The sequence below is a fragment of the Streptomyces sp. NPDC050704 genome, assembly GCF_040654355.1.
Classification (GTDB): domain Bacteria; phylum Actinomycetota; class Actinomycetes; order Streptomycetales; family Streptomycetaceae; genus Streptomyces.
The window spans coordinates 1-56,525 of sequence record NZ_JBFAHW010000002.1; the positions used below are offsets into that span (position 1 = coordinate 1).

The 56,525-nt window shown below is 70.4% G+C and carries 51 protein-coding genes and 1 tRNA gene; 22 read left to right on the forward strand and 30 right to left on the reverse strand.

Going from position 1 to position 56,525, the window contains the following annotated elements; translation table 11 throughout:
• Positions 1-379: 379 nt before the first annotated feature.
• Positions 380-1,177 (forward strand): EI24 domain-containing protein, encoded by a 798-nt coding sequence (locus AB0I18_RS01025; protein ID WP_363103208.1) that lies wholly within the window; start codon positions 380-382, stop codon positions 1,175-1,177.
• Here AB0I18_RS01025 and AB0I18_RS01030 read toward each other — a convergent pair.
• Together AB0I18_RS01030 and AB0I18_RS01035 are read right to left on the reverse strand one after the other, a co-directional pair.
• On the reverse strand, positions 1,167-2,414 hold the full coding sequence (locus tag AB0I18_RS01030) for a pyroglutamyl peptidase (protein WP_363103209.1): 1,248 nt from the start codon (positions 2,412-2,414) through the stop codon (positions 1,167-1,169). The genes AB0I18_RS01025 and AB0I18_RS01030 overlap by 11 nt on opposite strands.
• Before the next feature lie 460 nt (positions 2,415-2,874).
• Positions 2,875-3,462, reverse strand: coding sequence for a TetR/AcrR family transcriptional regulator (locus tag AB0I18_RS01035; RefSeq protein WP_363103210.1), 588 nt, complete (start codon positions 3,460-3,462; stop codon positions 2,875-2,877).
• A gap of 114 nt (positions 3,463-3,576) precedes the next feature.
• On the opposite strand from AB0I18_RS01035, the gene AB0I18_RS01040 reads away from it, so the two are divergent.
• Complete coding sequence (locus AB0I18_RS01040) at positions 3,577-6,027, forward strand: glycoside hydrolase family 3 C-terminal domain-containing protein (protein ID WP_363103211.1); 2,451 nt, start codon at positions 3,577-3,579, stop codon at positions 6,025-6,027.
• 57 nt (positions 6,028-6,084) lie between these two features.
• Here AB0I18_RS01040 and AB0I18_RS01045 read toward each other — a convergent pair whose 3' ends face one another.
• Positions 6,085-7,065, reverse strand: a complete 981-nt coding sequence (locus AB0I18_RS01045) for an aldose epimerase family protein (protein ID WP_363103213.1) — start codon at positions 7,063-7,065, stop codon at positions 6,085-6,087.
• A gap of 30 nt (positions 7,066-7,095) precedes the next feature.
• Positions 7,096-8,007: an SGNH/GDSL hydrolase family protein gene (locus AB0I18_RS01050; protein WP_363103369.1), complete on the reverse strand. Its 912-nt coding sequence runs from the start codon at positions 8,005-8,007 to the stop codon at positions 7,096-7,098.
• A gap of 197 nt (positions 8,008-8,204) precedes the next feature.
• On the opposite strand from AB0I18_RS01050, the gene AB0I18_RS01055 reads away from it, so the two are divergent.
• Positions 8,205-8,699, forward strand: a complete 495-nt coding sequence (locus AB0I18_RS01055; RefSeq protein WP_363103214.1) for a DUF3145 domain-containing protein — start codon at positions 8,205-8,207, stop codon at positions 8,697-8,699.
• 177 nt (positions 8,700-8,876) lie between these two features.
• Here the strand turns inward: AB0I18_RS01055 and AB0I18_RS01060 are convergent, their stop codons facing one another.
• The 5 genes from AB0I18_RS01060 to AB0I18_RS01080 form a co-directional block, all read right to left on the reverse strand.
• Complete coding sequence (locus AB0I18_RS01060) at positions 8,877-10,148, reverse strand: beta-ketoacyl-[acyl-carrier-protein] synthase family protein (protein ID WP_363103215.1); 1,272 nt, start codon at positions 10,146-10,148, stop codon at positions 8,877-8,879.
• 85 nt (positions 10,149-10,233) lie between these two features.
• The gene (locus AB0I18_RS01065) at positions 10,234-10,482 is read right to left on the reverse strand and encodes an acyl carrier protein (protein WP_363103216.1); all 249 of its coding nucleotides are present in this window, start codon (positions 10,480-10,482) and stop codon (positions 10,234-10,236) included.
• Positions 10,483-10,553: 71 nt separating this feature from the next.
• A complete protein-coding gene (locus AB0I18_RS01070) occupies positions 10,554-11,585 on the reverse strand; it encodes a ketoacyl-ACP synthase III (RefSeq protein WP_363103217.1) in 1,032 nt (343 codons plus the stop codon).
• A 22-nt stretch (positions 11,586-11,607) separates the two neighbouring features.
• The gene (locus AB0I18_RS01075) at positions 11,608-12,525 is read right to left on the reverse strand and encodes an ACP S-malonyltransferase (protein WP_363103218.1); all 918 of its coding nucleotides are present in this window, start codon (positions 12,523-12,525) and stop codon (positions 11,608-11,610) included.
• Between the two features lie 89 nt (positions 12,526-12,614).
• Positions 12,615-13,823: a helix-turn-helix domain-containing protein gene (locus AB0I18_RS01080; RefSeq protein ID WP_363103219.1), complete on the reverse strand. Its 1,209-nt coding sequence runs from the start codon at positions 13,821-13,823 to the stop codon at positions 12,615-12,617.
• Between the two features lie 118 nt (positions 13,824-13,941).
• Here AB0I18_RS01080 and AB0I18_RS01085 point away from each other — a divergent pair, with 118 nt between their 5' ends.
• Positions 13,942-14,601 carry a pirin family protein gene (locus AB0I18_RS01085; protein WP_363103370.1) on the forward strand — a complete coding sequence of 220 codons (660 nt, stop codon included), beginning with the start codon at positions 13,942-13,944 and terminating at the stop codon, positions 14,599-14,601.
• Positions 14,602-14,607: 6 nt separating this feature from the next.
• Here the strand turns inward: AB0I18_RS01085 and AB0I18_RS01090 are convergent, their stop codons facing one another.
• The 3 genes from AB0I18_RS01090 to AB0I18_RS01100 form a co-directional block, all read right to left on the reverse strand.
• Positions 14,608-16,404, reverse strand: coding sequence for a serine/threonine-protein kinase (locus tag AB0I18_RS01090; protein WP_363103220.1), 1,797 nt, complete (start codon positions 16,402-16,404; stop codon positions 14,608-14,610).
• Positions 16,405-16,505: 101 nt separating this feature from the next.
• Positions 16,506-17,327 carry a serine hydrolase domain-containing protein gene (locus AB0I18_RS01095; protein ID WP_363103221.1) on the reverse strand — a complete coding sequence of 274 codons (822 nt, stop codon included), beginning with the start codon at positions 17,325-17,327 and terminating at the stop codon, positions 16,506-16,508.
• 76 nt (positions 17,328-17,403) lie between these two features.
• On the reverse strand, positions 17,404-17,874 hold the full coding sequence (locus AB0I18_RS01100; protein WP_363103222.1) for a GNAT family N-acetyltransferase: 471 nt from the start codon (positions 17,872-17,874) through the stop codon (positions 17,404-17,406).
• Between the two features lie 96 nt (positions 17,875-17,970).
• Here AB0I18_RS01100 and AB0I18_RS01105 point away from each other — a divergent pair, with 96 nt between their 5' ends.
• On the forward strand, positions 17,971-18,441 hold the full coding sequence (locus AB0I18_RS01105; protein WP_363103223.1) for a MerR family transcriptional regulator: 471 nt from the start codon (positions 17,971-17,973) through the stop codon (positions 18,439-18,441).
• Entirely contained in the window at positions 18,441-19,457 is a 1,017-nt protein-coding gene (locus AB0I18_RS01110; RefSeq protein ID WP_363103224.1) for an aldo/keto reductase, read from the forward strand. Before AB0I18_RS01105 ends, AB0I18_RS01110 begins: the two co-directional genes overlap by 1 nt.
• Before the next feature lie 100 nt (positions 19,458-19,557).
• Here the strand turns inward: AB0I18_RS01110 and AB0I18_RS01115 are convergent, their stop codons facing one another.
• The 3 genes from AB0I18_RS01115 to AB0I18_RS01125 form a co-directional block, all read right to left on the reverse strand.
• Complete coding sequence (locus AB0I18_RS01115; protein WP_363103371.1) at positions 19,558-20,424, reverse strand: DUF4429 domain-containing protein; 867 nt, start codon at positions 20,422-20,424, stop codon at positions 19,558-19,560.
• A gap of 58 nt (positions 20,425-20,482) precedes the next feature.
• A complete protein-coding gene (locus AB0I18_RS01120) occupies positions 20,483-21,703 on the reverse strand; it encodes an alpha/beta hydrolase (protein WP_363103225.1) in 1,221 nt (406 codons plus the stop codon).
• A 181-nt stretch (positions 21,704-21,884) separates the two neighbouring features.
• Positions 21,885-22,550 carry a TetR family transcriptional regulator gene (locus tag AB0I18_RS01125; protein ID WP_363103226.1) on the reverse strand — a complete coding sequence of 222 codons (666 nt, stop codon included), beginning with the start codon at positions 22,548-22,550 and terminating at the stop codon, positions 21,885-21,887.
• A gap of 135 nt (positions 22,551-22,685) precedes the next feature.
• On the opposite strand from AB0I18_RS01125, the gene AB0I18_RS01130 reads away from it, so the two are divergent.
• Together AB0I18_RS01130 and AB0I18_RS01135 are read left to right on the forward strand one after the other, a co-directional pair.
• Positions 22,686-24,305 (forward strand): MFS transporter, encoded by a 1,620-nt coding sequence (locus AB0I18_RS01130; RefSeq protein WP_363103227.1) that lies wholly within the window; start codon positions 22,686-22,688, stop codon positions 24,303-24,305.
• 309 nt (positions 24,306-24,614) lie between these two features.
• Positions 24,615-24,923 (forward strand): small hydrophobic protein, encoded by a 309-nt coding sequence (locus tag AB0I18_RS01135; RefSeq protein ID WP_363103228.1) that lies wholly within the window; start codon positions 24,615-24,617, stop codon positions 24,921-24,923.
• Positions 24,924-25,022: 99 nt separating this feature from the next.
• Here the strand turns inward: AB0I18_RS01135 and AB0I18_RS01140 are convergent, their stop codons facing one another.
• Entirely contained in the window at positions 25,023-25,799 is a 777-nt protein-coding gene (locus tag AB0I18_RS01140; RefSeq protein ID WP_363103229.1) for a potassium channel family protein, read from the reverse strand.
• Positions 25,800-25,945: 146 nt separating this feature from the next.
• Positions 25,946-28,678, reverse strand: coding sequence for a pyruvate dehydrogenase (acetyl-transferring), homodimeric type (aceE, locus tag AB0I18_RS01145; protein WP_363103230.1), 2,733 nt, complete (start codon positions 28,676-28,678; stop codon positions 25,946-25,948).
• A 500-nt stretch (positions 28,679-29,178) separates the two neighbouring features.
• On the opposite strand from aceE, the gene AB0I18_RS01150 reads away from it, so the two are divergent.
• From AB0I18_RS01150 to AB0I18_RS01175, 6 genes are all read left to right on the forward strand, one after another.
• The gene (locus AB0I18_RS01150; protein WP_363103231.1) at positions 29,179-29,619 is read left to right on the forward strand and encodes a DUF3052 domain-containing protein; all 441 of its coding nucleotides are present in this window, start codon (positions 29,179-29,181) and stop codon (positions 29,617-29,619) included.
• Positions 29,620-29,765: 146 nt separating this feature from the next.
• A complete protein-coding gene (locus AB0I18_RS01155; protein WP_363103232.1) occupies positions 29,766-30,224 on the forward strand; it encodes a peroxiredoxin in 459 nt (152 codons plus the stop codon).
• A gap of 112 nt (positions 30,225-30,336) precedes the next feature.
• The gene (locus AB0I18_RS01160; RefSeq protein ID WP_210573912.1) at positions 30,337-30,912 is read left to right on the forward strand and encodes a TerD family protein; all 576 of its coding nucleotides are present in this window, start codon (positions 30,337-30,339) and stop codon (positions 30,910-30,912) included.
• 131 nt (positions 30,913-31,043) lie between these two features.
• Complete coding sequence (locus tag AB0I18_RS01165) at positions 31,044-31,619, forward strand: TerD family protein (protein ID WP_363103233.1); 576 nt, start codon at positions 31,044-31,046, stop codon at positions 31,617-31,619.
• Positions 31,620-31,827: 208 nt separating this feature from the next.
• Positions 31,828-32,973 (forward strand): DUF475 domain-containing protein, encoded by a 1,146-nt coding sequence (locus tag AB0I18_RS01170; protein WP_363103234.1) that lies wholly within the window; start codon positions 31,828-31,830, stop codon positions 32,971-32,973.
• Between the two features lie 116 nt (positions 32,974-33,089).
• Positions 33,090-33,830, forward strand: a complete 741-nt coding sequence (locus AB0I18_RS01175) for a Tellurium resistance (protein WP_363103235.1) — start codon at positions 33,090-33,092, stop codon at positions 33,828-33,830.
• Between the two features lie 257 nt (positions 33,831-34,087).
• Here the strand turns inward: AB0I18_RS01175 and AB0I18_RS01180 are convergent, their stop codons facing one another.
• A complete protein-coding gene (locus AB0I18_RS01180; RefSeq protein ID WP_363103236.1) occupies positions 34,088-34,897 on the reverse strand; it encodes a TerD family protein in 810 nt (269 codons plus the stop codon).
• A 200-nt stretch (positions 34,898-35,097) separates the two neighbouring features.
• On the opposite strand from AB0I18_RS01180, the gene AB0I18_RS01185 reads away from it, so the two are divergent.
• The 3 genes from AB0I18_RS01185 (at position 35,098) to AB0I18_RS01195 (ending at position 40,057) form a co-directional block, all read left to right on the forward strand.
• A complete protein-coding gene (locus AB0I18_RS01185; RefSeq protein WP_363103237.1) occupies positions 35,098-36,264 on the forward strand; it encodes an HpcH/HpaI aldolase/citrate lyase family protein in 1,167 nt (388 codons plus the stop codon).
• Between the two features lie 290 nt (positions 36,265-36,554).
• Positions 36,555-39,233 carry a phosphoribosyltransferase gene (locus AB0I18_RS01190; protein ID WP_363103238.1) on the forward strand — a complete coding sequence of 893 codons (2,679 nt, stop codon included), beginning with the start codon at positions 36,555-36,557 and terminating at the stop codon, positions 39,231-39,233.
• Positions 39,233-40,057, forward strand: a complete 825-nt coding sequence (locus tag AB0I18_RS01195; RefSeq protein ID WP_363103239.1) for an HAD family hydrolase — start codon at positions 39,233-39,235, stop codon at positions 40,055-40,057. The genes AB0I18_RS01190 and AB0I18_RS01195 overlap by 1 nt, the downstream gene beginning before the upstream one ends.
• On the opposite strand, the gene AB0I18_RS01200 is transcribed toward AB0I18_RS01195, so the two are convergent.
• The 4 genes from AB0I18_RS01200 to AB0I18_RS01215 form a co-directional block, all read right to left on the reverse strand.
• The gene (locus AB0I18_RS01200; RefSeq protein WP_363103372.1) at positions 40,008-40,799 is read right to left on the reverse strand and encodes a VTT domain-containing protein; all 792 of its coding nucleotides are present in this window, start codon (positions 40,797-40,799) and stop codon (positions 40,008-40,010) included. The genes AB0I18_RS01195 and AB0I18_RS01200 overlap by 50 nt on opposite strands.
• A gap of 84 nt (positions 40,800-40,883) precedes the next feature.
• Positions 40,884-41,108 (reverse strand): zinc ribbon domain-containing protein, encoded by a 225-nt coding sequence (locus tag AB0I18_RS01205; RefSeq protein ID WP_363103240.1) that lies wholly within the window; start codon positions 41,106-41,108, stop codon positions 40,884-40,886.
• A 110-nt stretch (positions 41,109-41,218) separates the two neighbouring features.
• Positions 41,219-42,637, reverse strand: a complete 1,419-nt coding sequence (locus tag AB0I18_RS01210) for a hypothetical protein (protein WP_363103241.1) — start codon at positions 42,635-42,637, stop codon at positions 41,219-41,221.
• 74 nt (positions 42,638-42,711) lie between these two features.
• Positions 42,712-43,521 carry a DUF4097 family beta strand repeat-containing protein gene (locus tag AB0I18_RS01215; RefSeq protein ID WP_363103242.1) on the reverse strand — a complete coding sequence of 270 codons (810 nt, stop codon included), beginning with the start codon at positions 43,519-43,521 and terminating at the stop codon, positions 42,712-42,714.
• 239 nt (positions 43,522-43,760) lie between these two features.
• Here AB0I18_RS01215 and AB0I18_RS01220 point away from each other — a divergent pair.
• A tRNA-Val gene (locus AB0I18_RS01220) sits at positions 43,761-43,832 on the forward strand.
• A 117-nt stretch (positions 43,833-43,949) separates the two neighbouring features.
• Here AB0I18_RS01220 and AB0I18_RS01225 read toward each other — a convergent pair.
• Positions 43,950-45,374 (reverse strand): GMC family oxidoreductase N-terminal domain-containing protein, encoded by a 1,425-nt coding sequence (locus AB0I18_RS01225; RefSeq protein WP_363103243.1) that lies wholly within the window; start codon positions 45,372-45,374, stop codon positions 43,950-43,952.
• A gap of 72 nt (positions 45,375-45,446) precedes the next feature.
• Entirely contained in the window at positions 45,447-45,788 is a 342-nt protein-coding gene (locus tag AB0I18_RS01230) for a hypothetical protein (RefSeq protein WP_363103244.1), read from the reverse strand.
• A 137-nt stretch (positions 45,789-45,925) separates the two neighbouring features.
• Between AB0I18_RS01230 and AB0I18_RS01235 the strand changes: the two genes are divergently transcribed.
• The gene (locus tag AB0I18_RS01235) at positions 45,926-46,162 is read left to right on the forward strand and encodes a DUF2277 domain-containing protein (protein WP_363103245.1); all 237 of its coding nucleotides are present in this window, start codon (positions 45,926-45,928) and stop codon (positions 46,160-46,162) included.
• A gap of 46 nt (positions 46,163-46,208) precedes the next feature.
• Here AB0I18_RS01235 and AB0I18_RS01240 read toward each other — a convergent pair whose 3' ends face one another.
• Positions 46,209-46,880 (reverse strand): VTT domain-containing protein, encoded by a 672-nt coding sequence (locus tag AB0I18_RS01240; protein ID WP_363103246.1) that lies wholly within the window; start codon positions 46,878-46,880, stop codon positions 46,209-46,211.
• A gap of 246 nt (positions 46,881-47,126) precedes the next feature.
• Between AB0I18_RS01240 and AB0I18_RS01245 the strand changes: the two genes are divergently transcribed.
• Entirely contained in the window at positions 47,127-47,786 is a 660-nt protein-coding gene (locus AB0I18_RS01245; protein ID WP_363103247.1) for a superoxide dismutase family protein, read from the forward strand.
• 81 nt (positions 47,787-47,867) lie between these two features.
• Here AB0I18_RS01245 and AB0I18_RS01250 read toward each other — a convergent pair whose 3' ends face one another.
• From AB0I18_RS01250 to AB0I18_RS01265, 4 genes are all read right to left on the reverse strand, one after another.
• Entirely contained in the window at positions 47,868-48,320 is a 453-nt protein-coding gene (locus AB0I18_RS01250) for a DoxX family protein (protein WP_363103248.1), read from the reverse strand.
• A gap of 84 nt (positions 48,321-48,404) precedes the next feature.
• Positions 48,405-50,315: an FAD/NAD(P)-binding protein gene (locus AB0I18_RS01255; protein WP_363103373.1), complete on the reverse strand. Its 1,911-nt coding sequence runs from the start codon at positions 50,313-50,315 to the stop codon at positions 48,405-48,407.
• 367 nt (positions 50,316-50,682) lie between these two features.
• Positions 50,683-52,455 carry an alkaline phosphatase D family protein gene (locus AB0I18_RS01260; protein ID WP_363103249.1) on the reverse strand — a complete coding sequence of 591 codons (1,773 nt, stop codon included), beginning with the start codon at positions 52,453-52,455 and terminating at the stop codon, positions 50,683-50,685.
• A 139-nt stretch (positions 52,456-52,594) separates the two neighbouring features.
• Positions 52,595-53,239: an HNH endonuclease family protein gene (locus AB0I18_RS01265; protein WP_363103250.1), complete on the reverse strand. Its 645-nt coding sequence runs from the start codon at positions 53,237-53,239 to the stop codon at positions 52,595-52,597.
• A gap of 326 nt (positions 53,240-53,565) precedes the next feature.
• On the opposite strand from AB0I18_RS01265, the gene AB0I18_RS01270 reads away from it, so the two are divergent.
• Positions 53,566-54,231 (forward strand): HAD family hydrolase, encoded by a 666-nt coding sequence (locus tag AB0I18_RS01270; RefSeq protein ID WP_363103251.1) that lies wholly within the window; start codon positions 53,566-53,568, stop codon positions 54,229-54,231.
• 225 nt (positions 54,232-54,456) lie between these two features.
• Here AB0I18_RS01270 and AB0I18_RS01275 read toward each other — a convergent pair whose 3' ends face one another.
• Complete coding sequence (locus AB0I18_RS01275; protein WP_363103252.1) at positions 54,457-54,807, reverse strand: peptidoglycan-binding domain-containing protein; 351 nt, start codon at positions 54,805-54,807, stop codon at positions 54,457-54,459.
• 4 nt (positions 54,808-54,811) lie between these two features.
• On the opposite strand from AB0I18_RS01275, the gene AB0I18_RS01280 reads away from it, so the two are divergent.
• The gene (locus AB0I18_RS01280; protein ID WP_363103253.1) at positions 54,812-55,423 is read left to right on the forward strand and encodes a hypothetical protein; all 612 of its coding nucleotides are present in this window, start codon (positions 54,812-54,814) and stop codon (positions 55,421-55,423) included.
• Positions 55,424-56,525 lie beyond the last annotated feature (1,102 nt).

Genomic DNA, 56,525 nt, shown 5'->3' on the forward strand with positions numbered 1-56,525 from the left:
TATCCGATCGCCGCTCTGGGATATCCAGTCATGGCACGTTGCCGCGGCGATCGGACACCCCGACACGACCCCTCACGCCGGAGAGCCGAGTGCGGCTGGGTGGGGCCTGCGGTGCAGACCCCGGCCGGCGCTGGCGGGCCTGTTCTTTTAGGGGCGCGGGGAACTGCGCACCCAGCCCCCACCGGCCCGCAGTGATCACACCGCCCCAAGCCCCCCGGTCTTTCGTCTTTCAGGGGCGCGGGGAACTGCGCGACAAGCCACAGGCGGCCCGCGGTGTACGAACAACCGAACGGGGGTCTGGGGGCGGAGCTCCCAGTTTCGGGAAGGGGTGGGGTGGGGGAAAGGGAACCCCGGACACCCGCCCCGATAAGGTGCAGCCATGCATGATCTCGGCGTGGGGTTCAAGTACTTGGTGCGGGGGCAGCGTTGGGTGTCCCGGCACGGGAAGCAGTTCGGGTTCGGACTGATCCCGGGCCTCATCACCCTCGTGCTGTACGCGGCCGCCCTGACGGCCCTGGCCCTGTGGGGCACGGACTTCGTGGCCTGGGCCACCCCGTTCGCCGACGACTGGTCCAGCCCCTGGCTCGGCCTCTTCCGCGGGTTCCTGACGGCAGTCCTCTTCGCCCTCGCGCTCCTCCTCGCCGTAGTCACCTTCACCGCCGTCACGCTCCTCATCGGCCAGCCCTTCTACGAGAACCTCTCCGAGAAGGTGGACCGGGACGTCTCCCCGGACGGCACGGCACCCGAGTCGGGCCTGCCGTTGTGGCGCGAGCTGCTGATCTCGGCGAGGGACAGCCTCCGGATCGTGGGCAGGGCCCTGGTCTGGGGCGTACTGCTTTTCGCCCTCGGGTTCATTCCGTTCGTGGGGCAGACGGTCGTCCCGGTGATCGGTTTCTTCGTCACCGGGTTCTTCCTGACGGAGGAGCTGACGGCAGTCGCCCTGCAGCGCCGCCGCGTCGAACTCCGCGACCGCCTCACCATGCTGCGCGCCCGCAAGACCCTGATCTGGGGCTTCGGCACCCCGCTGGCCCTCGCCTTCCTCGTCCCCTTCGTCGCCGTCTTCCTGATGCCCGGCGCGGTCGCGGGCGCCACGATGATGGCCCGCGACCTGCTGGGCGAGGAGACCCGCGAGGAGGACTCGAACGGCAGGGGGCAGCCGGACGCCGTCAGTTGGTGACGTCCGCCGCCACCTTCAGGATCGCCCGGACCTGGGCGATGATGTCCAGCCGGTTCTGGACGAACTCGGGATCAGTGACCTTCCCGGTCGCCGGATCAGTGTTGCCCGTGCCGAACTGGAGCACAGGCGTATGGACATGCCCACCGGGGAGCGAAGTGCGCAGCCCCAGCCGGTCGCGCAGGAGCGTCGCCCGGTACGCGATCTCGTTGGAGAGGTAGTCGCCGCCGCCGCCCGCACGAGCCGTCGAGCCGGCCGTCGGACCTTCGGGGCGTACGACTGACTCGGTGCCGCCCGCCGGGATCTCGGTCACCGACGTGTTGTCGTACACCGGGAAGCGACCCGTGCTCGCGGCCACAATGTCCTTGTACGGCAACGTCGTTGACGTCCACTGCGGCTGTGAGGCCGGGTCGGTGACCGGGATGGTCTCGGTGCGGGCGAGGTTCTCGTTGTCCGGGAAGCCGCCCCGCCAGGCCCCGTTGGTGCGCTCGACGTCGAAGCGCCCCACCCGCCCCTGGCTGACCGTCGTGAACAGGTCGACGCGGGGGAGCTGCGGGCGCAGGGTCCGCTCCACCGTCCCGTCGGCGAAGTCCTGCCACCGGACCGGGAAGAGGGCGGTCTCGACTCGGGCGGGACCGTCGGCCGTCTCGATCGTCGTGCCGTCGAGGGCGAGCGCCGTGGCCCCGGAAGGGTTGGAGATACGGATGTCCCGGTCCAACGTGAACGGGTCGAAGCCGGTCACCAGGATCCGCTTGACCTCCTTGCCGCGCGGATAGCGGATGGTGTCCTGCCCCCGAGAAGTTCGCTCAAGTGAACTGAGAAGACGACCACGTTGAGCCTCACTGAGCCCGAACTCCGGTTCCCACTGCCGTACTTCACGCGTCATGCCCAACCTGGCCCAGTACAGCGGGCGGTCGTCGTCCCGGCTCAGGTCACCACCGGCCGGACCGCGCCCCTGCGCCCGCTCCACCGCCCGCCGCCAGAGCCGGGCACCCTGCCGCTCGACGACACGCTCAGCCTGTGCGTACGAGTGCGCCCCGCCCAGCGCCCGGGCGAGCCCCGGTACCACCGAGTCGAATCCGGAGCGGGCCAGGATCTCCTGGGGCGCGGCCTTGTCGAGGCGCTGCTCCTCCACCGTGGGCGCGGCCGCGGGCTGCTCCGCAGCCAGGGCGGGCGGGGCGGCGAGCCCTGTCATCAGCGCCAGGCCGAGGGCACCGATCCGAACACGTATGTGCGTCAAGGGAGTTCAGGTCCTTCCGTCGCGAGTGAGGCCGTCGTCGAATGGCGGCAGTATGCGTGACGGGCGGGACCCACGCCAGTTGGCTCCGCCGGTTGGGCGGTTGTTCTGGTGCGGGCCGCCTGTGGCTTGTCGCGCAGTTCCCCGCGCCCCTGAAAGACGAAAGACCGGGGGCCTTGGGACGGTGTGCACAGTGCGGGCCGGTGGGGGCTGGGTGCGCAGTTCCCCGCGCCCCTAAAAGACAAAAGACAAGGCCGGGGTCTTGACCCTTGCCCCCACCGGGCCGCTGTCGGCCTCCGGCGTGAGGGGTCGTGTCGGGGTGTCCGATCGCCGCGGCAACGTGCCATGACTGGATATCCCGTCGCGGCACCGCCCCACCCACACACCCAGGGGCGCGAGGAACTGCGCGACAAGCCCCCACCGAACCCGCAGACAAAAACAGCCCAACCGCCGGAGGCAACCGTCACCCCTCCCCAAGCAACGTAAGAAAGTCCCGAAACGCCCCCGGCATATCCACCGACTCCGGTGCCAGCAACCACTGATACTGAAGCCCGTCCATCACCGCCACAAGCAGCGGAGCGGCCCGCTCCGGCGTAAGCCCACTCGGCAACCGCTCCCCGTACTCGGCCCGAAGCACCCGCGCCATATTCCCCCGCACAGCCGCGTACCTCTCAGTGAAGAACGCCCGCGCCGGATGCCCCTCCGTAACACTCTCCCCGAGCAGCGCAGAGAACGTCTGCACAATGCCCGGCCGCATCGCGTTGTACTCGACCAGCGAGTCGAGCAGATCGAGCCGCCACGGAGTGTCCGGCACCGCGTCCCACTGGTCCCGCTCCGCCAGCACGGCGACGAGCAGCGCCTCCTTGGTCGGGAAGTGGTGCAGCAGCCCCTGCTGCGTGAGACCGACCCGCTCGGCGACCGCGGCCAGACTCGCGCCCCGGTAACCGCGCTCGGCGATCACCTCCAGCGCCGCCCGCAGAATCTCCGCACGCCGCGCCGCACTCCGAGTCGCTCTGGGAGCCCTGCTCGTCATGACGTCACCGTACGACACGGCCAGGACCTCCCCACCGACCAAATGTAACGCCAAGATAACGAAACCTACCGATCTACAGGTAACCGATGCAGGATGGAGAACCGGAACGGACTTCAACGAGGAGGCACCTCCATGGCGGGAACCCACTCCACCCAGGCCACCCAGGCCGACCAGGCACGCGAGGCGGCAGTCGAGGCAGCGCTCGCCAAGCTCGACCTCGACGCGAAGGCCCGCCTGCTCGCCGGCCAGGACATGTGGTCCCTGCCCGCACTGCCCGAGATCGGCCTGAAGTCCCTGGTCATGTCCGACGGCCCGATCGGCGTGCGCGGAGTGCGCTGGACCGCCGACGACCCCTCCATCGCCCTGCCGTCCCCGACCGCGCTCGCCGCCACCTGGGACCCCGAACTCGCCCGCAGGGCAGGCGTGCTGCTCGCCCAGGAGGCCCGCCGCAAGGGCGTCCACGTCCTGCTCGCCCCCACGGTCAACCTGCACCGCTCACCCCTCGGCGGCCGCCACTTCGAGGCGTACAGCGAGGACCCGTACCTGACGGGGCGAATCGGCTCCGGATACGTCAACGGCGTACAGGCGGGCGGCGTCGGCACCACCGTCAAGCACTTCGTCGCCAACGACGCCGAGACCGACCGCTTCACGGTGAACAACCGCGTCTCCGAACGGGCCCTGCGCGAGCTCTACTTGGCCCCCTTCGAGGCCATCGTCGAGAACGCCCACCCCTGGGGCATCATGACCGCCTACAACTCGGTCAACGGTACGACGATGACCGAGCACCGCTACCTGGTGAACGAGGTCCTGCGCGGCGAATGGGGCTTCGACGGCTTCAACGTCTCCGACTGGACGGCCGCCCGCTCGACCGTCGGCGCCATCGAGGGCGGCCTGGACGTCGCGATGCCCGGCCCGACCACGGTGTACGGCGAGGCGCTCGCCGCAGCCGTACGAGAAGGCCATGTCGACGAGACCAAGGCCGACGAGGCGGTACGGAACGTGCTGCGGCTCGCCGCCCGCGTCGGCATCCTGGAGGGCGCCGAGCCGGTCGTCACCGAACTGCCGGACGAGGTCGACGGCGAGGCCCTGGCCCGCGAGATCGCCCGCCGCTCCTTCGTCCTCGTACGCAACGAGAACAACGCGCTCCCCATCGCCGCAAACCGCACCGTCGCCCTCATCGGCGCCGCGGCCCGCGACGCCCGCGTCCTCGGCGGCGGCTCCGCGACGGTCTTCCCCGCCCGGGTCGTCTCGCCGCTCGGCGGCCTCACCGCCGCCCTGCCCGAGGGCACGCTGACGTACGCGGTCGGCGCCGACCCGAACGAGGAACTCGCCGCCGCCGACAAGGGGTTCGAGCTGCGCGCCGTCTGCCGCGACGCCGACGGCTCGGTCATCGGCACCGGCTCCGCGCCCAACGGCCAGATCCAGTGGATGGGCAACGACCTGCCCGACGGCGTCACCCACGACAACCTCCACACCGTCGAGCTGACCGGCACGTTCACCCCGCGGGAGAGCGGCCGGCACACCTTCGGCATCAAAGGCCTCGGCGCCTTCACGCTCACGGTCGACGGCACGACGTACTTCGACGAGACCCAACGCGCCGAGAAGGACGACCCGTTCGTCACGTTCTTCGGCGCACCCGTCGAGCGCGCCACGCCGGAACTCACCGCCGGTGACACCTATGAGGTGTCACTGCGCCACGAGATCGCCCTCCCCGACGACCTCCCCATGAAGGTCATCGGCTTCACGCTCGCCCACCAGGAACCGCGGCGCGACCCCGACGAGCTGATCGCCGAGGCGGTCGAGGCCGCCCGCGCCGCCGACACCGCGGTCGTCGTGGTCGCCACCACCGACCGCGTCGAGTCGGAGGGCTACGACCGTACGGACCTGGGGCTCCCCGGCCACCAGGACGAACTCGTCCACGCCGTCGCCGCCGCCAACCCGAACACCGTCGTGGTCGTCAACTCCGGCTCCCCGGTGGAACTCCCGTGGCGCGACGAGGTCGCCGCCGTGCTCCTCACCTGGTTCCCCGGCCAAGAGGGCGGCGCCGCCCTCGCCGACGTCCTCACCGGCACCCACGAACCCGGCGGCCGCCTCCCCACCACCTGGGGCTCCTTCGAGGACGCGCCCGTCACCCGGGTCACCCCGACCGACGGCGAACTCCCGTACACCGAGGACGTCTTCATCGGCCACCGAGCCTGGGAGAAGGAGGACAGGACCCCCACATACCCCTTCGGCCACGGCCTCGGCTACACCGCCTGGACATACGACTCGATCAACGTCACCGGCACAACCGTCACAGTCCGCGTCACCAACTCCGGTACGCGCAGGGGCCGAGAGATCGTCCAGATCTACCTCGCCCCGACCGAGCGGGACACCGCCCGCCCGTCCCGCTGGCTGGCAGGCTTCGCGAGCATCGAGGCAGCCCCTGGTGAGACGATCGAGGCCACCGTCGACCTGCCGCGGCGCGCCTTCGAGGTCTGGGACGAGCAGGCCAACTCCTGGGCGTACATGAAGGGTCCGTACGAGGTTCAGACAGGTCGTTCAGTCGCGGACTGCTGTCTGACGGCAACCGTCGCCCCGTAAGGGGGCGCGGGGAACTGCGTGACCAGCCACAACGGACCCGCACTGTCCGCACAGGCCTCAGCGCACCGAGAACCCGTAAACGGTCTCCGACCGATACACCCCGCCCGGCCGAAGCTCCGTACTCGGAAACTCCGGCCGGTTGGGGGAGTCGGGAAAATGCTGAGTCTCCAACGCGACCCCGTCCCCCGGCGCATACGGAAGCGACGAGTCAAGATGATCCGCCGTATAGAGCTGAAGCCCCGGCTCGGTCGTAGCCACCCCCAACACCCGCCCCGACGCCGGATCATGCAACTCAGCCACCTCAACAGCCGACCCGGTAACCCCCTTGTCGAGCACGAAGTTGTGGTCGTACCCGGCCCCGACCTTCCGCGCCGCACGAAAATCAAACCGAGTACCCTCCACCCCCTCCAACGCCCCGGTAGGAATCAGATCCCTGTCCACCGGCGTCAGCCGAGCCGCCGCGATCCGCAACTCATGCCCACCCGCGTTCCCCGCCCCATGCAGGTTCCAGTACGTGTGATTCGTCAGGTTCACCACGGTCACCGCGTCGGTGACAGCCTCGTACGAGATCCGCAGCGCACCCGTCTCGTCCAGCGTGTACTCCGCCGAGACCTCCAGCCGCCCCGGAAACCCCTCTTCCCCGTCCGGGCTCACCCGTGACAGCCGGACACCGTGTTCGACCGGCGAGGCGTCCCACAGCCGCTTGTCGAAGCCGCGCTCACCGCCGTGCAGGGAGTTGGGCGCGTTGTTCCGGTCCAACCGGTACATCCGTCCGCCGAGCGGGAAGCGGCCACCGGCGATCCGGTTCGCGTACCGCCCGACCAGCGCCCCGAAATACGGCTCCGGGTGCGCCAGGTATCCCGCGAGGTCCGGGAAGCCGAGGACCACGTCCGCGAGCAGCCCGTCCCGGTCGGGGATTTCCGCCGACTGCACGATGCCGCCGTACGTCAGGACGCGCACCCGCACCCCGCCACGTTCCAGCGTCCAGCGGTGGACAGGGGAGCCGTCGGGGAGGGAGCCGAAGAGTTCGCTGCGCATGATCGAAACTCTATGCGAACCACTTCACGCTCACGCGGGCGGCTTCCGCGCCGTCACCACGTCGTACGCCATCTCCGCGAGCCGCGCCTGCCCGTTCGTGCTCGGGTGGAACCAGTCCCACTGACTCAGCTGCTCGATGCCGAAGCGGAAGTCGAAGACCGCCCCGCCGTCGAAGCGGCACAGCCGGTCCTTCGCGCAGACCTCCGCGAGCACCTCGTTGTACGCCTCCACCCGGCCCTGCACCTCGTCGCGCCGCAGGGTCGCCACCGAGTCCAGGGCGTCCGGGTCGGCCAGCATCGACGGGCAGATGCCCAGCTTCCAGATCTGCTTGCTCATCTCGTTGCCCCGCCCCTCCGACCACAGCCGCTTCAGGTCGGGCACGCTGGACACGTACACCTGGGTCTTGGGCGACGCGTCGCGCAGCGTGCCGAGCGCGTCCTCGAACTGGGCGCGGAACTCCGACACGGACGTCATCGCGGACACCGACGCGCGGCAGGCGTCGTTAGCACCGGCCATCACCGTGACCAGCTCGGGCTTCTTCACGGCAGCCTGGGCCATCTGACCGGGCACATCGGCCATGCGGGCGCCGGTCACCGCGTAGTTCCAGCTGCGCTGGGCGGCCCCGGACTTTCCGAGGAGGCGTACCGCGAGGCTGTTCACCTTGGCGTCGCTGCCGGTGGCCCAGGACACCTCGGGGCAGTCGGACAGCACCGAGCAGGCGTCGAAGCCGCGCGTGATGGAGTCGCCGACGGCCACCAGCGAGCGCGGGCTGCGGTCCCAGTCGGGGGTGGGCTTCGGAGACGGCTTGGCCTGCGAGGAGGTGCCCGTCGGACCGGGGGAGTTGCCGCCGCTCGCGTCGCAGCCGGCCAGTCCGGCGACGCTCAGCAGGGCCGCCGCCACGGTCGCGATGACGGCATGTGAACGGTGGCCACGGTTCCGCATCCCCAGTTCCCCTCGGTCGTCACGCAACGGCGGGCTCCGTGGGGGCGTCCCCCTGGGTGAACCCTCCGTGTTTCCGGGCGTTGGGACCGACGGTACGTCACACTCCTTGCGCCGCCGCACGGTAGCCTCGCCCCGTGGCCGCCCTGCCACTGACGTTCCGCCAAGCTACAAGATGCCCGCTCTGTCCGGAGGTCCCAGTGACGACACGTGGAGTTCTCTACGTGCACTCCGCGCCGCGCGCGCTGTGCCCGCACGTCGAGTGGGCAGTCGCGGGCGTACTCGGCACGCGCGTCAGCCTCGACTGGATCCGGCAGCCCGCGGCACCCGGCACCTGGAGATCCGAGTTCTCCTGGAAGGCCGAGGCCGGCACCGCCTCCAAACTCGCCTCCGCGCTGCGCGGCTGGCAGATGCTGCGCTTCGAGGTCACCGCCGAACCGTGCGCCACCGCCGAGGGCGAGCGCTACAGCTGCACCCCTGAACTCGGCATCTTCCACGCCGTCACCGGCATCCACGGCGACATCCTGATCCCCGAGGACCGCCTGCGCGCCGCCCTGGTCCGCTCCCAGCGCGACGAAACAGAGCTGGAATCCGAACTGACCAAACTCCTGGGCAAGCCCTGGGACGACGAACTGGAACCCTTCCGCTACGCAGGCGAGGGCGCCCCGGTCCGCTGGCTCCACCAGGTCGTCTGACTTCATATTTACCTGTGCAGGGGCGCCCCGTAAGGGGCGCGGGGCTGTGACATTTGCGGCTCCGCCGCGTGGGCGCGCCCAGCCCCCACCGCCCCGCACCCGACAAACAACAAATGTGGCCCGAACCCACAACAAAGGGTTCGGGCCACACTCAGTTCAACACAGACACGGCCGATTTCAGACCGTACGGAACGCCAGCACCACGTTGTGCCCACCAAACCCGAACGAGTCGTTCAGCGCGGCAATCCGCCCTTCAACAGGCAGCTTGCGAGCCTCACCACGCACAACATCCGCATTCGCCTCAGCCTCAGGATCAAGGTTCTCGACGTTGATGGTCGGCGGCGCCACCCGGTGATAAAGGGCAAGCACCGTGGCCACCGACTCCACACCACCCGCACCACCGAGCAGATGCCCGGTCATGGACTTCGTACCGGAGACCGCGAAGTGATCGGCCTCGTCGCCGAAGACCTTCCGCAGCGCCTTCAGCTCGGCCACGTCACCGGCAGGCGTAGAGGTGGCATGCGCGTTCACGTGCATGATCTCGGCCGGGTCCAGGTCGGTGTTGTCCATCAGGTTCTGCAGGGCGTGCGCGATGCCACGCCCGTTCGGCTCCGGCTGCACGATGTCGTGGCCGTCGGCCGAGATGCCCTGGCCGACCGCCTCCGCGTACACGCGGGCACCGCGCGCCGCGGCGTGCTCGGCCGACTCCAGGACGATGACGCCGGCGCCCTCGCCGAGGACGAAGCCGTCCCGGCCGACGTCGTAGGGACGCGAGGCGCCCTGCGGGTCGTCGTTGTTCTTGGACATCGCCATCATGTTGCCGAACGCGGCGATGGGCAGCGGGTGGATGGCCGCCTCCGTGCCGCCGGCGACGACGACGTCGGCGCGGCCGGTGCGGATCATCTCGATCGCGTAGCCGATGGCCTCGGCGCCCGAGGCGCAGGCGGAGACCGGGGTGTGCACACCGGCGCGGGCGCCGACGTACAGACCGACGTTGGCCGAGGGGCCGTTCGGCATCAGCATCGGGACGGTGTGCGGGGAGACGCGGCGGACGCCCTTCTCCTTCAGCACGTCGTACTGGTCGAGCAGGGTGGTGACGCCACCGATGCCGGAGGCGATGACCGCGCCCAGCCGGTCGGGGTCGACCTTGTCGTCCACCCCCGCCGTGTCGGTGTAGCCGGCGTCGGCCCAGGCCTCCTTGGCCGCGATCAGCGCGAACTGCGCCGAGCGGTCGAGGCGGCGGGCCTGCGGGCGCGGAATGACCTCGCTCGGCTCCACGGCGATCTGCGCCGCGATACGGACCGCCTGTTCGGCGGCCCAGTCCTGTTCCAGGGCGCGGACACCGGAACGTCCGGCGACCAGGCCCTCCCAGGTAGAGGCTGCGTCGCCACCCAGCGGTGTGGTTGCGCCGATACCGGTGACGACCACGGTGCGATTGGTCGGGCTCACGGGAATTCTTTCTCCAACGGATACGAGGATTCAGCGGCGCCACCGCCGGGTGGCGGGGCTTTCAGCGTCCGGGGTGAGGGTTGGCTCAGCCCTGGTTCTTGAGGATGTACTCGGTCGCGTCGCCGACGGTCTTGAGGTTCTTGACGTCGTCGTCCGGGATCTTGACCTCGAAGCGCTCTTCGGCGGCGACGACGACCTCGACCATGGACAGCGAGTCGACGTCCAGGTCGTCGGTGAAGGACTTCTCCAGCTGGACGTCCTCGACCGGGATGCCGGCGATCTCGTTAACGATGTCGGCGAGACCGGCGACGATCTCTTCCTGAGTGGCGGCCATGTCAGGCGCTCCTTCTTGTGTATCCAGAGGGTGTGGCGGTACTCCCGCCCGGAAAGATCCGGACGGTGTGCCTAGGGGAGGGTAACGACCGTCGCGGCGTATACGAGACCCGCCCCGAAGCCGATGACGAGCGCGGTGTCGCCGCTCTTCGCCTCGCCGGTCGCCAGAAGCCGCTCCATAGCGAGCGGGATCGAGGCGGCCGACGTGTTGCCGGTGGTGCGCACGTCACGCGCGACCGTGACGTGTTCCGGCAGCTTGAGGGTCTTCACCATCGAGTCGATGATCCGCTCGTTGGCCTGGTGGGGAATGAAGACGTCCAAGTCGTCCGCAGTGAGTCCGGCGGCGTCCAGCGCCTCCTTGGCGACCTTCGCCATCTCGAACACGGCCCAGCGGAACACCGCCTGGCCTTCCTGCGTGATCGCGGGGAACTTGACCTCGCCCTTGGAGTCCAGGGGCAGCTGGGACACGTCGCCGTTCCGGAAGCGGTCCCAGGGCACGGTCTGCTTGATCGTGTTGGACTTGTCGCCCTCGGAACCCCAGACGGTCGGGCCGATGTGCGGCTCCTGGGAGGGGCCCACGACGACCGCGCCCGCTCCGTCACCGAACAGGAAGGCCGTCGCGCGGTCCTCCAGGTCGGTCAGGTCGGACAGCCGCTCGACGCCGATGACGAGGACGTACTCGGCGGAACCCTCGACGATCATGCCCTTGGCGAGCGTCAGGCCGTAGCCGAAGCCCGCGCAGCCCGCCGAGATGTCGAAGGCCGCGGCCTTCGCCGTGCCGAGCTTGTCGGCGATCTCGGTGGCGACGGCCGGTGTCTGGCTGAAGTGCGAGACGGTCGAGACGACCACGGCGCCGATCTGCTCGGCGCTGATCCCGGCGTCGGCGATGGCCTTGCCCGACGCCTCGATCGACATGGCGGCGACGGTCTCCTCGTCGTTCGCCCAGTGCCGGGTCTCGATGCCGGAGCGCGAGCGGATCCACTCGTCGGACGAGTCGATCGTTTCGAGGATCACCTCGTTCGGCACGATACGGACCGGGCGGTAGCCGCCCACACCGAGGATGCGCGCATACGGGGCGCCCTTGCTGGGCTTGATCTTCGACATGCTCTGTCGGCTCCTTACGCGCTCAGGCGGAGGCGTGCTCGGCGATGAGCTCGCGAGCCGCTTCCAGGTCGTCGGGGGTCTTGAGCGCCAGCGTCTTCACGCCGGGCAGCGCGCGTTTGGCGAGACCGGTGAGGGTGCCGCCGGGGCACACCTCGATGAGCGCGGTCACACCGAGTTCCGTGAAGGTCTCCATGCACAGGTCCCAGCGGACCGGGTTGGCGACCTGGCCGACCAGGCGGGAGAGGACCTCCGCGCCGGTGCCGACGGTCCGGCCGTCCTTGTTCGAGACGTACGTGATCGTCGGGTCGGCCGGTGTCAGTTCGGCGGCGGCCTTCGCGAGGGTCTCGACGGCCGGGGCCATGTGGCGGGTGTGGAAGGCGCCGGCCACCTTGAGGGCCACGACGCGGCGTACGCCCTCGGGCTTGTCGGCCTCCAGGGCGGCCAGTTCCTCCAGCGTGCCGGCGGCCACGATCTGGCCCGCGCCGTTCACGTTCGCCGGGGTCAGGCCGAGCTTCTCCAGGTGCGGGACGGTGACGTCGGGATCGCCGCCGAGCAGCGCCGACATACCGGTCCGGGTGATCGCGGCGGCCTCGGCCATCGCCTGGCCCCGCCTGCGTACGAGGTCGAGCGCGGCCGTGTCGTCCAGGACGCCCGCGAAGACGGCGGCGGTGATCTCGCCGACGCTGTGCCCCGCGACGGCGCCGGGGGTCACGTCACCGAGTGCCGAGGCGGACAGGAGTCCGGCCGCGACCAGCAGCGGCTGGGCGACGGCCGTGTCCCGGATCGCGTCCGCGTCGGCCTGCGTGCCGTAGTGGGCAAGGTCGAGCCCGATGGCGTCCGACCACGCGGCGACGCGGTCGGCGGCACCGGGGAGGTCGAGCCAAGGAGTGAGGAAGCCGGGCGTCTGGGCGCCCTGGCCGGGAGCGACGAGTACGAGCACTCTCACACTCTCTCTTGTGGACGGGCACGGCCGCCCGTGGGGACAGGGACGAAGAACAGGAGGGGGAATTGTAGGTCCCCGACAAAAGCCTAGAGTTGCGGATCTCCGTTGGCCAGACGCCCCAGGATCAGCGCGATGCGCAGCGTGAATGCTGAACGTACATCGGAGGGCGACCAGCCGGTGACGTCAGTCACACGTCGAAGCCGGTAGCGCACGGTGTTGGGATGGACGAAGAGCATCCGGGCCGCACCTTCGAGACTGCTCGCCTGCTCCAGATACACGGCGAGAGTCTCCAGGAGGGCCGAGCCGGCCTCCTCCAGTGGTCTGTAGATCTCCTCCACCAGCTGGTCGCGCGCGGCGGGGTCTCCGGCGATCGCGCGCTCCGGCAGCAGATCGTCCGCCAGTACCGGCCGCGGGGCGTCCTGCCAGGCGAAACACGCCTTGAGCCCGGCGGCGGCGGCCTGCGCGGAGCGGGTCGCGGCCTGCAGGTCGGGCACGATCGGCCCGGCGACCACGGGCCCGGCGGCATACGGCCCGATCAGGGACTTGGCGACGGCGAGCGGGTTGTCGCTGCCGCCCGCGATGACGACAAGACGGTCGCCGAGCACCCCGGTCAGCACCTGGAGCTTGGCGTGCCGGGCGGCCCGCCGGATGGCCTCCACGGTCAGTTCGCTGTCGCCGTCCGGCGCCATGCCCAGCACGACGCACACATGCTCGGGCGAGTTCCAGCCGAGGGCCGCGGCGCGGCTGACGGCGCCCTCGTCGGCCTCCCCGGACAGCACCGCGTTGACGACCAGCGACTCCAGCCGGGCGTCCCAGGCACCGCGTGCCTCGGCGGCCTGCGCGTACACCTGGGCGGTGGCGAAGGCGATCTCCCGCGCGTACACGAGCAGCGCCTCGCGGAGCACGCCCTCGTCGCCCGGCGCCGCGACCTCGTCGATCGCGGACTCCATCACCTCGATCGTCGTACGTACCATCTCCACGGTCTGGCGCAGGGTGATCGCCCTGGTCAGCTCGCGGGGGGCGGTGCCGAAGACGTCCGTGGAGATCGCCTGGGGGGCGTCCGGATACCGGAACCACTCGGTGAACGCGGCGATACCGGCCTGGGCGACGAGGCCGATCCAGGACCGGTTCTCCGGGGGCATCGCCCGGTACCACGGCAGCGTCTCGTCCATGCGCGCGATGGCCTGGGCGGCGAGACTCCCGGACGACTTCTCCAGCCGCTTCAGGGTCGCGGTGTGCGCGTGGGCGGCGCGTGCTGCCGCGCGTTCGGAGTTGCTGGATTCGGTTTCGGGCACGGGACAAGACTGCCTTATCAGGACGGGAGTGTGCGGCGGCGGGTCTCGGGTGAGGGAAGCGGCCGTCCGCCGTGCGGGTCCCGGGGGAGGGGCCGAGCGGGTCTACGGTGGGGGCGTGATGGACGTACGGCGCGCAGGCGAGCGCTACCGCGGAGGCGACCCGGCGGCCGGGATCGAGTCCCTGCACGCCTTCTCCTTCGGCCCGCACTACGACCCGGACAACCTCCGCTTCGGCGCGGTCATCGCCTGCAACGAGGAGCGGCTCGCGCCCGGCGCAGGCTTCGACGAGCACCCGCACAGCCACACCGAGATCGTCACGTGGGTCGTCGAGGGCGAACTCACCCACCGCGACACGGCCGGCCACGAGTCGGTCGTCCGGGCCGGGGACGTACAGCGCCTCAGCTCCGCGGGCGGGGTCCGGCACGCCGAACGCAACGACGGCGACACGCCGCTGGCCTTCGTCCAGATGTGGCTCGCCCCGCTGGAGCCGGGTGGCGATCCGGCGTACGAGATCGTCCACGGCATCGCGGACTCCACCCCGTACGCCGTCCCGGAGGCGGGCGCGATGCTGCACGTACGGCGGCTGGGCGGGCCGGGGGAGCGGACCGCGGTACCGGACGCGCCGCGCACGTATCTGCATGTCGTACGCGGCACGGTCCGGGTCGGGCCCCATGCGCTGGCGGCCGGGGACGCGCTGCGCGCCGAGGGCGGGAAGGGGCTGGAACTGATCGCCGCGTCCGGTCCGGCCGAGGTGCTGATCTGGGAGTTGTCGGGGTGAGAGGGCTCAGCTGCCGGTGGTGGGCTCCTCCGCGTTGCGCCACACCGTGATGTCCACGGAGACGTAGTCGCTGGGGTCGCCGCTCGGGGCCGAGCCCTGGTAGGTGACCAGGCCGATGTGGCCGGAGGCGGTGTGGACGCACATCTGGGAGCCCTTGGAGAGCTGGCCGAGCGCGACGCCCTTCGTGTACCGGGTCTCCTTGCGGCAGATATCCAGGGAGCCCTTCCGGGCGTTGTTCAGCAGGACGAGCTTCTCGCTGCTGCTGCCCATGGCCTTGTCGCCGAACAGGCCGTCCACGGTGTAGTAGATGTCCGCGTCGTCGACGTAAGGGGCGCCGATGGAGTCGTGGAGCGGCTTGGGCGGCGAATCCGCGAACCGTGCGTAGTAGTTGGCGGGGATGTTGATGCCCTTGTACACGGCCGGCTTGGGATCCTGGGCCGACTCGGTACCGGAGCCCGTCTCGCCCGACGTACCGCCCGACGTCGAGTTCGTGTCGGTGCTTTTCGAGGAGTCGTCCGTCGTCTCGCTCAAGTTGTTGACCAGCGCGACACAGCCTCCGAACATCATGATGACCACGCCCGCGATGATCGCGACGATCTTGCCGGCGTTGCTCTTGGGCGGCGGCAGGGGATGCGGGCGGGTGTACGGCTGCTGGGCGTGTGGCTGCTGCCAGCCGGGCGGCTGCGCGTACGGCGGCGGCGAGTGCGTCTGGTGCACGGGCTGCTGCACATACGGCGGCGGCTGCGGGGCGGCCGGGGGCGGCGGTGTGTGGGCCGAGTGGACCGTGGGCGCGGCGTGGTCGATGCCAGGCTGGCTCAGCTGGGTCACCGGAGCGGTGGGCGGTACCGGCGTGGGCGTCTGAGTGGCCGGCACGGCGTCCCGTGCGGCCAGCAGGTCGGCCGACGCCGAGACCCGCCGGGTGATCTGCTCGCCGATCTCCTCCGGCAGCCAGGAGCCGGACTGGCGCAGCGGTGTGGGCGACGCCTCCTGGCACAGGGCGATGACCTCCGCGGGGGAGGGGCGGTCCGCGGGGTCCTTGGCCAGACAGCGCGTGATGAACCGGAGTTCGTCCGGGAGACCGGTGAGGTCGGGCTCTTCGTGGACGATCCGGTACAGCACCGCGTGCGACGGCCCGTCCCCGTACGCGGAGGTGCCGCGCGCCGCGTAGGCGGCCACCTGGCCGAGCGCGAACACGTCCGACGCGGGAGTGACCGGCTTCCCGGCCGCCTGCTCCGGCGACATGAAGGCCGGGGTGCCGATGGATACGCCGGTGCCGGTCAGCGCGGTGGCGTCGGCGGCGCGGGCGATGCCGAAGTCGATGACGCGGGGGCCGTCGGCGGCGAGCATGACGTTGGCGGGCTTCAGGTCGCGGTGGACGATGCCCGCGCCGTGGATGACCGACAGCGCCTCCGCCACTCCCGCGAGCAGCAGCAGGACCGTCGGCACCGGCAGCGGGCCGTGCTCGGCGACCGCCGCGGCCAGCGAGGGTCCTGGCACGTAGGAGGTGGCCAGCCACGGCTGCGTGTTCTCGGTGTCGTAGTCGATGACCGGGGCGGTGTAGAGGCCCTGAACGCGCTGCGCCGCCTGGACCTCCTGCCGGAACCTGCGGCGGAACTGGGGGTCCTCGCTCAGCTCCGGCCGGATGGTCTTCAGGGCGATCGGGTGCCCTCCGGGCGTATACGACAGGTACACCGTGCCCATGCCGCCCGAGCCGAGCCGTGCCGCGAGCCGGTAGCTCGCCACGGTCGTCGGGTCGCCGCTTTCCAACGGACGGAAGTGTCCGCCCGGTTGAACCTCGCCCATTCGTTCTCCCCCGAGACTTGTGCACTGTGACCTGTGCGTTGTGACGTGTGTGAGGCGGCCTGTGTGGCCTGTGCGCAGGGGGAGGCTATCCGACGGATCAACTACTGCTTGACGTCGGCGAGTACAGAATCTGTGAACGTCGGCCACGCCTCGACCGCCCACGGCCCGAACGCCCGGTCCGTCAGCGCCACGCAGGCCACTCCAGCATCGGGGTCGATCCACAGGAACGTACCGGACTGGCCGAAGTGCCCGAAGGTGCGCGGGGAGGACGAACTCCCCGTCCAGTGGGGCGACTTGGAGTCGCGGATCTCGAAGCCGAGGCCCCAGTCGTTGGGGTTCTGGTGGCCGTAGCCCGGCAGCACGCCCTTCGTGCCCGGGTACTGCACGGTCATCGCCTCGGCGACCGTTCGCGGATCGAGGAGCCGGGGCGCCTGCACCTCCGCGGCGAAGCGCGCCAGGTCGTCGACGGTCGAGACGCCGTCCTTGGCGGGGGAGCCGTCGAGGGAGGTGTCCGCCATCCCCAGCGGTTCGAGCACAGCCTGCTTCACGTACTCGGCGAAGGGGATCTCCGTCGCCTTCGCGATGTGGTCGCCGAGCTGCTCGAACCCGGCGTTGGAGTACAGCCGCCGCTGCCCCGGCTCCGCCGTCACCCGATGCTCGTCGAACGCGAGCCCGCTGGTGTGCGCGAGCAGATGCCGCACGGTCGACCCCGCGGGCCCGGCCGCCTCGTCGAGCTCGACCGCCCCCTCCTCGTACGCGACGAGCACGGCATAGGCGGCGATCGGCTTGGTAACGGAGGCAAGCGCGAAGCGTTGAGTGACGGGGCCGTGACTCCCGAGCACGACACCATCAGCCCGCACAACAGCAGCGGCAGCGGTGGGAACGGGCCACGTCTCGATCAACGCCAGACTCTGCAAAGACATGCACAAGAGCCTACGGGTCACCGTGCCCCGTAGGGGCGCGGGGAACTGCGCGCCCAACCCCCCACCGAACCCGCAGTCAAAACCGAAGCCGCATCAACGGATCAGGCGTCCGCATAAACCCCATAGCCGCATAAAGCGGCGCAGCCTCCGCCGAGGCGGTCAGATCCACCTGCGCAACCCCCCGCTCACGGAACCACTCCAGCAGCGCCTCCATACAGCCCCGCGCATACCCCCGCCGCCGCACATCCGGATCGGTCGCGACACTGAAGACGAACCCCGTCCGCCCGTGCGGATTCCCCTCCCGCCCGATCCGGTACTCCAACGTCCCCACCACGAGCGCCCCGAGCGCACCGGGCCGCTCAGGATGATCGACGACGAACGCGGCGAAGTCGCCGTCCACGTCGGCCAGCCTGCCGCGTACGGTGGGCAGGGACTCGGCCTGCCATTCGACGGAGCCCTCCGCCCCGGCCATCGAGTCGATCATCACCTGACGCAAGCGCAGCACTTCTCCGGCATCCTCGGGCACGGCACGGCGTACGAGACTCATGATCGGCACGGTAGTCAGCACGGCAGCCGGATGTCGCAGGGATTTCACCGGAACCCGCTTGCTTGGAGTGCACTCCAAGGTTTTAGCGTTGGGGCCATGACGGTGATGGAGACCACAAGCACCGAGACCGAGGCGGACGGCTGTGCCGGAGCCCCGCCATACACAGGGCGGCGTCCGGACGGCCAGGACCAGTACACGATCAGCGAGGTCGTCGCCTTCACCGGCCTGACGGCACACACGCTCCGCTGGTACGAGCGGATCGGGCTGATGCCGCACATCGACCGCTCGCACACCGGCCAGCGCCGCTACAGCAACCGCGACCTCGACTGGCTCGACCTCGTCGGCAAGCTGCGGCTGACCGGGATGCCGGTCGCGGACATGGTGCGGTACGCGGAGATGGTCCGCGAGGGAGACCACACGTACGCCGAGCGGTTCGAACTGCTGGAGGAGACCCGCCGGGACGTCCGGGCCCGGATCGCCGAGCTCCAGGACACCCTCGCGGTGCTCGACCGGAAGATCAATTTCTACGCGGACGCCGGGCGGGCCCTGGCGTCGGAGAGGTCCTGATGACGGACAGCACGATCGCGAAGGTCCAACTCGGTACGGGCGGCCCCGAGGTGGGGGTGCAGGGGCTCGGCTGCATGGGCATGAGTTTCGCGTACGGCCCGACGGACGCCGACGAGGCGAGGGCCACCCTGGAGCGGGCGCTGGAGCTCGGCGTCACGCTCTACGACACCGCGGACGCCTACGGCCAGGGCGAGAACGAGGAGTTCCTGTCGCCGTTCTTCAAGGCGCACCGCGAGGAGATCGTCATCGCGACGAAGTTCGCCCTGTCGATCCCGCCGGGCGAGCCGACGAAGCGGATCATCCGGAACGACCCGCCGTACATCCGCCAGGCCGTCGAGGCGAGCCTGAAGCGGCTGGACGTCGACGTGATCGACCTCTACTACATGCACCGCCGCGATGTGAACGTCCCCATCGAGGAGACCGTCGGCGTCATGGCCGAGCTGGTGCGCGAGGGCAAGGTCAAGCACCTCGGGCTGAGCGAGGTCACGGGCGACGAGCTGCGGGACGCGCAGGCCGTGCACCCGATCGCGGCCCTCCAGTCGGAGTGGTCGCTGTTCAGCCGCGACATCGAGGCGGGTGTCGTGCCGGCCGCGCGCGAGCTGGGCGTGGCCCTGGTTCCGTACTCGCCGCTCGGCCGCGGCTTCCTCACCGGTTCCTTCGTGAACGCCGAGAAGGACCTGACCGCAGACGACTTCCGCCGTCAGCAGCCCCGGTTCACCGGCGACAACGCGGCGGCGAACGCGGCGCTGCTCGAGCCGGTCCGGGCGGTCGCGGAGGCCCACGGCGCCACACCGGGCCAGATCGCGCTGGCGTGGGTGCAGCGGCAGGCGGCGACGTACGGTCTCCCGTCCGTACCGATCCCGGGCACCCGCAAGCGCACCCGCGTCGAGGAGAACGCGGCCGCGACGCGGATCGCACTGACCGAGGCCGACATGACCCTCCTGGACCCGATCGCCTCCAAGGTGGCAGGCAACCGCTACGGCGACATGACGTTCACCTCGGCGGGCCGGGAGTAATAGCAGCGCCCCGTAGGGGCGCGGGGAACTGCGCGACCAGCCGAGAACAACCCGCAGTCAACAGATAACCCGCAGTTTCCCGGCCCCACCCAGCAGAGCGCTAAAGCTCCGCCAGCAGCTCCGCCTTCTTCACCGTGAACTCCTCATCCGTCACCAGCCCCGCCTCGTGCAGCTCGCCCAGGTGACGGATGCGGTCGGCGATGTCGGCCGGATCGCGCCGCGGAACCGTGGCCTCGATCTTGGCCGACGGACCGGCGGCCCGTACCGCCGCGAGGACCGACGCCGCGAAGGGAAGGGACTCGTGGACCGGCCCGTAGCCGAGCCCGAAGACGACCGCGGCCGGGTCCTGGTCGGCCTGCGCGGGCTGAGCGATCGCGGACGCGCGGCGCAGCAGGCGGAGATGGCCCTCGAAGACCTCAGGCGAGCGCCACTCGACACCGCACAGGTCCGAGACGGCGAAACCCTGGTCGCCGGCCTTCCACTTGGCGGAGGACGCGCCCGTCCAGAACCACCGGAAGTGCACGGACTTGCCGTCGAAGGACGCCTTCCCGTCGTACGCCTTGAACTGCAGGGGCGTCTCGGGCGGCTCCACCAGATAGCGCTCCGGCGGATCCGTGTCGTTGGTCGCGAGGAGAGCGCGCAGCTCGTCCGCGTAGTACTCGGCGAGAGTCGCGCGCTCGGCGGGCAGCACCAGCCGGTAGGGGTCGGACGCCTCCTTGAGCTGTCCCGCGGCCGCCTCCATCAACGGATCCGCTCCCGGTCTCGGCTCGGCATGCAGGACCACCGTCCCGCGTTTGCCGGGCGTCAGAGTCACGGCCGCGATCGCGTCGAGCGGGATACGGCGTTCACCGAGCGTCTGGAAGAGCTTCGGCGTGCGGATCCCCCGTTCGAAGCGGATGAGCACGGAGTCGGACTCGAACTCCCAGGCGGCATGAAATCCGGCCAGTACGTCACCCATGCGGGCCATCGTATGCGGCATGCGCTTCCAAGTCCCCTCCCTGAGCAGACCGCAGTTTCTTCGTTCTCTACGCGCGTCCGGCCTCTGCCGTGCCGGGCAAACCGTTCTGGCACGCGTCATCCTCGTGGGCGCAGCGCACCGCCCGGTACGCGCCAATGCCGATCTCGGCGAAGTTCCGCAGGCTCTCGGTCCCGGGCTCGAAGTACCCGCCGTGCCCCTCGGCACCCTCGGCGGACAGCACCCGCGCCCCGAACGCGGCGGACATCGGGTCGGCCCCGTGGCCGAGCCCGCCGAACTCCAGATGCGGTACGTCCCGGATCCAGTCGTCGGCATCCCGTACGGCCCACACCTGGGCGTAGGTCTCCAGCTGTGTGGCCTTCTCGACCCGCATTCCGGGGCTCCCCGCCACCGCTATGTCGGAGACCCGTGACGGCAGCGAGGGCGCGGCGACCCCGCAGACCACGGACCCGTAGCTGTGGCAGTACAGCGCGACCTTCGAACCGCCGGGCAGCCCCCGCACGAGGTCGTTCAGCCGGACCGCGCCCTCCTCGGCGCGCACTCCGGTGGCCGCGTCCATGCCGAGGCCGCTGGGCGCCGTGTAGTCGGCCCAGGCGATCACGGCCGTACGGGTCCGGGGGCTCGCTGTCCGCTCCGCGTCGTACAGGGACTTCGCCATGCCGACGGGCGCCGAGTACTGGCGGTTGGTGCGCTGGAAGTTCAGCAGGTCGGTGTCGACGCCGGGCACCACCACCGAGACCCGCTGGGCCTCGCCGAGGTTCCCGAACACCTCCGCGATCCGGCCGGGACCGGTCGGGTCGAAGGCGAGGATGTGGCGCTTCGTGTCCATCAGCGCCTCGTACCGCTTCATGCGGCGGGCCGCGTCGTGCTGTCCGGTCTCCGAGAGCCGGTCGTCGTGCACACGTTTGCGCTCGACCTTGCGCGCCTGGTCGAGGGCGACGCGGTTGGCCCGGTAGCGGAGCTTCACCGGCGCCCCGTTCATGTTGCCGACCGCGAGCGGGTAGCGGGTGGCGAGCCGCGCGCGCTGCCCCGTGTCGAGCGAGGCGAAGAACCGGGTCAGCCGGGCGGGCGTGGAGTCCAGGTCCGGCAGCCGGTACCCGTCTATGCGACCGCGTTCCCAGGCGGACCGGGAGGCGTCGAGCGGTGTGGCCGCCCCGCGGTGATTGCGTACCGCGGTCCAGCCGGTGGTCCCGAGCATCACGAACACCACGGCCAGAGCGAGGAGCATGCGCCAGACGTTGAGTTGGGGAGTGGAGTCGAAGGAAGTCACTGAAAGGACACACTAAGAGAACGAGAGGGTCTCGCGTTAACCGAGTGAGGGGGATCACGTTTCCGCTGGGGTAATTGGGGCAAAGTGGGCGGCGGTTGAATCATTCCTCACTCTGCGTGTGCGAGTGAGGGGCTCGTGCCCGTAGTTGCCGGGACCGACGTGACCCTGTGTATGAAGTCGGTCACCCCTTATTCGCCTCGTCGTGTCCGCCGTCCGTACGCCAGTTCTCCGTCAACGCGGGCCCCACCTGGTCGAGATACGAGGCGGTCAGGTCGCGGATCGACTCCACGCCGAAGTCCCCGCCCGCGCTCAGCAGGCGGCTCGTCAGCCGGATCACCCCGCCGAACAGGGCCACCGTCACGCGCGGCCGCGGATCGGTGTCCACGTCGAGCCCCTCACGCTCCGCGATCACCCGTGCGACCTCCTCCTCCAGACCTTCCTGGCGGCGCAAGTGAGCGGCGAGCAGTGCGGGCGTCGACTCGATCAACTGGAAGGTGCGCATGTGCAGTTCCATCGGGACGACCGCCTCGATGACCTCTCCGAAGGTGTCCCAGCTCTCCAGGACGGCCCGGCGCAGCGCCTCCAGCGGGGCCTCGTGGGGCGGACGTTCGCGCACCGCCTCGACGAAATGCGCCTCCGCCATCGTCTGGACCGCGAAGGCGGCCTCCTCCTTGCCCGCGAAGTACCGGAAGAAGGTGCGCTGCGAGACGTCGACGGCCTCGGCGATCTCGTCGACGGTCGTCCGCTCGTACCCCTGGGTGGTGAACAGCTCCAGGGCCGCCCGCACCAGCGCGTCGCGGGTGCGCTGTTTCTTGAGCTCGCGCAGCCCCGGTCGTGCCGTCTCCATGGGTCCTCTTCTCGTCCCGGCGGTGGGCACCTGGGTGTTCACCGGTAGGGGGCACTCTATGGGCGGGTGACGTGACAGTTGCCGACTTATGAATTGGTTTGTCAAATGTCAGAGGCTGTCACTAGCCTCGCGTGCATGACTAGTCAGACCACCGTCGACACGACGGGCCCGGCCGACAAGGCCCCGGCGGACCCCTCCGGTTCGACCCCGGCCAAGGGTCTGCGCGGCCACCCCTGGTTCACCCTGTTCACCGTGGCCGTCGGCGTCATGATGGTGGCCCTCGACGGCACCATCGTGGCCATCGCCAACCCGGCCATCCAGCGGGACCTCAAGGCGAGCTTCGCGGACGTCCAGTGGATAACCAACGGCTACTTCCTCGCGCTCGCGGTCGCGCTGATCACGGCGGGCAAGCTCGGCGACCGGTTCGGCCACCGGCAGACCTTCCTCATCGGGGTGGTCGGCTTCGCGGCGGCCTCGGGGGCCATCGGGCTGTCCGACAGCATCGCCTTCGTCGTCGTCTTCCGGGTGCTCCAGGGCCTGTTCGGCGCCCTGCTGATGCCGGCCGCGCTCGGACTGCTGCGGGCCACCTTCCCGGCCGAGAAGCTGAACATGGCGATCGGCATCTGGGGCATGGTGATCGGTGCCTCCACCGCCGGCGGCCCGATCCTCGGCGGCGTCCTCGTCGAGCACGTCAGCTGGCAGTCCGTCTTCTTCATCAACGTGCCGGTCGGCATCCTCGCCGTCGTCCTCGGCGTGGTGATCCTGACCGACCACCGCGCGGAGAACGCGCCGCGCTCCTTCGACATCCTCGGCATCGGGCTGCTGTCCGGCGCCATGTTCTGCCTGGTCTGGGCGCTCATCAAGGCCCCGACCTGGGGCTGGGGCGACGGCCTGACCTGGGGGTTCCTGGGTATCGCCGTGCTCGGCTTCGGACTGTTCGCGTTCTGGGAGACCAGGGTGCGCGAGCCGCTCATCCCCCTCGGACTCTTCCGGTCCGTACCGCTCTCGGCCGGTGTGGTCCTGATGGTGCTCATGGCCATCGCCTTCATGGGCGGCCTGTTCTTCGTCACCTTCTACCTGCAGAATGTGCACGGCATGAGCCCGATCGACGCGGGCCTGCACCTGCTGCCGCTCACCGGCATGATGATCGTCGGCTCGCCCCTCGCGGGCGCGATGATCACCAAGACGGGACCGCGTATCCCGCTCGCGGGCGGCATGGCGTGCACGGCCATCGCGATGTACGGCGTCTCGACCCTGGAGACGGACACGGGCAGCGGAGTCATGTCGATCTGGTTCGCGCTCCTCGGTCTCGGCCTCGCACCCGTCATGGTCGGCGCGACCGAGGTCATCGTGGGCAACGCGCCGATGGAGCTCTCCGGTGTCGCCGGCGGTCTCCAGCAGGCCGCGATGCAGATCGGCGGCAGCCTCGGTACGGCGGTCCTCGGTGCCGTGATGGCCTCCAAGGTCGACAGCGACCTGGCCGGCAACTGGGCGGACGCCCAGCTCCCGCCGCTCGACCCGGCCCAGCTCGACCAGGCCGCGGAGGCGGTCCAGGTCGGCGCCGCGCCGGTGGCGCCGGGCACGCCGCCCGAAATCGCCGAGAAGATCACGAACGTCGCGCACGACACGTTCATCTCCGGCATGAGCATGGCCAGTCTCGTCGCGGCCGGCGTCGGCGTGGTGGCGGTCTTCGTCGCCTTCCTCACCAAGCGGGGCGACAACGCGGACGCGGGCGCGGGGGTCGGACACATCTGACCCGGGCAATCTGGTCGCGGCCCCGCCGAGTTCGCCCGGCGGGGCTTTCGCCTATCAGGGTGACGCGGTTCCGTATGACTTTCATATGGACCGCATCGCGGCCAGAGTGCTCTCAACTGATCCGTGCGACACGGCAGTTCGGTGAGGTCGTGGCGCGCTGCCGGAGGGGGGCGGCGCGCCACGGAACCGAAGAAGGCCGAAGAAGCCGAAGAATGCAGACGTACGGGTCTGAGACAGCGGAACCGGGGTACCCGCCGCTCCGAGCCCGAACCGGTCGGTGTCCAACCGGCTCAGAGGTCCAGGGAGTTGATGATGGCGGGCTTCGGTCACACCACGCGCAAGCACCCTCGCTCACGTCGCCGAACGTGGTCACGGAGCGGGCCGGACCGCGCGACGCTCGGAATCATCGGAGCCATCTGCGCGATCGCCGGGTTCTTCAAGCTGGGGATCATCCTCGGCCCGGTGGCGGTCGTCTGCGGCTGGCTCGCCATGGGGCGCAGCTGGAACGGCGCCCGCCCGCTGTCGGCGCTGATCGCCCTCGTACTGGGCGCGATCGACACCATCCTGGCAATCGTCTGGATCGCCGGAACAGCGGGCCCAGGCACCGGAATGTTGTGAGATCCACGGTTCCCCGCGCAGCCCCTTCAGGGGCGCGGGGAACTGCGCGCCCAGCCCCCACCGACCCGCACGTAACGAACAACCCCCGGCAGGAATCGCCTACCTGAGACGCTCCTCCGCAGCCCCCGGCACGGGACGCGGCACATTCCCCGACGGCTCTGCCAGCGCAGCTACCTGCGCACGCAGCGCCCGTACTTCCTCCGCCAAAGACTCGATCGCAGCGGTCTGCCGCCGCCCCTCCTCGTCCTCCGACTCGAAGCGGGCGATGAACCAGGCCGCGATATTGGCGGTGACCACACCGAGCAGCGCGATCCCGGAGAGCATCAGGCCGACCGCTATCACCCGGCCGAGCCCGGTCGTCGGGGCGTGGTCGCCGTACCCGACGGTCGTCATCGTGGTGAAGGACCACCACAGCGCGTCACCCATCGTCCTGATGTTGCCGTCCGGCGAGTCCCGCTCGACGGACAGTACGGCCAGCGAGCCGAACATCAACAGCGCCACCACGGAACCCGCGACGTACGTGGTCAGCTGTATCTGCGAGGCCAGCCGGGCCCGTTGCCCGACAAGCAGCAGGGTGGAGACGAGCCGCAACAGCCGCAGCGGCCGGAGCAGCGGCAACAGCACCGCGGCGAGGTCGAGCCAGTGCGTACGCACGAAGGCCAGGCGCCGCTCGGCCAGCTTCAGCCGCACGGCGTAGTCCAGGGCGAACGCGCCCCACACCACCCACTCCACCGCCGTGCACCAGGACATCACCTGCCGGCTCGCGGTGGGCCACACGATCGGCACGGCATAGGCGGCGGCGAACACCACAGCGAGCCCCAACAGCGGCCGCTGAGTCCGCCGCTCCCAACGAACCTGCGCCGACGTCTCTTTCATGCCCGCATCGTAAAGAAACGTGAAGGGGTGGTGTGACCCGCAAGTCACACCACCCCTTCACGGCAGGCGCCCCGTAAGGGGCGCGGGGAACGGCGCGCCCAGCCCCCACCGACCCGCAGATGCCTACCGGCCGAACCCGCGGAGCGCTACGCGTCGCCGCCCGCCGCACCAGGATCGGCCGCCGCCACATCCAGCAGCTGGTAACGATCGATGGCCTGCTTCAGAACGGACCGGTCGACCTTGCCCTCGCGGGCCAGCTCGGTGAGCACCCCGACCACGATCGACTGCGCGTCGATGTGGAAGAACCGCCGCGCCGCACCACGCGTGTCCGCGAAGCCGAAGCCGTCGGCGCCCAGCGACTGGTAAGTCCCCGGCACCCACCGGGAGATCTGGTCGGGAACGGACCGCATCCAGTCGGACACCGCCACGAACGGGCCCTGCGCGCCGGACAGCTTGCGCGTCACGTACGGGACGCGCTGCTCCTCCTCGGGGTGCAGCAGGTTGTGCCGCTCCACGTCGACGGCCTCGCGGCGCAGCTCGTTCCAGGAGGTGGCGGACCAGACGTCCGCCTTGACGTTCCACTCCTCGGCGAGGATCTTCTGCGCCTCGACCGCCCACGGGACGGCGACACCGGACGCCATGATCTGCGCCGGGATCGAGCCCGCGGTGCCTTCGCGGTAGCGGTGGATGCCCTTGAGGATGCCGTCGACATCCACGTTCTCGGGCTCGGCCGGGTGCTGGATCGGCTCGTTGTAGACGGTGAGGTAGTAGAAGACGTCCTCGGACTCCGGGCCGTACATCCGGCGCAGGCCGTCCTTCACGATGTGCGCGATCTCGAAGCCGTAGGCCGGGTCGTACGCGACACAGCCCGGGTTCGTCGAGGCGAGCAGCTGCGAGTGGCCGTCGGCGTGCTGGAGACCCTCACCGGTCAGGGTCGTACGTCCCGCGGTCGCGCCCAGCACGAAACCGCGCGCCAACTGGTCGGCCATCTGCCAGAACTGGTCGCCGGTGCGCTGGAAACCGAACATCGAGTAGAAGACGTACACCGGGATGAGCGGCTCGCCGTGCGTCGCGTACGCCGAACCGGCCGCGATCAGCGAGGCCGTGCAGCCCGCCTCGGAGATGCCGTCGTGCAGCATCTGCCCGGTCGGGGACTCCTTGTACGCGAGCAGCAGATCGCGGTCCACGGCCTCGTACTGCTGGCCGAGCGGGTTGTAGATCTTCGCGCTCGGGAAGAACGAGTCCATGCCGAAGGTGCGGTACTCGTCGGGCGCGATCAGCACGAACCGCTTGCCGATCTCCTTGTCCCGCATGAGGTCCTTGAGCAGCCGTACGAACGCCATGGTCGTGGCGATCGACTGCTGGCCCGAGCCCTTCTTCACACTCGCGTACGTCTTGTCCTCGGGAAGGTTCAGCGGTTTCGACCGCACGACGCGGGTCGGCACGTATCCGCCCAGGCCCTTGCGGCGGTCGTGCATGTACTGGATCTCCTCCGAGTCCCGGCCCGGGTGGTAGTACGGCGGCGCGCCGGACTCCAGCTCCTTGTCCGAGATCGGCAGGTGCAGGCGGTCGCGGAAGCCCTTGAGGTCGGCGACCGTCAGCTTCTTCATCTGGTGGGTCGCGTTGCGGCCCTCGAAGTTCGGGCCGAGCGTCCAGCCCTTGACGGTCTGCGCGAGGATCACCGTCGGCTGGCCGGTGTGCTCCTTGGCCGCCGCGTACGCCGCGTAGACCTTCTTGTGGTCGTGGCCGCCGCGTCCCAGGTGCAGGATCTGGTCGTCGGTCATGTTCTCGACCATCGCCCGCAGCCGGTGGTCGTCACCGAAGAAGTGCTGGCGGATGTACGCGCCGGTCTCGGTGGCGTACGTCTGGAACTGGCCGTCGGGCGTGGTGTTCAGCCTGTTGACGAGCACGCCGTCGCGGTCCTGCGCGAGCAGCGGGTCCCAGGTGCGGTCCCACACCAGCTTGATGACGTTCCAGCCGGCGCCCCGGAACTGCGACTCCAGCTCCTGGATGATCTTCCCGTTGCCGCGCACCGGGCCGTCGAGGCGCTGGAGGTTGCAGTTGACGACGAAGGTCAGGTTGTCCAGGCCCTCGCGCGCGGCGATCGACAGCTGGCCGAGCGACTCCGGCTCGTCCATCTCGCCGTCGCCGAGAAACGCCCATACGTGGGACTTGGAGGTGTCCGCGATGCCGCGCGCCTCCATGTAGCGGTTCATCCGCGCCTGGAAGATCGCGCCGAGCGGGCCGAGGCCCATGGAGACGGTCGGGAACTCCCAGAAGTCCGGCATCGACCGCGGGTGCGGGTACGACGACAGGCCGCTCGGCGCCTTGGACTTCTCCTGCCGGAAGGCGTCCAGCTGCCGCTCGCTCAGCCGGTCCAGCATGAACGCGCGGGCGTAGATACCGGGGGACGCGTGCCCCTGGAAGAAGATCTGGTCGCCGCCGTCGCCCTCGTCCTTGCCGCGGAAGAAGTGGTTGAAGCCCACGTCGTAGAGCGAGGCGGAGGAGGCGAAGGTGGCGATGTGCCCGCCGACGCCGATACCGGGGCGCTGGGCCCTGGACACCATCACGGCCGCGTTCCAGCGGGTCGCGTTCAGGATCTTCCGCTCGATCTCCTCGTTGCCGGGGAAGAACGGCTCGTCCTTGGTGGCGATGGTGTTGACGTAGTCCGTGCTGCGCATCTCGGGCACGGCCACACGCTTCTCGCGAGCCCGTTCGATCAGCCGCAGCATGAGATAGCGGGCCCGCTCCCGGCCGCGCTCGTCCACGGCGGCGTCGAGGGAGTCGAGCCACTCCTGGGTCTCTTCGGGGTCGAAGTCAGGGACCTGACTCGGAAGGCCGCCAATGATGATCGGGTTGCGATCGGGTCCGGAAGCCACGCTGTTCCTTCGCTCTCAGGGGGCCGCTTTTTCTCGGTACTGTCTCGGCTTTTACTCTGGTTTCCTGGGTGTCTGCACCGTTCCCCATCGTGTACCTCGGGAACGGAAACGTCATCTCTACCGAGAGGTAACCGAGACGTTTGTCCGCTTCCCCCAGGGGCGGGCCGGGCAAATCGCAACGATACGCCCAGCCCATGACGCGTCCCGCAAAGCCATTCGGCTCTCGTACCCTTGTAGGGTTCTGAAATTCACAAACCGGGCAGATTGGTGTGGTGTGCGTCACCTGATGCCGTGATTGCTTGGCGGGAGTTGCGGCGACACGGCCAGGATCGTCACCGTTTCGGCGGTCTCGACGGCCGGGTACTTGCGCGATCCGTCCCGCCCGTGTGGACTACGGCCAATGCTTCGCGCACGCGCGTGGCTTGAACTTCCCCAAAGGCTCGACCTTGATCGAGCGGGGGAAGACCCCAAAATTACCGAACATGATCAGGAGGCAACCCGTGAGCGCGACCGCGGACCACGCGGAGGAGCGGACGAGCCTGGCCGCCAGGCTGGGATTCCAGCCCGAGCAGGTGGTCCAGGAGATCGGCTTCGACGACGACGTCGACCAGGAGCTCCGCGAGGCCATTGAAGAAGTCATCGGCAGCGAGCTCATGGACGAGGAGTACGACGACGTCGCCGACGCCGTAGTGCTCTGGTTCCGAGACGACGACGGCGACCTGACGGATGCGCTGGTGGATGCCACCACGTACGTCGAAGAGGGCGGCGCCATTCTGCTGCTGACGCCGAAGACCGGCCGAGACGGCTATGTGGAGCCGAGCGACATCGCCGAAGCGGTGACGACCGCGGGTCTGTCCCAGACCAAGGGCATCAGCGTGGGGAAGGACTGGAGCGGCAGCAGGCTGGCCACGCCGAAGGCGGCCAAGTCGTCGAAGCGGTGACGCTCCGCTGAACTGAGCGGGGGTTCCGGGGGCTGGCGCCCCCGGGGCCCCCGCTTTTCGGCCGTTCAGGGGGGTCTGTGGGCCCCGGAGGCCGCTGCGTAGGGTGGGCGTCACCCGAACAGCCCTATGGAAGGGACGCAGGAACCATGACGATCGAGGTCGGCGAAAAGGCCCCGGACTTCGAGCTCAAGGACAACCACGGCGCCACCGTGAGACTCTCCGACTTCCGCGGCGCGAAGAACGTGGTGCTGCTCTTCTACCCCTTCGCCTTCACCGGCGTGTGCACGGGCGAGCTGTGCGCCCTGCGCGACAACCTGCCGAAGTTCTCCGACCGCGACACGCAACTGCTCGCCGTCTCGAACGACTCCATCCACACGCTGCGCGTCTTCTCCGAGCAGGAGAGCCTGGAGTACCCGCTGCTGTCGGACTTCTGGCCGCACGGCGAGGTCTCGCGCGCGTACGGCGTCTTCGACGAGGACAAGGGCTGCGCGGTGCGCGGCACGTTCGTCATCGACAAGGAGGGCGTCGTCCGCTGGACCGTCGTCAACGGTCTGCCGGACGCGCGTGACCTGAACGAGTACGTGAAGGCCCTCGACACTCTGTGATTCTTCGAGTGCAGGGCCTGCGCAGGTGGGGAACCCCTCACTAGGATCGACACGTTGATCCGATACCAACGCTTACGGGGCTCCCCGCCCCTGGACACCAATGGGAGGACTCGTGGGAGTCAGCCTCAGCAAGGGCGGCAACGTATCGCTTTCGAAGGAGGCTCCTGGCCTTACCGCGGTCATCGTGGGACTGGGGTGGGATGTTCGTACCACCACCGGTACCGACTTCGACCTCGACGCCAGCGCCATCCTGACGAACGCGGAGGGCAAGGTCAGCAGTGACGCCAACTTCGTGTTCTTCAACAACCTGAAGAGCCAGGACGGCTCGGTCGAGCACACCGGCGACAACATCACCGGTGAGGGCGAGGGGGACGACGAGCAGATCAAGGTCAACCTCGCCGCGGTCCCGGCCGATGTCGAGAAGATCGTGTTCCCGGTCTCGATCTACGACGCCGAGAACCGCCAGCAGTCGTTCGGCCAGGTGCGCAACGCGTTCATCCGCGTCGTGAACCAGGCCGGCGAGGCGGAGATCGCCCGGTACGACCTCTCCGAGGACGCCTCGACGGAGACCGCGATGGTCTTCGGTGAGCTCTACCGCCATGGTGCGGAGTGGAAGTTCCGTGCCATCGGCCAGGGGTACGCCTCGGGCCTGCGCGGCATCGCGCAGGACTTCGGCGTCAACGTCTGAGCCACCCAGGGGTCGACGTCCGGCCCGAGCCGTTTCACCGCTTCACCTCTTTCCGTCCGGCGCCGCATTCTCCGAGTGCGGCGCCGGACGTGCTCGACAACCCAATGGCTTGACCGGGGAGGAACAGGATCATGGGCGTCACACTCGCCAAGGGGGGCAATGTCTCCCTCTCCAAGGCCGCACCGAACCTCACGCAGGTACTGATCGGGCTCGGCTGGGACGCGCGCTCCACCACCGGAGCCGACTTCGACCTCGACGCCAGCGCGCTGCTGTGCAACTCGGGGAGGGTGCTCGGCGACGAGTGGTTCATCTTCTACAACCAGCTCAAGAGCCCGGACGGCTCGGTCGAGCACACCGGCGACAACCTCACCGGTGAGGGCGAGGGCGACGACGAGTCCCTCCTGATCGACCTCTCCAAGGTGCCCGCCAACGTCGACAAGATCGTCTTCCCGGTCTCCATCCATGACGCCGACAACCGCGGCCAGACCTTCGGCCAGGTCAGCAACGCCTTCATCCGCGTCGTCAACCAGGCCGACGGCCAGGAGCTCGCCCGCTACGACCTCTCCGAGGACGCCTCCACGGAGACGGCCATGATCTTCGGCGAGGTGTACCGCTACGGCGGCGAGTGGAAGTTCCGGGCGGTGGGACAGGGGTACGCGTCGGGTCTGCGGGGCATCGCGCTGGACTTCGGGGTCAACGTGTCCTGAACGCCGGTCCGGCGTCCGGCGAGGGGCGGCTCCGGCGTTCGGACCGCCTGGACCTGCGACTCTCCTGGTGAGACGGCCCGGCCCGTTCGCCCGTAGAGTCTGCCCTCTAGACTTTGTGGTCAATGTTTCGTAAAGCCGGGTACGGCGGGGGGAAACCCCCTCCGGACTTCGTCCGGGGGTAACCCCTCAACTCATGATTGGGTAGCCAGTGGTTCTGAAAACCTTCGGCTGGTCGTTCGCGGTCACCGCGCTCGGCTTGGTCGCAGCGGTGTTCATCGGCGGATGGACCGCCTTCGGGGTCGTCTTGATCCTGTCCGTCCTCGAGATCTCGCTGTCCTTCGACAACGCGGTGGTCAACGCCGGAATCCTGAAGAAGATGAGTGCCTTCTGGCAGAAGATCTTCCTCACCATCGGCATCCTGATCGCCGTCTTCGGAATGCGGCTCGTCTTCCCCGTCGTGATCGTCGCCATCAGCGCCTCGCTCGGCCCCATCGAGGCGGTCGACCTGGCGCTGAACGACGCGGACCGTTACGAGGAACTGGTCACCGACGCCCACCCGTCGATCGCTGCCTTCGGCGGCATGTTCCTGTTGATGATCTTCCTGGACTTCATCTTCCAGGACCGTGACATCAAGTGGCTCGGCTGGCTGGAGCGCCCGCTGGCCAAGCTCGGCAAGGTCGACATGCTGTCGGCCTGCATCGCGCTGATCGTCCTGCTGATCACCGCCCTGTACCTCGCCCCGAAGGCCCACCTGCACGCCGGGTCCGCCGACAAGGCGGAGACGGTGCTGCTCTCCGGCGTCGCCGGTCTCATCACGTATCTGGTCGTCGGCGGTCTCTCCGGCTTCTTCGAGAACCGTCTCGAGGAAGCGGAGGAGCGCGAGCACGAGGCCGAGGAGGAGGCCAAGCGGGAGGGCAAGAACGTCACCGGCATGGCGCTCGTCGGCAAGGCCGCCTTCTTCATGTTCCTCTACCTGGAGGTCCTGGACGCGTCGTTCTCCTTCGACGGTGTCATCGGCGCCTTCGCCATCACCAACGACATCATCCTGATGGCGCTCGGCCTGGGCATCGGCGCCATGTACGTCCGGTCGCTCACCGTCTACCTGGTCCGCCAGGGCACCCTCGACGACTACGTCTACCTGGAGCACGGCGCCCACTACGCCATCGGCGCCCTCGCCGCGATCCTGCTCATCACGATCCGCTTCGAGGTCAACGAGCTCATCACCGGCTTCATCGGCATCTTCCTGATCGGCTGGTCCTTCTGGTCCTCCGTCCGCCGCAACAAGGCCCTCGCGGAAGCCGAGGGAAAAGCTGAGTCCTCGGGCGAGAAGGCCGAAGTCTCGTCCGGGGTGTGACACCCGTCCGGGTGAGGAACGCTCTGTGAGGGGCGGCCGTCGGGAAGTCCTGACGGCCGCCCCTGCGTGTGCGCCGAGGTGAACGTCGAAGTGAACAGGGAAGTGTGGGGGCGGGAATGAGCTTCTGGGATGGCCTGTGGCGCGGCGGACGGTCGACGCCGTTCGACTCGGGCAGCGCGGCGACCAACGCCATCGAACTGACCAAACGGAACCACACGGTCTCGCTCAGCAAGCAGGGCGCGGCCAACGGAAACCTGCGCATCAACCTGTCCTGGCGCATGCGCACCTCCGACATAGGCGGGCCCCAGCGGGAGAGCCTGCTGCGCCACCCCTTCAAGGCCTTCAAGCCCGAGGTGGTGCAGGCGCACACCCAGAGCATGGTCAACGTCGACCTCGACCTCGGCTGCATGTACGAGCTCGCGGACGGCACCAAGGGCGTCGTCCAGCCACTGGGCAGCTTCTTCGGCGAGCTGAACTCGGCGCCGTACGTGAAACTCAGCGGCGACGACCGCTTCGGCTCGGGATCCGGCGAGACGATCTTCGTCAACCTCGACCACCGCGAGGAGATCAAGCGGCTCCTGGTCTTCGTCTACATCTACGACCAGACCCCCGCCTTCGACCGTACGCACGCCATCGTGACCCTCTACCCCAGCAACGGCCCCCGGATCGAGGTCGGCCTCGACGAGCGCCACCCGCAGGCCCGCTCCTGTGCGGTGGTCATGATCGAGAACGTCAAGAACGAGCTGGTGGTCCGCCGCGAGGTGAAGTTCGTGTACGGGTTCCAGGCGGAGCTCGACCGGCTCTACGGCTGGGGGCTGCAGTGGGGGCGCGGCTACAAGGCGAAGGCCGACCGCTGACGGGGCGCTGCCGCTGGGCTTGGCCGGGGCGCCCAGGGGGGCGGGGGCTCAGGTGTTGTGGCGCGTGTGGGTTGGTTGTGGCTGGGCGCGCAGTTCCCCGCGCCCCTTTCGGCCTGGCGGCCGATCGCGGGCTAAGCGGGCCCGGCGAAGTCCGCTGCGGTTCGGCAGCGCCCCGAAGGGGCGCGGGGAACTGCGCGACCGGCCACGACGGTGCCGCAGGCGGCCGACGGCACAGCGCGGCACTTCCAGCGGAGCGCTCAGCGGCCGATGAACTGGGGGCCCTGTGGGGGGAGTTTGAAGTCTGGGTCCGGGAGGGTGCCTACCGGTTGGGGGTAGCCGTAGGCGGGCTGGCTCGTGGGTTGTGGGTAGCCGTACGCGGGCTGGGCGGCGGGTGGCCGCTGCGAGGCGGCCGGGGGATAGCCGTAGGACGGCTGGGCGGCCTGCTGAGGCAGGTGGGTGGGCTGCTCGGGCGGCAGCGGCTGCGAGCCGCCGGGCGCGGCCGACGCAGGCTCGGCCTCGGTATCGGACTCGTCCACCGAGATGCCGAAGTCGGACGCCAGACCCTCCAGGCCGTTCGAATAGCCCTCGCCGAGCGCCCGGAACTTCCAGCCCTCGCCGCGCCGGTACAGCTCACCGCAGATCAGCGCGGTCTCCTCGCCGGTCTCCGGCTTGATGTCGAAGTACGCCAGCGGCTCGGCGTCCGCGAGCGTGGCGTCGTACAGCAGGATCCGCAGTGCGGGGACCCGGTCGAAGCTGACACCGTCGGCGGAAGCGACAAGGAGAATCCGTCCCACCTCATTGTCAACGCCCGTCAGATCCGACTGAATCGAGTCGGTGTGACCCTCGGCAACGCGTTTCTTGCCGAGTCCCCAGACCTTGCCCGAGGGGTGCCGGGGCTGGTTGTAGAACACGAAGTCCTCGTCGGATCGCACACGACCGTCGGGACCGAGGAGCAGCGCCGACGCGTCCACGACCGGGACCCCGTGCCCCGGCGCCCAGCGCAGCACGGCACGCACCGCTGTGGCGTTCAGCGGGACGTTCGACCCTTTCAGCATCGCGTGCGTCATGCGGTCATCCTGCCTTCTCGGTCCTGGTCACGACAACGCGGGGGTGCCCTCCCGCTCGACCTGGTATGCGGGCGCGGGACACAATCGTGTTGATCCCCGTTACCTGAATTTCATGCCCAGCGGGAACCCTCGACATGGATCCCTACGTACTATTACCGGCCACATATCGTCAGGCCGGCCAGCCACCCCGGGGGAGACTCATGCGTCATTTCGGGCACATCGCCCCTGAGGTGCGGGAGCGCCTCTTCCACCAGGAGCCGTGCGTCTTCACCGCGGACTCCCCGGCCCGGGTGCTCGCGGCGGCCCTCGGAGCCACCCTCTACAGCCCCGCGACCAGGCAGAAGCTGGCCGACGACATCGTGAAGCAGGCCGGGCGGGGCGTCGTCTCGATGGTGCTGTGCCTGGAGGACTCGATCGACGACTCGGAGGTCCCCGAGGCCGAGGAGAACCTGGTCCGGCAGTTCGGCGACCTGGCCGAACGCTGCCCGGAGACCGAGCTGCCGCTGCTGTTCGTCCGGGTCAGGGCGCCCGAGCAGATCCCCGACCTCGTCCGGCGGCTCGGCCCCGCGGTCCGGCTGCTGTCCGGATTCGTACTGCCGAAGTTCACCGAGGAGCGGGGGATCCCGTTCCTGGAGGCGCTCACCGCGGCCGAGGGTGCGAGCGGGCGGCGGCTGTTCGCGATGCCCGTTCTCGAGTCGCCCGATCTGCTGTACCGGGAGTCGCGGGCGGAGACCCTCGCGGGGATCTCCCGGGTCGTCGACAAGTACCGCGACCGGGTCCTCGCGCTGCGGCTCGGCGTCACCGACTTCTGCTCGGCGTACGGCCTGCGCAGGGCGCCCGACATGACCGCGTACGACGTGCAGATCGTCGCCTCCGTGATCGCCGACGTGGTGAACGTGCTCGGGCGGGCCGACGGCACCGGATTCACGGTGACCGGGCCCGTGTGGGAGTACTTTCGAGTACAGGAGCGCATGTTCAAGCCGCAGCTGCGCCGGAGTCCCTTCACCCCGGAGGCCGAGGACCTGCGCAACGCGCTGATCGAGCACGACATGGACGGACTGCTGCGCGAGATCTCCCTCGACCGGACCAACGGCCTGCAGGGCAAGACCTGCATCCACCCCTCGCACGTCGCGCCCGTGCACGCCCTCTCCGTCGTGAGCCACGAGGAGTTCACCGACGCCCAGGACATCCTGCGGCCCGAGCGTGGCGGCGGGGGTGTGCTGCGGTCGGCGTACACGAACAAGATGAACGAGGTGAAGCCGCACCGCGCCTGGGCCGAGCGCACCCTCCAGCGCGCCGAGGTCTTCGGCGTCGCCAACGAGGACATCGGCTTCGTGGAGCTGCTCGCCGCCGGAATCCCCGGCTGACGACCGCTGACAGCAACTGAGCCGCTGACAGCTGCTGACACCCGCTGACAAACAAGGAATCCATGAAAAAGGCTGTGAACGAAGGGGTCGGGTCCGGGACGGGGGCCGGCTCCGGGGCAGGTGCTGGGGTCGGTGCTCGTGCCGACTCCGGGACCGGGATAGGCACTGGCACCGGAACTGGGGCAGGGACTGGGACCGGGGTCTGGACGGGGGCGGGGTTCCGGCCCGGGGCAGGTGCCGGGACCGGGACTCCTACAGGCGGCGGGACCGGGGCCGGGACCGGCGACGGGGTGTGGTCCGGCGCCTGGGTCGCCGAGCGGCTCGGGGTCGAGCTGGTCGGGGACGAGGGGCTCGGGGAGCTGCTGGGGCTGGCGTTGCGGCGCAACCCCAAGCGGGCGCATCTGCTGGTGTCGAACGTGCTGGGCAAGCATGTGCCGCAGTCGCCGGCCGTCGTGTACGGGTACGGGTTCGCGCTCGGCCTGCGGGTGCGGGATCTGCTCGGTGAGGACGAGGCACGCCGGGCTGTCGTCCTCGGGTACGCCGAGACGGCCACCGGGCTCGGCCACTCGGTCGCGGACGGCGTGGGCCTCGCGCCCTGCCTCCACTCGACCCGGCGCCCGGTCGAGGGTGTCGCACCGGCGGGCGGTTTCGAGGAGGCCCACTCGCACGCCACCTCGCACCTGCTCCTACCGGAGAACCCCGCGCTGCTGGCGGGCGACGGCCCGCTGGTCCTGGTCGACGACGAGTTCTCCACCGGCAACACGATCCTCAACACCATCCGTGACCTGCACGAACGCCATCCGCGCGAGCGGTACGTCATAGTCACCCTGGTCGACATGCGCTCGGCCGCGGACCTCGGACGCCTGACGGACTTCGCCCACGAGATCAACACCCGCGTGGACCTCGTGGCGGCCGCAAGCGGAACGGTACGACTTCCCGAGGGAGTCCTGCAGAAGGGCCAGGCACTGGTCGCACGGTACGAGTCCACCGGGGGACCGGGAGACTCGGCCGCCCCGGCCCAGGACCTTGCCGGTCGGGCGGCCCCGGCCGGCCCGGGCGAGGGCCTTGACGACCGGCCGACATCGGCCGGACCGGGAGTGGGTTCCGCCGGCCAGGCGGTTTCGGTGGAGCTTGGTGTGGCTTCGGCGGGGCCGGAGGGCTCTGTGGAGCAGGCTGCCTCGGGCGGATCGGCGGGTTCCGCCGAGCAGGCGGTTTCGTGCGGCTCGGGAGCCCGCCGCGCGGCGGCCGTTCGTGTCGAGCTGGGATGGCCCGGCGGGGTACCCGACGGTGGACGGCATGGGTTCACGCCTGAGCATCGGGTGCGTCTGGAAGAGGCTCTCCCCGTCATGGCCGAGCGGATCGCCGAGGCGTTGCCGGTCGGTGTTCGCCGGGGCAGCGGTCGGGTTCTCGTCCTCGGGTGCGAAGAGTTGATGTACGCGCCGCTGCGGCTCGGTGTGGCCCTGGAGAAGATCGTCGACGGCGAGGTCCGTTACTCCACCACCACGCGTTCGCCGGTCCTCGCCCTCGACGACCCCGGCTACGCGATCCGCACCCGGCTCGTCTTCCCCTCCCACGACAACCCCGCCGACGGACCGGGCGAGCGGTACGCCTACAACGTCGCGGGCGCCGGCTTCGACGCGGTCGTCGCCGTGGTCGACTCGCTCGCCGACACCCCCGAACTGCACGCCCCCGACGGCCTGTTGGCGCGGCTCGCCGCCCACACGCCGAGCGTGCTGCTCGCCGTCGTCCCGTCGTACGTACCACCGGTATCGCCAGTACTACCGGCACCGCCGTCCACCGAAAGGCCCTCCATGCTGTCCGAGCCCCTCCGCGGCCCCGACTTCTCCTCGTACGCCCCTGACGAGGTCGGCTGGCTGCTGCAGGACCTCTCGGACACCCGGCTGGAGGCGCCGACCGAGGAGCGCGAGGAGGCGATCCAGAGCGGCGGCGCGCACTACGCGGAGTCGCTGCCGGTGGAGTACCAGCCGAGCCCGCAGTACCAGGAGCTCTTCCACAACGCGCTCGGCACCTCCGCCGTCCGCATCGCCCAGGCCGTCGGCGCGGTCACGGAGACCGTGCTGGCCGAGCGGTCACCGCGTCCCGTCCTGGTGTCGCTGGCCCGCGCCGGCACCCCCGTCGGTGTCCTGATGCGCCGCTGGGCCCAGCACCGCCACGGCCTCGACCTCCCGCACTACGCCGTCTCCATCGTGCGCGGCCGCGGCATCGACGCCAACGCGCTGCGCTGGCTCGCGGCCCACCACGACCCGGCCGACGTCGTCTTCGTGGACGGCTGGACCGGCAAGGGTGCCATCACCCGCGAACTCACCCAGGCCGTCGAGGAGTTCGAGACCTCCGACGGCATCACGGGCTTCGACCCGGAGATCGCGGTCCTCGCCGACCCGGGTTCCTGCGTGCGTACGTACGGCACCCGCGAGGACTTCCTCATCCCCTCCGCCTGCCTCAACTCGACGGTCTCCGGCCTCATTTCACGTACGGTCCTCCGTGCCGACCTGGTCGGCGAGCACGACTACCACGGCGCGAAGTTCTACCGCGAGCTCGCCGGCGTGGACGTCTCCGTCGACTTCCTGGACGCCGTCTCCGCGCGCTTCGGCGAGGTCGACCAAGCGGTGGACGACCGGGTCAAGGAACTACTCTCCACCGACCGCACGCCAACCTGGGAGGGCTGGGCGGCAGTTGAGCGGATCAGCGAGGAGTACGGGATCCACGACGTGAACCTCGTCAAGCCGGGCGTCGGCGAGGCGACCCGCGTCCTGCTGCGCCGCGTCCCGTGGAAGATCCTCGCCCGTGCCGGAGCGGGCGCCGACCTCGACCACGTACGCCTGCTCGCCGAACAGCGCGGCGTACCCGTCGAGGAGGTCGCCGAACTCCCGTACACCTGCGTCGGGTTGATCCACCCCAAGTACACGCGCGGCGCGACCGGCGCCGACGGCAAGGCGGTGGCGGTCTGATGACGAACCCCACCACCGCGCCCAGGACGCTCGTCGCCAGCGACCTCGACCGCACGCTCATCTACTCCGCCGCGGCGCTCGCCCTGACCATGCCCGACCCCGAGGCACCCCGGCTGCTCAGCGTCGAGGTGCACGAGAGCAAGCCGCTGTCGTACATGACCGAGACCGCGGCCGGCCTGCTCGCCGAACTCGGCGACGCGGCCGACTTCGTACCGACCACGACCCGCACCCGCAGGCAGTACCAGCGCATCCGGCTCCCGGGCCCCGCCCCGAAGTACGCCATCTGCGCCAACGGCGGCCACCTCCTCGTCGACGGCGTCTCAGACGAGGCGTGGCACGCCCGGGTGACCGAGCGTCTCGCCCGCGAGTGCGCCTCGCTCGACGAGGTGCGCGAGCACATGATGGCCACCTCCGACCCGGCCTGGGTGCGCAAGCACCGCGTCGCCGAGGACCTGTTCGCGTACGTCGTCGTCGAGCGCGAACTGCTCCCCGAGGACTGGGTGAAGGAACTTGCCGTCTGGGCGGAGAACCGCGGCTGGACCGTCTCGCTCCAGGGCCGCAAGATCTACGCCGTGCCGAAGCCGCTCACCAAGAGCGCCGCCATGCACGAGGTCGCCCGCCGCACCGGAGCGACCCTGACCCTCGCGGCCGGTGACTCGCTCCTCGACGCCGACCTGCTGCTGGCCGCGGACCGGGGCTGGCGCCCGGGCCACGGCGAGCTGGCCGACGTCGGCTGGACGGCTCCCGGAGTCACGTCGCTTCCGGAACGGGGTGTCATCGCGGGCGAGCGGATTCTGCGGGAGTTCTTGGGGGAGTCCCGGTAGGGGCACCAGCGGGATCGGCGGGACGGGTGGTGCGGGTGGTGCGGGTGGGACCGGCGGCTTCGGCGGAGTGACCTCGCTCGTGCCCTCGCTCCTGCTCCAGCCCCTGCCGCTCTCCCTGCCCCCGTTCCTGTCCTCGTTCCTGTCCTCGTTCCTTCTCGCGCCGACGTCCGCCCGGACCCGGCTTGAGGAACCGCACGCCCACGAAGAGCAGCACCCCGAGCACCGCCGCGACCAGCACGACCTTCGAGTACGTCGACACATAGCCGGTGACGTCCGTCCAGTTCTCGCCGAGCAGATAGCCGGCGAGGACGAAGACGGTGTTCCAGATCGCGCTGCCCAGCGTGGTCAGGCCGAGGAAGACGGGCAGCCGCATGCGTTCGACGCCCGCGGGCACGGAAATCAGGCTGCGGAAGATCGGGATCATCCGTCCGAAGAACACGGCCTTGGTGCCGTGCCGGGTGAACCACGCCTCGGTCTTCTCGATGTCCGAGACCTTCACCAGCGGCAGCCGGGCCGCGATCGCCACCGTGCGGTCGCGGCCGAGCAGCGCCCCCACCCCGTACAGCGCGAGCGCACCGACGACCGAGCCGATCGTCGTCCACAGCAGGGCGGCGAGCAGGTTCATCTGCCCGGTGCTCGCCGCGAACCCCGCGAGCGGCAGGATGACCTCGCTGGGCAGCGGCGGAAACAGGTTCTCCAGGGCGATGGCGAGGCCCGCGCCCGGCGCCCCGAGCGTGTCCATGAGGCTGTTGATCCACTGGGGTGCGCTGCTGTCGGTCACACGGCCGACGCTAGAGAACCGAACCTGAAGGCAGACTGAAGCAGGTCAGCCGCAGCAGCCCCCGCCGCAGCAACCGCCCCCACCGCCGCCGCCACCGCTCGCGCGGGGCGCGGGCGCGGCAGCCGAGCCGCCGACCGCGACCGTCGACAGCAGCTTCACCGTGTCGTCGTGACCGGCGGGGCAGGCCGCGGGCGCGGCCGACTCGGCCATCGGACGGCTCTTCTCAAAGGTGTCACCGCAGGTCCGGCAGCGAAATTCATAGCGAGGCATACACATAGATTAGCGGCCGGAAGCCGCTGGAGGCGCCCCTTGGGGCGCCTTTCAGGGGCGCGGGGAACTGCGCGCCCAGCCCCCACAATCCGCAGTCAACGAACTACCCATCAAGCCCCACCCCCACGCTCCTCCCGAATCTGCGAAACCACCCGAGCCACAGTCCCCCGCACGGCTTCCGTCTCAGTCAGGAAATGCCAATAGTCGGGGTGCCGCCCCTCCAACGTGCCGATCGCCCGGTCCAGCCGAGCCACCGAGTCATCGAGCGGCCGCGCATGCCGCGGATCCGGCGTATTGCGCCCCGCCATCGCCAGCCGCTGCGCATCCCGGATCGCGAACCGCGTACGGTCGATCTCCCGCTGCGGATCCTTCGACACCTCGTTCAGCCGCCGCAGCCGATCCCCGGCCGCGGACACGGCCTCGTCGGTCGTGTTCAGCAGCGCCCGCACCGTGGACAGCCGCGACGTGGCGTCCGCCCAGCGCTGCTCGTCCCGCGCGGCCCGCGCCTCCGCCAGCTTCCGCTCGGCCTGCCGGACGGTCTCCTCGGCCTGGTCCGGTACGTGCTGCAGGTCCTGCCAGCACGCGGCCGTGAACCGGCGCCGCAGCTCGCTCAGGATGGGCTCCACCTGCCCGGACCGGGTGGTGAGGGCCTGCGCGCGGGTCCGTAGCGAGACGAGGCGGCGGTCGATCTCGGCGGCCCGCTCCGGCAGCCGGTCGGCCTCCGCGCGCACCGCCTCGGCGTCCCGCGCGACCCGGTCGGCACGCTCCAGCGTCTCCGGTACGCCGTGCTGCCCCGCGCCCTGGTTGAGCTTGGTCAGCTCCGGGGCGAGGACGGCGAGGCGGGCGGCCAGGTCGTCGGCCTTGAGCCCCGATCCCCGTACCGCGTCGAGGGCGTTCGACGCGGCGAGCAGGGCCTGGCGGGCGCGCTCGACGGCCGGGGCGAGCCGGGCCAGCTGCGTCTCGGCCTTGCCGAGGAGCGGCCCGAGGCCCTGCTCGAAACGGTCCAGCTCCTGCTTGACCCGGCCCAGCTCGTCCTTGGCCTTGGTCAGCTCGGTGCGCGCGTGGGCGGCGACGGAGGCTTCCAGGTCGTCCCGGTCGAGGTCGTGGGCGTCGACCGCGCTGATGTACGTACCACTGGCCTCGTCGATGCGGCGGCCGAGCGCCTCGAAGTCGGAGACCGCCCGCCGGGCCGCGGGGGAGTCGTCGACGGCGGTGATGGTCTCGATCGAGATCCGCAGATCGCGCTGGGCCGTGTCCAGCTCGTAGAACGCGGCCGCCGCGGCGTCCTTCGCCGCCTGCGCCTCGGCCCGCTGACTCTCGGAGCGCCCGCCGAACCACCGCCGCGTGCCGCCACCGGCGAACGCGGCGGGCAGCGCGAGGGCGAGCAGGGGGAGTGGAAGAAGGGCCAGGACCAGCAGGTCACGGCCCACACCGCGAGCCCCCGTGGCCCTGAACCCGGCACGGGGGCGAGGTAGTTGCTGTGCGCATGGCACAACCGGCGTGTACGGCTGCGAAGGTGTCGCCGTCACTTCCCTCTCCCGTGCTGTCATCCGCCTTGCCCGGTGTCATTCTCCCACCAGGTAAGGACGAACACACGGGCCGGTTAGTTCGCGGTACGCACCGTGACTTTCCCGTCCTGGGTGTGGGCGGACACCACATGCGAACTGCCCTCGTCACGGGGCACCGACACATCCACGGCGCCGTCCGAGGTATCGGCTGTGACGTGGTACGTCGTTTTCGGCAGGGAGATGGTGAGCGAACCGTCGTGGCTGCGGGCCTCGACCCTGTCCGGTACGGCGGCGAGTTCCAGCCGCACCGACCCGTCCCCGGTGTTCACGGCCACCTGACGCGAGTCGACGCCGGTCGCGGTGACCGAGCCGTCGCCGGTGCGCAGGGTCAGCGGGCCGCTGGTGTCGTCGACACGGACGGAACCGTCGACCGCCCGGATATCGAGGGCCTCCTCGAAGCCCCGGGCCCGCACGCTGCCGTCGCCGTCCTTCACCTTGACCGCGATACCGCGCGGCACCTCGATGCGGTGCCTGGCCGAGCAGTCGGCGACCACGCCCGAGCACTTCATCCGGAGCTTGAGCGTGTCGTCCTTCATCCCCCAGGTCACTTTGGGGTCCCCGCCGACCACGACACTGCCCTGGAACCACCGGGTGACCTCGACCTTGTCGACGTCCGCGGCGACCAGTTCGAGCGCGGAGTCGTCGGAGTCGACGGTCAGCGTGCGGCCGCTGAGCGCGAACGAACGGTGCTCGGGTTCCTTGTCGTCCCCGGCACTGGCCCCACACCCGACGGCGAACAGGCCGACGGCGACCACACCGGCGCCGACGGCAACGGTGGAACGGCGAATCCGATTGGTACGGCGAATCCGACTGGTGCGACTGATACGGCTGAAGCGGCTGGTCATGGCGGTCTCCCCCTGGCTCGGACGCCTCGGCCGTACGGTGGCTCGGACGCTCTTCGACCGTACGGAGCCGGGGCCCGCCGGGGGATCCGGGCCGCTCCCGGATAAGAGGTGGGGTAAACCCCCGCATCGCGGAGGCCCGGAGTCCGGGACGGCCGCAAGGACGGCTACGGGGACGCTTACCGGGACGGCTACGAGTTTGCCGGGCAGTGCCCCGGGCAATGTAGGCTGTCGAATCATCCGGGCGCGTAGCTCAGTGGTAGAGCGCTGCCCTTACAAGGCAGATGTCGGCGGTTCGAAACCGTCCGCGCCCACCGGACCTGAGTAGCAGGTCAGAGGATTGAAACGGCCCCCCGGAGTGATCTCCGGGGGGCCGTCCGCATGACCGGGTCCCCTCAGCTGCCACCTTGGAGTCCGCTTCGGAGCCGGCGTCAGGCCAGGTGCTCGGCGAGCATCAGGGTGGGCAGGTGGGTGTTGGCCCGGGGGATGGTCGGCATGATCGAGGCGTCGGCGACTCGGAGTCCTTCGAGGCCGTGGACGTGGCCGGACGGGGTGACGACGGCGTGCGGGTCGTTCGGTGGGCCCATCCGGCAGGTGCCGACCGGGTGTTGGTAGACGTTGAGCCCTTCGTGGAGGGCGTCGTCCGGGTCGGCCGTGGGGCCCGGCCACAGCTCGTCGTCCAAGTAGCGGCTCAGGGGCGGGGTCCGGGCCAGTCGGCGGGCCTGGTGGACGCCGTCCAGCAGGCGCGGTGCGTCCTCGGGTGCGCGCAGCAGCCCCACGTCGATGTCGGGCGGTGTGTAAGGGTCGGGCGAGCGGAGCCGTACGTGCCCGCGCGAGTGCGGTGCCATCAGCGCCACGAGCAGCAGGACCTCGCCCTGCTCCGGCCCGCTGGGAAAGATCTGCAGGCCGGGGCCGGTGGTGAGGAGGGTCTGGCGGGGCGGCGCGGCGGCCGGGGCGTGCGAGGCGTACAGCAGTCGCAGCAGGGGGTGGTCGTGCAGGTTGGCGCCGACGCCCGGCAGGTCCGCCGTCACCGGGATCCCGAGCGGGCGCAGGTGGTCGGCGGGGCCGATGCCGGACCGGAGCAGGATGACCGGGCTGCCGTACGCGCCCGCGGTGAGCACGACCTGGCCCGCCTCGATCTCTTCTCCCGATCCGGCCAGCCGGACGCCGAGGCAGCGGCCCCGGTCGATGAGCACCCGGTCGACGGTCGCATCGCCGCGGATGGTCAGGTTGGACCGCTCGCGTGCGGTGGCGAGGCAGGTGAGGGCCGTCGACTGCCGTACGCCGCCGATCTGGTTCAGCGGCAGCGGTCCGGCGCCGACCGCACCCGGCGCGTTGTGATCGGCCACGGCCGGGTGTCCCGCCGTGGCGCACGCGTCCAGGAACGCCTGCTGGACCGGCGCCGGTTCGCCGGGACGGCACACGGGAACGGGTCCGGCGTCGCCGTGCCAGGCTGCTTCGCCGAAGTCGAGATCCCGCTCGACGCCGACGAAGTCCGCCAGCACCTCCTCGTACGACCAGCCGTGGTTGCCGGCTGACGCCCAGGCGTCGTAGTCGGCGGGCCGTCCGCGGAGCGCCATCACGTTGTTGGTGGCCGAACTGCCGCCGAGCAGCCGGCCCGCGAAGACCGGGGACCGGCGTCCCAGCGTGCCGAGTTCGGCTTCGAGGCCCCAGTCGTAGTCGGTGGGCCCGGGGTCGTCGGCGTTGATCACGTCCGGCGGCTGCCCTTCGGGGTCAGGCCCGAAGTCCGGCCCCGCCTCCAGCAGGAGCACCGAGCACTCCGGGTCCTCCGTGGCGCGTGCGGCGAGAATCCCGCCCGCCGCTCCGCCTCCCACGATGACGGTGTCGTAACGCATGGCCGCCGCGTACCCCGCAGCACGCGTCCTGCAACACACGGATTCTGAAGGGCGGGCCCCGGCACGTGGGGCCTACGAGGAACCGTCCTCCGTCTCCTGTACGTGCTTCAGGCTCATCCGGGCGTCCACCTTGTCCGCGGTCGTGACCTCCGACCAGAAGCGGTGGCAGGTCACGAAGACCGTCAGTTCACGCTCGCGCTCGCGGAGCTTCTCTACCTCGGCCTGCTCGTCGGCGGTCCAGCCGGGGGACGCGGGCCGTTCCACCTTGCGCCAGCCGTGTATGTCGCTGAACCCGTCCAGGGGCTCGACCGACCAGGGAAGCCGCTTCAGGAGGGCCAGAAGCTCGGCCCGGACCTGATGCAGCTCCTCCTGACCGGCCAGGAGGTCACTCGGGAAGTCATAGGTCTCAGCCACGCGCTAATGCTACGCCTGTTCGATTTTGGGATGCGAGTTCCTTGGGGGACTTCATACGAACGAGTGGGGCCACGATTCGTGGGCGGAGTGGCGCTGATCCCGGTCGCGATGTCAGTGCCGCGCGCGACACTGGGCGTATGTGCCGCAGCATCAAGACACTCCGACCGCCCGTCCTGCCCGAAGAGGCCACCGAGGAGGACATTCGCGCCGCAGCTCTTCAGTACGTGCGCAAGATCTCCGGCTTCCGTGCCCCGGCCGCCCACAACCGTGAGGTCTTCGACCGCGCGGTCGACGCGGTCGCGGAGGCCACGGCCGAGCTGCTCGCGGGGCTGGAGATACGCGGGCAGACGACCGCCAACCGCCGGGCGGGCTGACCGCGTAAGCCGAAGGGGCAAGGGGCCACTGGTGCGCAGGCGTGCCTCAGGCGCCCGAACCCGCCTCCGCCGCGGTCACTGGCACCGGCACCGGCGTCGACTGCGAAGTCGGCCGGCGCATCAGGAAGGCCGCCCCCGCCCCGGCCCCGAACAGCGCCACCAGGGAAACCGCCGTGGCGAGCCAGGTCGCGCCCAGCCACTGGCCGCCGACGTATCCGAGGGTGACGCTGTACGCCGCCCAGGCCAGCCCCGCCAGGATCGACCAGGGCAGGAACTCGCGGACACGGCGGTGGGCTGCGCCCGCGCCGAGGGAGACGAGCGAGCGGCCCGCCGGTGCGAAACGGGCCAGCACGACCAGGGTGCCGCCGCCGCGTGCGAGGGCCGTGCCGAGACGTTCCTGCGCGCCGCGCAGGCGGCGGGAGCGGGCGATGGCCCGGTCCAGACGTTCGCCGCCGCGCCAGGCCAGCCGGTACGCCACGAGGTCGCCGAGGACCGAGGCGGTCGCCGCGCAGAGCGTCAGCGACAGGATGTCCGGGACGTGCGCGGTCGCCGCGCTCGCCGTACCGGCCGCGGCGGCCGTCGCCGCCGTGATGACCAGCACGCCGCTCGGCAGCACCGGCAGGAAAACGTCGAACAGGACCGACAGAGCCACCACGGCATAGATCCATTGGCTGTAGATCCAAGGGCTGCCCGACAGCGACCCCACACTCTCAAGCACCCTTACTCCCCTGTGTCTCCCCCGTAGGCCCCGACCAGCCGGTGATGCCGCGATGTCGCGGGGGAGCGGCAGGAGCGGCCTGTGACAGCCATACAGCGTACGCCTCGGGTCCGACACGAGATCCACAGGGGGCTCGGGTATTCGCCACACCATGTTCACCCGGCTGCCGCTTCCCGGGGGGCGGGCGGGCTCCGCGTCCCGTACGAACGGAAAGGGGCAGCGATCGGTGTGAGGAGCGAACCAGAGATGGTGGCAGAAGTAGACGCAGACGCAGACATAGCCAGCTCGGCCAGCCCGGCCGGAGCGGTGGCGCGAAGAGCGGGAGCGGTCGGAGTGGTCATCGGCGTCGTGGCGTCGGTGCTGCTCGCGACCGGGTCGAGCGGCGCGTACGGCGCGACCGGCGCATCCGACGAGGGCGGCGTGGGTGGCACCGGCGCCGCGCACGGCTACTGGATGCGGACGGACGCGCGGTTCGCGCCGCCCACTGCCTTGGTGCCGTCGGCGGCGGTGACGTACGACGTGAAGCTCGTGCCCGCGGCCTCCTGGATCGAGGTCGGCCAGCGCAGCGAGGAGCGCGGCGCCACGACGGTGAAGCTGCGCGTGACGGGCCTGAAGCCGGGGCACGCGTACGGCGTGCATGTGCACCAGAAGCCGTGCGGCGCCGATCCGGCCGCCGCGGGCGGGCACTACCAGCATCGGCCGTCCAAGGACCCGGCAGACGTGAACGCCGACAACGAGGTGTGGCTCGACTTCACCGCCGACGCGCACGGTGCGGGTGCGGCGAGCGCGCGCCACGACTGGAACTTCCGGCGCGGCGAGGCCGCCTCCGTGGTGCTGCACGGCGAGCAGGGCGGCTCGGGCGCGCGGCTGGCGTGCTTCACGGTCCCGTTCGGGTGGGCCGCGTGAGGCGGCGCACCTGAGGCACCTGAGACGGCACCGGCGCCCACCCCGCGTGCGGAAGGGGTGGGCGCCGGTGCCGTACGGGCGTCAGGCCGCGACGGGCTCCGAGGCGCGCTTCTCCTCGGTGGCCGACGAGGCGCGGCGGGAGAGGAGCCGGTCGACGCCGAAGGCGCCGGAGCCGGTGAAGACCAGCAGGAGCATGGACCAGCAGTACATGGCCGCGCCCTCACCGCTGTTCTCGATCGGCCATAGGGCCTCTGGCTGGTGGACCTTGAAGTACGCGTAGGCCATCGCGCCCGACGCGATGAACGCCGCGAAGCGGGTGCCGAGCCCGAGCAGGACCAGGCTGCCGCCGACGAGCTCGATGACGGCCGCGTACCAGTTCGGCCAGGCACCCGTCTCCACGGTGTTTCCGTTGCCGTCCACGCCGCCGAGGACGCCGAAGAGCGAGACGGCGCCGTGGCAGGCGAAGAGTAAGCCGACGACTATGCGGAACAGGCCGATGGCGTACGGCTGGGCGCTGTTGAGGCGTCCGGTCATGTGGGGAACTCCTTCGGTCTGAGCCGGTCCTGGGTGGGACCGGTCTGGGGGACGAACCGAGTGAGTGCTCTACGTTAGGTCTGCCTAATCAATGGTTGCAAGTTCAAGTTTTGGCCAAGCTTTCGCTGCCAAATCGGGCCTCGAGCCTTGTTCTGCCTGGGTCGCGGCTGTCCGCAGCACGGCCCGCGCCACCGCGTCGGCGTCCGACAGAGTGACCGAGTCCACACCCGGTCGGGCCCCGGCGGCCGTCACCCAGTGAACACCCTCCGTGGGCACGCCGAGTGCGAAACGCCTGAGATGCGTGTGGCCTTGACGGTCGATCAGACGGTACGGGCGCTGTGTTACGTCCAGTCCGCCGGTTTCGTAACCGTCCACCGTGTGCGGGCGGCACTGGCCCGTCTTCAGCAGCCGGGCGAGCAGCTCGTCGGCCGTCCGCCGCAGATCCGGCTCCGGCAGTCGCGCCTCGATGAGCGTGGTCGCCGTCACGGTCGAGCCGGGCACGTCCGGGGAGTGCGCCACCCAGGCGCCACCCTCGCCCCGCACCTCAAGTCGCGGGCCCAGCACCTCCAGGACGCCCGCCTCGACCAGCGCGGCCATCTCCTCGATACGGCGCCGGGGCGGGCCGATCGAGAGAAACGCGTTGAGCGGGGTGTACCAGCGGTCCAGATGCTCCCGTCGCGAGGCTCCGGCGAGCCCGCCGTGGTCGACGATCCGCCGCAGCTCGTTGCGCAGGTCGCGCAGCACGTCGAGGGCCGCCTTGAGCGGACCGTCGACATTGCCGAGCGCGGCCTGCGCGGCGTCCTCGCGGAGGTGGGCGAGCAGCCACTCCCGGAAGTCGCGGCGGCCGGTGAAGACGCGGCTCCCGTACGGCCGTGAAATACGGTCCCAGGACCAGCGGTCGGCCTCCGTGATCCCGAACTCGTCCAGGATCAGGCCCTCTTGGGGGTCCCGGTGGGGGACGGCGAGGAACCGCTCACGGAAGTCCCGGGTAGGCATGCGGCCCCGTACCGACCCGGCACCCCGTACTGACCCGGCGCCTCGCCTCAACAGGGCCTCGTAGTAGACCGTTTCGACCTCCTTCGCCACCAACGGCCATATCTCCGTGAGGAAGTCGGGCGCCTCGCCGGAGTCGGCGCGCTTGCGGAAGCGGGCGATGGCCTCCGGCGTGAGGACGAGGGGGATGTGGCGGCCGTACGGGCCCTTCGCGTTGTCGCCGCGGGCCTGGTACGGGATGCCGCGGCGGGACCCGGCGTACAGGCGGGGCTCGCGGCCCGAGGGGAGATAGCGCAGGCCGGCCGGGGTGCGCAGGAAGCGGCCGCCGCGGCCGGTCGTCAACAGGGCCATGTGGTCGAAGAAGTTGAGGCCCAGGCCGCGCAGGAGGACGGTTTCGCCGGGGGCGAGGGCGGCGAGGTCGAGGTCGGCCGGGTTGGCGGGCGGGACGTGGCGCAGGCCGTGGTGGGCGGCGTACGCGGAGAGGCGCTGCTGTGCCTGGTCCGCCACGGCGGGCAGGTGGCCCTGCGCCAGTACCACGGCCGACAGGCGCGGGAGGGTGCGGCCGTTGTCCAGTACGAGGGTCTGGTGGCCGTCGGCCGCGTCGTCGAGGCGTATCGCGCGGGCCCGGTGCGTCCGCACGCGGATGCCGGGCGGCGCCTCGCGGGTCACCTCGGCGAAGACCCACTCCAGGTAGCGGCCGTACTGGGCCCGGGTCGGGTAGTCGTCCGGGCCCAGCGCGCCGCCGGCCCAGGCGTGCAGGCTCGGGCCGGGGCATATCGGGCCCGAGCACTCCACGCTGTCGTCGGTGAAGAGGGTCACCTGCGAGGCCACGGTGTTCATCAGCAGCTCGGGCGGCTGGGCGGTCCGCCAGACGCGGCCGGCACCCGGTGGCGACGGGTCGACGACGTGGACCGTCAAGTGAGTGCCGGGCGCGAGGAGTTCGGGAGCGGAGGCGCAGAGGCGTTCCAGGACGCTGGTACCGCGCGGTCCGGCGCCGACCAGGGCGACGGAGACGGCGGAGGCGGACTCGGCAGCCCCTTCGGGCTCGGCGGGCTCGGTGGGTTCGGCGATCTCGGCGGGCTCCGCTGGTTCCGTCGGCTCCGCGGTCGCTGCAGACAAAGGGGTGACTCCCGGACAGGTGGGGCACTGGGCGGCAAACCGCCCACCGGAAGCGGACGGTCCGCCTCATCATGCCGTCGCGTACCGCGGGAACCGAGCCCTTGGGCGGATCATCGACGCCGGTTGTGGGATGCGTCACGGCCATCACGGCCATCATCGGCAACGTACGCAACAAACGTATGCAATCGGCGAATTGCGGGGCGAGACCGGGCAGGCCCCAGGTGAGTCAGGCCCTAGGTGGGTTCGGACCCTAGGTGAGTTCGGACTCGACGACCGTCTTCAGCCGGGCGCCTCCGCCGCGCTCCTCCCGCGCCTGGTCGAGCCGCAGCCGGGCCGAACGGCCTTGCAGGGTCAGAGTCATGAGCTGGTTGCCGAACCACGGACCGCCGGTTTTCCGCCAGTCGACGAGCGGACGCGCACAGCCGCCGTGTCCGGCGAAGCGGCGGCCGATGGCGCGGCCGATGCCGCTCCAGCCGAAGCGGAAGCCGAGCCGTATGGAGAGCGGGATGGAGTTGTGGACGGGGGAGCAGGTCAGTTGGAGCACCCTGGCATCGGGCTTGGGCGAGCCTTCGGGCCACGTCGGCTCGGCGATGTACGCGTGATGCACGTCCCCGGACAGCACGCACACCGTCGCCGGCGCCTGCGCCCCCGACCCGGCCTCGGCGATCAGCTCCGCCAGCGCGTCGAACGACGCGGGGAACGCCGCCCAGTGCTCCAGATCGGCCCGCCGCCGCAGGTCCTCCCCGAACCGCGCCCAGCGCGCGCCCCGCTCGCCCCGGCACAGCGCGGCGTTCCACGACTCGGCGTCGTGCACGAGATGGGGGAGCAGCCAGGGCAGGGAGGTGCCGATGAGGAGGTGGTCGTAGGGGACGGCCGACTCCCCGGGGGCGAGCGTGGCGGAGGGGGAGGAGACAGAGGAGGGCGGCGACAGGGACTCGGGAGCGGTCGCGGCCCGGCTCGTGGTCGTCGGGGCCGGGGTGCGGCCCTCCAGTACCTGCTCGCGCAGCCAGGCGGCCTCCGCCGGGTCGAGCATCGAGCGGTTCTGTTCGTCGAGGACGCGGGCCGCCCGGGTGTCGACCATCAGGAGCCGTACGCGGCCGAAGTCGCGGCGGTAGCTCCAGCGGACGGAGGCGGGGTCGTGGTCGGCGCCGGCGGCGAAGGCGCGCAGCGCGTCCGTGCCGTCGGGGGTGGCGCGGACGGCCGCGTACAGCGGGTCCTCGGCGAGCCGGTCGGGCGGAAGGTTGCCGAGGTGCTGGTGGACCCAGTACGACATCAGGCCGCTCAGCAGGCGCTCGCGCCACCAGGGCGTGGTCCGCATGTCGGCGAGCCAGGCGGCGCTGGTGTTCCAGTCGTCTATGACGTCGTGGTCGTCGAAGATCATGCAGCTGGGCACGGTGGAGAGCAGCCAGCGGACCTCGGGGTCGAGCCACGATTCGTAGTAGAGGTGCGTGTACTCCTCGTAGTCGGCCACTTCCGGGCCCGGCGGTTCCCTGAGGTCGCGGCGGGCCTCCAGCCAGCGGCGCGTGGGCCCGGACACCTCGTCCGCGTACACCTGGTCACCCAACAGCACCAGTACGTCGGGGCGTTCGCCGTCCGGGTCCGCGGCGATACGGGCCGCGAGGGTGTCCAGGGCGTCGGGGCCCACCGGGTCCTTCTCGCCGTCGGCCGGCGCGGCCCAGCGGCAGGAGCCGAAGGCGACCCGTACGGTCTCGTGGTCGTTCGCCGGGGTGCGGATCACCGAGGGCGGGAAGCCGCCGTGCCCTCCGGGGGCGTGCGCGTCGGGCAGCGGCCAGACGGTCGCCCCGTCGAGCAGCACCTCGTACGGGCTGGTCGTGCCCGGTGCGAGTCCGGTCACCGGGACCAGCGCGTAGTGATGGCCCGCGACCTGGAAGGTGCGGGCCTCGCCGCCGGCGCCGTCCGGGCAGCGGACCTCGGCGGTGCACGGACGGCTCGCCTCGACCCAGACGGTCGCGGACGAGCCGTCGACATACCTCAGCAGCGGTCCCAGGCGCAGCCTCGCCACGTGATCACTCTCCTCCGTCGCCCCGTACGGTACGGAACGACGGAGGTGAGCGGGGAGGTTCCGTGCATGGTGCAGTTGATCAGCGGTCGTTTCGGCCGTCGTTTCGGCCGTCGTTTCAGCGGCCGCTTCGGCGGGCGCTTCAGCAGCCGCTGAGGACCGAGCTGAGCTTGGTCTTCTCCGCGGAGTCGACGGACAGGTCGTAGTAGTACTTCACCTGGACCCAGGCGCGTACGTACGTGCAGGCGTAGGCGGTACGGGACGGCATCCACTCGGCCGGGTCCTGGTCGCTCTTCGACTGGTTCACGTTGTCCGTGACGGCGATGAGCTGCGGGCGGGTCAGGTCGTTGGCGAACTGCTGGCGCTTGGCCGAGGTCCAGCCGTCGGCGCCGGAGTCCCAGGCCTCGGCCAGCGGGACCAGGTGGTCGATGTCGAGGTCGGAGGCGGCGGTCCAGGTGGCGCCGTCGTAGACGGAGTACCAACTGCCGCTGGTGGCCGCGCAGGCGGAGTCCTGGACGACGTTCGAGCCGTCGCGCTTCAGGACCGTCTCACGGGTGTTGCATGAGCCACTGATGGTGATCCAGTGGTTGAACAGATCGCGGCTGTAGCCGGTGCGGTCCTCGGTCGCCACGGTGAGCGAGGCGAGGTAGGTGCGGGCGGTGGCGGCGCTGACGGGGGTGGGCAGCGCGGCGGAGGCGGTCGGACCGTTGAAAAGCCCGACCATGGCTATCAAACCGGCGAAGGCGGCCACTAGACTGAGCCGTCGACGCGCGTAGATCTTAGGCATGCGAACTCCCTTGATGTGGGGGGAAGTTGACCTGCGGGCGAATGAATGCTTGCGGTACCTGGTTTCCGGGAGATGTGCGTCACGTGAGAAGTTAATGACGTGGGCATGACATAACAAGGAGTGGGGCGGGACTTTCGGGTCCGCTTGGACGGGCGGGCCTTCGCGTGTCCAAGCGCCCAAACGGATCCCTCGCAGGTGTAGCGGGATCGCCTCTTTGTTTTGTACCGTGGAGGAACAAAGTGGCTCCCGCCCGTTTTCCCTGACCGGCGGGCGGGGCCGCCTTGTTCCCGGGGCCACGCATGGGCCCCTCATTCACGCCTTGGAGCATGCCGATGACGGCCACGACCGTGCTGACCGCCCGTGCCCTGTTGCTGGACATGGACGGCACCCTCGTCAACTCGGATGCCGTCGTCGAGCGCATCTGGCGCCGCTGGGCCGACCGGCACGGGCTCGACGCGGACGAGGTCATGAAGGTCGTCCACGGGCGGCAGGGGTACGCGTCGATGGCCGTGCTGCTGCCGAGCCGGCCCATGGAGCAGAACTACGCCGACAACGCGCGGATGCTCGCCGAGGAGACCGCCGACATGGACGGCGTCGTCGCGATTCCCGGGGCCGCGGAGTTCCTGGCCTCGCTGCACGGGCTGCCGCACGCGCTCGTGACCTCCGCGGATGTGGCGCTGTCCACCGCGCGGATGACGGCGGCGGGGCTGGAGCTGCCCGAGGTGCGGGTCACCGCCGAGTCCGTGGGGGCGAGTAAGCCGGACCCCGAGGGGTTCCTGAAGGGGGCGGCCGAGTTGGGGATCGCGCCCGAGGACTGTGTGGTGTTCGAGGACTCCGGGGCCGGGATCGCGGCGGGGCGCTCCGCGGGGATGCGGGTTGTCGGGGTCGGGCCCCGGGCCGCCTTTCACCGGCCGGATGTGGTGGTGCGGGATCTTCGGCGGGTGCGGGTTGAGGACTTGGGGGGCGGGGCGGTTCGGCTGCACGTGGGGTGACGTGGGTGACGTCGGCTGCTCGTGGGGTGACGTAGGTGCCGTCGGCTGCTCGTCGGGTGACTTGGGTGGCCGGAGTCGGCTGTGCCGCGTGCCGTCGGCCTGGTGTCGTGGCCTCCGGCCGTGTGCCGGACGCCGTGTTTCGTCTGCCCGTGGCCTCGGGGCCCCGGAGGCCCCATGCCCCGGAGGCCCCGTGGCCCCGCGGTTCTGCGGCCCTGCGGGCCGTGACTACGGCTCCGCCGTCTCCGACTCCAGGCGTCTGCGGGTCTCCTTGCCGTATACGCCCGCTTCCTCGCTGATGTTCCGGGTCACCTGGAAATTGCGTACCGAGGTCTCCGTCCGGGTGTCGTAGTCGCCGGTGGCGTTTCCCGCGTAGAGGCCCGACTGGCTCAGGCGCTGCTGTAGTTCGGTGACCTCCGGTCCCTCGTCGCCGGGGCGCAGTACCAGGGGTTCGGCCCTCTCCGGCGGAGTGCTGGGGGTGGGGCGCGTCGAACTGCTGGAGCTGGTGGCGGACGGGGAGCGCGTCGTGGTGGCCGGGCGGGACGGGGCGGCGGACGGGACGGTCGGCTCCGGTGCCACCGGTGTGGCGCTCGCGCTGCTCGACGGGGACGGCGAGGCCGACGGTGACGGTGAGGGCGACCCGGATTCAGACGCCGACGTCGAGGGCTCCGGCGCCGGCACGTCCGGCACGCTCGCGCGTATGTCGTCCGGGGCGGCGCTCTCCCGCGACGGCGTCTCGTACGAGAACAGCCCGCCCGCGAAGCCCCCTGCCGCCAGCACCACGGCGGTGGCCCCGGCCGCGATGAGCGCGAAGCGGCGCCGTCGGCTGCTGGTTTTCGCGGGCTCCTCCGCGAAGAGGGCCGGGTCCGGCTCCTCGAAGAGCCGGAGGACGGCGGTGTCCGGCGGCGGCGTCGCCGAGGACGCCGAGGACAGCGGCGACAACTGCGGCAGCGGGACGGTGAGGGCTGTGTCGACGGGCGTCTCGGGAGTACGGGGCGCTCCGAGCGGGGTGGGCGTCGTGGTCGGGAGATGTGCGCGGGGTGCTGTGGGCGGGCTGGGTTGGTCCGCGGGGCTGGAAGCGCCGTGGGGCCGGCGCTGGTTGGTGGGCGCGGTTGTCCTGTGGGGCGTGGGGTCGGCTGCGGCGTCGGCGGCTTGGTGGGGCCTGGGCCGGTTGGTGGGCGCGGCTGTCCCGTAGGGCCTGGGTTCGGCCGTGGTGTTGGCGGCTTGGTGGGGCCTGGGCCGGTTGGTGGGCGCGGCTGTCCCGTAGGGCCCGGGTTCGGCCGTGGGGTCGGCGGCTTGGTGGGACCCAGGCTGGTTGGTGGGCGCGGCTGTCCCGTAGGCCCCGCGGTTGGCTGCGGCGTCGGCGGGTTCGTAGGGCCCGGGTTGGTCTGTGGGTGTGGCCGTTCCGTAAGTGCCGGGTTCGGCTGGGGTGTTGGCGGCTTGGTGGGGCCCAGGCTGGTTGGTGGGCGCGGCTGTTCCGTAGGACCCGAGGTCGGCCGCGGTGCCGGCAGCGTCGTAGGGCTTGAGTCGGTCTGTGGGCGTGGCTGCCCCGTGGGGCGTGGGTTCGGCGGCTTGGTGGGGCCTGGGCTGGTTCGTGGGAGCGGGTGTCCCGTAGGGCCTGGGTTCGGCTGGGGTGTTGGCGGCTTGGTGGGGCCCAGGCTGGTTGGTGGGCGCGGCTGTTCCGTAGGCCCCGCGGTTGGCTGCGGCGTCGGCGGCTTCGTAGGGCCCGGGCTGGTTTGCGGGTACGGCCGTTCCGTGGGGCCCGGGTTCGGCCGCGGTGCCAGCGGCCTGGTGGGGCCTGGGCCGGTTCGTGGTCCCGGAGGTTCTGTTGGGTCCGGGGTCGGCTGCGGTGCCGGCAGCTTCGTAGGGGCCGGACTGGTTTTCGGGTACGGCTGTTCCGTAGGCCTCGGGATCGGCCGCGGTGTCGGATGCTTGATGGGGCCCCGACTGGTCTGTGGGTACGGCCGTCCCGTGGAGCCCGGGGTCGGCCGCGGTGCTGGCAGCTTCGTAGGGCCCGGGCTGGTCTGTGGGCGCGGCCGTCCCGTAGGGCCCGGGGTCGGACGCGGTGTCGGTGGCTTGGTGTGGGGGCGGGTCGGCTAAATCGACGTACGGCCGTATTCGTAGCGGATCGAAATCCGCGGCCGCGGCCGCCTCCGCGGAGCGGGTCTCCAGGAGTGCGTCTGCCGCCCGGCGGGCGCAGCCGCACGTCGGCGAACCCCCCGACTCCCGGGGTGCTCCGCATTCCGGGCAGACGTGCCCACTTCGGTCGCTCACGTGTGAATCCCTCCCCGTACGAA

Excerpts from the sequence above, each read along its gene's own strand:
- AB0I18_RS01135 (WP_363103228.1), top strand. The coding sequence starts at position 24,615 with ATGATGGCGGGCTTCGGTCACACCACGCGCAAGCACCCTCGCTCACGT.
- AB0I18_RS01215 (WP_363103242.1), bottom strand. The coding sequence starts at position 43,521 with ATGACCAGCCGCTTCAGCCGTATCAGTCGCACCAGTCGGATTCGCCGT.
- AB0I18_RS01175 (WP_363103235.1), top strand. The coding sequence starts at position 33,090 with ATGAGCTTCTGGGATGGCCTGTGGCGCGGCGGACGGTCGACGCCGTTC.
- AB0I18_RS01270 (WP_363103251.1), top strand. The coding sequence starts at position 53,566 with ATGCCGATGACGGCCACGACCGTGCTGACCGCCCGTGCCCTGTTGCTG.
- AB0I18_RS01090 (WP_363103220.1), bottom strand. The coding sequence starts at position 16,404 with ATGGGCGAGGTTCAACCGGGCGGACACTTCCGTCCGTTGGAAAGCGGC.
- AB0I18_RS01165 (WP_363103233.1), top strand. The coding sequence starts at position 31,044 with ATGGGCGTCACACTCGCCAAGGGGGGCAATGTCTCCCTCTCCAAGGCC.
- AB0I18_RS01180 (WP_363103236.1), bottom strand. The coding sequence starts at position 34,897 with ATGACGCACGCGATGCTGAAAGGGTCGAACGTCCCGCTGAACGCCACA.
- AB0I18_RS01050 (WP_363103369.1), bottom strand. The coding sequence starts at position 8,007 with ATGCGGAACCGTGGCCACCGTTCACATGCCGTCATCGCGACCGTGGCG.
- AB0I18_RS01025 (WP_363103208.1), top strand. The coding sequence starts at position 380 with ATGCATGATCTCGGCGTGGGGTTCAAGTACTTGGTGCGGGGGCAGCGT.
- AB0I18_RS01225 (WP_363103243.1), bottom strand. The coding sequence starts at position 45,374 with ATGCGTTACGACACCGTCATCGTGGGAGGCGGAGCGGCGGGCGGGATT.
- AB0I18_RS01200 (WP_363103372.1), bottom strand. The coding sequence starts at position 40,799 with ATGGACACGCTCGGGGCGCCGGGCGCGGGCCTCGCCATCGCCCTGGAG.
- AB0I18_RS01125 (WP_363103226.1), bottom strand. The coding sequence starts at position 22,550 with ATGGAGACGGCACGACCGGGGCTGCGCGAGCTCAAGAAACAGCGCACC.
- AB0I18_RS01235 (WP_363103245.1), top strand. The coding sequence starts at position 45,926 with ATGTGCCGCAGCATCAAGACACTCCGACCGCCCGTCCTGCCCGAAGAG.
- AB0I18_RS01065 (WP_363103216.1), bottom strand. The coding sequence starts at position 10,482 with ATGGCCGCCACTCAGGAAGAGATCGTCGCCGGTCTCGCCGACATCGTT.
- AB0I18_RS01085 (WP_363103370.1), top strand. The coding sequence starts at position 13,942 with ATGGACGTACGGCGCGCAGGCGAGCGCTACCGCGGAGGCGACCCGGCG.
- AB0I18_RS01130 (WP_363103227.1), top strand. The coding sequence starts at position 22,686 with ATGACTAGTCAGACCACCGTCGACACGACGGGCCCGGCCGACAAGGCC.
- AB0I18_RS01100 (WP_363103222.1), bottom strand. The coding sequence starts at position 17,874 with ATGAGTCTCGTACGCCGTGCCGTGCCCGAGGATGCCGGAGAAGTGCTG.
- AB0I18_RS01155 (WP_363103232.1), top strand. The coding sequence starts at position 29,766 with ATGACGATCGAGGTCGGCGAAAAGGCCCCGGACTTCGAGCTCAAGGAC.
- AB0I18_RS01040 (WP_363103211.1), top strand. The coding sequence starts at position 3,577 with ATGGCGGGAACCCACTCCACCCAGGCCACCCAGGCCGACCAGGCACGC.
- AB0I18_RS01140 (WP_363103229.1), bottom strand. The coding sequence starts at position 25,799 with ATGAAAGAGACGTCGGCGCAGGTTCGTTGGGAGCGGCGGACTCAGCGG.
- AB0I18_RS01045 (WP_363103213.1), bottom strand. The coding sequence starts at position 7,065 with ATGCGCAGCGAACTCTTCGGCTCCCTCCCCGACGGCTCCCCTGTCCAC.
- AB0I18_RS01070 (WP_363103217.1), bottom strand. The coding sequence starts at position 11,585 with ATGTCGAAGATCAAGCCCAGCAAGGGCGCCCCGTATGCGCGCATCCTC.
- AB0I18_RS01205 (WP_363103240.1), bottom strand. The coding sequence starts at position 41,108 with ATGCCTCGCTATGAATTTCGCTGCCGGACCTGCGGTGACACCTTTGAG.
- AB0I18_RS01245 (WP_363103247.1), top strand. The coding sequence starts at position 47,127 with ATGGTGGCAGAAGTAGACGCAGACGCAGACATAGCCAGCTCGGCCAGC.
- AB0I18_RS01185 (WP_363103237.1), top strand. The coding sequence starts at position 35,098 with ATGCGTCATTTCGGGCACATCGCCCCTGAGGTGCGGGAGCGCCTCTTC.
- AB0I18_RS01095 (WP_363103221.1), bottom strand. The coding sequence starts at position 17,327 with ATGTCTTTGCAGAGTCTGGCGTTGATCGAGACGTGGCCCGTTCCCACC.
- AB0I18_RS01195 (WP_363103239.1), top strand. The coding sequence starts at position 39,233 with ATGACGAACCCCACCACCGCGCCCAGGACGCTCGTCGCCAGCGACCTC.
- AB0I18_RS01250 (WP_363103248.1), bottom strand. The coding sequence starts at position 48,320 with ATGACCGGACGCCTCAACAGCGCCCAGCCGTACGCCATCGGCCTGTTC.
- AB0I18_RS01265 (WP_363103250.1), bottom strand. The coding sequence starts at position 53,239 with ATGCCTAAGATCTACGCGCGTCGACGGCTCAGTCTAGTGGCCGCCTTC.
- AB0I18_RS01105 (WP_363103223.1), top strand. The coding sequence starts at position 17,971 with ATGACGGTGATGGAGACCACAAGCACCGAGACCGAGGCGGACGGCTGT.
- AB0I18_RS01115 (WP_363103371.1), bottom strand. The coding sequence starts at position 20,424 with ATGGCCCGCATGGGTGACGTACTGGCCGGATTTCATGCCGCCTGGGAG.
- AB0I18_RS01110 (WP_363103224.1), top strand. The coding sequence starts at position 18,441 with ATGACGGACAGCACGATCGCGAAGGTCCAACTCGGTACGGGCGGCCCC.